Below are 56,997 nucleotides of genomic sequence, written 5' to 3' on the forward strand. Positions count from 1 at the left end.
CCCGTACTTCTTCAGCAGCCGCGCGTCCAGCGAACCGGCATTCACACCGATCCGGATCGGCGTACCCGCATCCTTCGCGGCCCGCGCGATCTCCTTCACCTTGTTGTCGAACTGCTTGATGTTCCCCGGATTCACCCGCACCGCCGCACAGCCCGCATCAATCGCCGCGAACACATACTTCGGCTGGAAATGAATGTCCGCGATCACCGGGATCTGCGACTTCCTCGCAATCGTCGCCAGCGCGTCCGCATCGTCCTGCGTCGGACACGCCACCCGCACGATCTGACAGCCCGACGCCGTCAGCTCCGCGATCTGCTGCAACGTCGCACCGATGTCCGACGTACGCGTCGTGGTCATCGACTGCACCGACACCGGCGCATCCCCGCCCACCGCAACCGACCCGACCTGGATGCGCCGCGAATGGCGGCGCATCGCGAGCGGCCGGGCCGGCAGCTCCGGGAAACCCAGTGCGACCGGTTTTCCAGCGGTCATGACGTCACCCGTTCCCGGAGACGGTCTCGCGCATGGCGCGCAGGGATTCCTTCAGCGATCCCATGGTGGCGAGGACGGCGGTGGGCTCGTAACCGCAGTGCGCCATGCAGTTGGCGCAGCGCGGGTCCTTGCCCCGGCCGTACTTGTCCCAGTCGGTCTCCTCGATGAGTTCGCGGTACGTCGGGACGTATCCGTCGCTCATCAGATAGCAGGGCCGCTGCCAACCGAAGAGCGAGTAGTTCGGGATCGCCCACGCGGTGCACGGAAAGTCCGCCTTGCCCTCCAGGAAGTCCAGGAACAGCGGCGAGTGGTTCAGTCGCCAGCGGGACCGGTTGCCGCCCGCGAAGGACTTCTTGAAGAGCTCGCGGGTCTGTTCGACGCCGAGGAAGTGCTCCTGGTCGGGTGCCTTCTCGTACGCGTAGGCGGGCGAGATCATCATCTCGTCGACCTTCAGATCGTCATTGAGGTAGTTCAGGACCTCGATGATGGTCTGCGGGGTGTCGGTGTTGAAGAAGGTGGAGTTCGTGGTGACCCGGAAGCCGCGGCGCTTGGCCTCCTTGATCGCCGCCACCGCCTCGTCGAACACGCCTTCCTTGGCGACCGATTCATCATGCCGTTCGCGCAGCCCGTCGATGTGCACGGCGAATGCGAAGAACGGCGACGGGGTGAATTTCTCGATCTTCTTACGCAACAGCATCGCATTGGTGCAGAGGAAGACGTACTTCTTCCTTTCCACCAACTGCCGTACGATTTCGTCGATCTGCGGGTGCATCAGGGGTTCGCCGCCCGCGATGGAAACCATCGGGGCGCCTGATTCCAGTACCGCGCCGACGGCCTGGGCCACCGGCATGCGCTGCTTCAGCACTCCGGCCGGATGCTGGATCTTTCCACATCCCTCGCACGCCAGATTGCAGGCGAACAAAGGCTCCAGCTCGACAATGAGCGGGAACTTGTCCCGCTTGCGGAGCTTCTGTTCAATGAGGTACGTCGCAACCTTGATGGTCTGGCGGAGCGGCATGGCCATCTAGCTCACCTCCTGGGGAGCAGCAGAGATCGGTGCCATTCGTAGAAAGCCGGTAGGACGGCACGGAGAACACGGAAAGCCGATATTCCACCGCGTATCGTGCCGATGCGGACGAGCTCATGCTCCGGAGCGTCCACGACCACCCGTACGGCGGCAACCGGGCGTGGCCCGGACCGCAGGGCGGCGCGGAGAGTGGCGGCGGACTCCATGTCCACCGCGATCGCTCCGGTGGCCCGCAGCTCGGCCCGCTCATGTCCGCGTACGACATGGGAGGAGCCGGTCAGCGGACCGGTGTGGACGGTGCGGCCGGGCACCGCACTGACGAGGGCCTCGGCGAGCAGGCCCGTGCCGGTGCAGACCGTCGCGTCCCCGGATTCCCTGGTCTCGGCGGCGACCACCAGGTCCCCGGGGTGCATGCCGGGTGACAGCCCGGCGCAGAATCCGGAGGCGAGCACCGCTGTGCCGGGCGCCCGGTCCTGACCGAGCGCCCGTGACATGGCCGCTTCGGCGGCCTTGGGGCCCATGCCCGTACGGAGTACGGTCACCGGGCCCGGAGCGTCACCGGCCCTGCCTCTGCCGCTGCGCAGGGCGAATTGCTCGATCCCGAGCGCACAGGCGATCAGCAGCGGCGCTGCGGGGCCGGCCGGCCCCGGACCATCGCCCATCAGGCCCCCTTGCGGGTGACCGTGCGGTCGGCGAACGGTTCGCCGTACACGTACCGTCCGAGTGCGGTGAGCGGGAAGACCTGCCGGTAGAGGTGGTAGTTGATGGAGAAGTCCCAGGGGAAGCCGGTTCCGGTGAAGTACGGCTCGTCCCAAGATCCGTCGGCCTGCTGCGTCTCGCTGAGCCAGGACACTCCCCGCTGCACGGCCTTGCTGTCACGCCGTCCTGCGGCAAGCAGCGCGAGCAGTGCCCACGCGGTCTGGGAGGCGGTCGAGGCGCCGTGCCCGATCCACTTGTCCTCCTGGTACGAGCGCAGGTCCTCGCCCCAGCCGCCGTCGTCGTTCTGTACGGACTCCAGCCAGCCGACCGCGCGGCGGATCGCCGGATGCGTGACGGGCAGTCCGGCGGCCACCAGTGCGGGCACCACCGACCCTGTGCCGTATACGTAGTTGACGCCCCAGCGGCCGAACCAGCCGCCGCTCGCATCCTGTTCGGCGAGCAGCCACTCGATACCGCGCCGGGTGGCGGGGTGCCCGGACCGACCCTCGACGGCGAGCATCTCGACCACGTGACCGGTGACATCGGCGGACGGCGGGTCGATGACCTCACCGAAGTCGCAGAAGGGCAGCCGGTTGGGGAACGCGCTGGTGTTGTCCGCGTCGAACGCGCCCCAGGCCCCGTTGCGGGACTGCATGCCGAGGTTCCAGCGCACTCCGCGCCTGATGGCGGACTCGATGCGTGCCTTGTCGGGGTGGCGGACCCGGCGCAGCGCGAGGACCACCTCCGCGGTGTCGTCGATGTCCGGGTAGTTGTCGTTGTGGAACTCGAACGCCCAGCCGCCCGGATTGAGCCGGGGACGGCGCACGGACCAGTCGCCGGGCCGCACGATCTCCTCGCCGAGCATCCAGTCCGCGGCCTTCACCAGTGCCGGGTGGTCGGGGCTGACCCCGGCGTCGGCGAGGGCGATGGTGGCGAGGCAGGTGTCCCAGACCGGGGACTGGCAGGCCTCGATCATCCGGGCGCCGTCCTCGCGCCAGACGGCGAAGCGGTCGAGCGAGGCGAGTCCGGCCCGCATCACCGGGTGGTCCAGGTCGTAGCCGAGCAGATGCAAGGCGATGACGGAGTACACGGCGGGCGGCTGGATGCCTCCCCAGCAGCCGTCGTTCTCCTGGCGTTCGATGATCCAGCGGGCCGCGGCGTTCATGGCGGTCCGGCGCAGCTTGCGAGGTGCGATCCGGTGGTACGCGTGCAGTGCCTTGTCCAGGCGCTGGAAGACTCCGTCCCAGCTCGCCGCCGGAGCGGCGGGCCTGGGCGGGTTCGGGTGGCGTGGGTCGGTGTGCAGCTCGTCGAGGGCGAAGGGGGCCGGGCGTACCGGCCGCTTGGCCGAGACGATGGTGAGCGGCACGATGGTCTGGCGGGCCCAGCAGCCGAAGTCATAGATGTTGAGCGGAACCCATTTGGGAAAGAACATCAGCTCGGGCGGGAGTTCCGGCAGGTCGTCCCATTTCCACCAGCCGAAGAGGGCGAGCCAGATCCGGGTGAACACGCGGCTCGCCGCGATTCCGCCCTGTTCCCTGATCCATCCCGAAGCGCGGGCCATATGCGGTTCGTCCGGCCGGTCTCCGGCCAGCCGCAGCGCCACGTACGCCTCGATGGTGGTGGAGAGTTCGCCGGGGCCGCCGTGGAAGGTGGCCCAGGTGCCGTCGCCGCGCTGTTCGCCGCGGATGAAACGGCCTGCCGCCGATGCGGTGGCCTGTTCCTGAATGCCGAGGAATTGACGGAGCAGCAGGTCCTCGGCGTCCATGGTGACGTTGGTGGCGAGGTCGCCCTTCCACCAGCCCTGCTCGTCCTGCCTGCCGAGGAGATGCTCCACCGAGCGTTCCGCGGCCCGCCGCGCGGCGGCAAGTACGTCGTCCGCGGCGATGGTTGTATCGGTCGGATTACTGGCCGAGGCTGCGCGGGGGCTCACAGCCCCGGTGCTTCCGTCGGTCGTCGCTGTCATGGCTTCCCCTTCGTGCAGTTGTTCCTCTGCTGTGCTGGGGTCTCCGTCGGCCGGCGCCCGGGACGGGCACCGGCCGGCGACTGCGAGTCATATGGAGCAGATGGTGATCATCTCTTTCGTACGACGACGAAGTCCGCGAGCGCTGTGAGCTGCGCCCGCACGGCTTGCGGCATGTCGACCCGGTGCAGTGCCTCGATGGCGACCGCATGCTGCCGACGGGCCTCCTGGGCGGTCCATTCTCGGCCGCCCGCCTCCTCGATGAGCGCCGCACGGGCGGCGAACTCCTCTTCGGAGAAGCTGTCGAAATCACTGCTCTTGGCGTCGGCGGCGAGCAGTTCACCGAGGCGCTCCGAGGCCGGTCCGCCCGCTGCGAGCGCCGCGACGACCGGCAGGGACTTCTTGCGCTGGCGCAGATCGCTCCAGGTCTGCTTGCCGGTGGACTCGGGGTCGCCCCAGATGCCGAGCAGATCGTCGACGGCCTGGAAGGCGAGGCCGAGGTGGTAGCCGTATGCCTCCAGCGTGTCGGCGGTGCGGTCGTCGGCGCCGCCGAGGACCGCACCGATGGAGCAGGCGCAGGCGAGCAGGGCGCCGGTCTTGTTGCCCTCCATCTCCAGGCACTCCTCGACGGTGACCCGCTCGCGGTGCTCGTAGGAGATGTCCTGGGCCTGCCCGTCGATGAGCTTGCGGGTGGCGACGGTCAGCCGGCGGGCCGCCCGGCCCGCCTCGACGGTGCCGAGCTCCAGCAGGATCTCGTTGGCGAGCGCGAAGAGCGCGTCGCCGACCAGGATCGCCTGGGCGGGGCCGTGCACCTTCCAGACGGTGTCGCGGTGGCGGCGCTGTTCGTCACCGTCCATCAGGTCGTCGTGCAGCAGCGAGAAATTGTGCACGAGTTCGACGGCCACGGCGCCGGGGATGCCGGCCTCGGCGGCAGCGCCGGCCGCCTCCGCGGACAGCAGGGCGAGCGCCGGGCGCACGGCCTTGCCGCCGTCGCCGTCGGAGGGCCGCCCCTGGGCGTCGATCCAGCCGAAATGGTAGGCGGCGACGGTGTCCATGGGTGGTGCGAGCCGGTCAACGGCGGCCCGGAGCACCGGCGCGGAAAGGGCCCTTCCGCGCTCCAGAAGCGCGGTGACGTCCGTGGTGTCGGCCACGGTGTCGATAGCCGGATTCGCCGGGGTCACTGACTCTCCTCTTGTTCCGGTGGTACTGCTCATGCCGCCTCCTGCAGCGGATGTTCATGGGTGCGGCCGAGCGTCCGGAGTGCGGCGTCCGCTGCGCTGAACCCGCTGCGGACGGCACCCTCCATCGTCGCGGGCCAGCCGGTGGCCGTCCAAGCTCCGGCCAGACTGAGGCCGAGGGTACGAGTGCGGGCTCCGGGCCGCAGTCGGCCGACGCCGGGGGCGGGGGCGAAGGTCGCCGTGCGCTCCCGGGTGACGAAGAAATCCCTGATCCCGGCCCCGCGGGCGGCCGGAAGGAGCCGCTCCAGCTCGGGCAGGTAGCGCTTTCGCAGCTCGGCGACGGGGAGGTCGATCTCCTCGTCGGCGGCGGACTGGGACACCGCGAGGTACTGGCCGGGTCCGGTGAGACCCGAGGCGTCCGTACGGTCGAAGACCCACTGGACCGGGGAGCCGAGCGCGGCGAAGAACGGGCGGCGCAGCACCTTGCGGTCGTAGACCACGTGCACATTGAGGATCGGCGATGTGCCGATGTCGAGCAGCCGCTCCGGCTCGTCGAGTGCGCCCTCGGGCAGCAGGTCGTGGGTCTCGCGCTGTGGTACCGCGAGGACGACGGTGTCCGCCTCGATCCGTTCGCTGCCGGTGTCGACGATCCAGCAGCCGTCCTCCGTACGGGTGATGGAGGATGCCTTCGTACGCAGCTCGGTGCGTACCCCGGCGGAGTCGAGGGCCTTGCGGGCCAGTGTGTCGTGCACCTCGCCGAGCGGCACGCTCGCCCATCCGATGTCTGCGGCCCCGGGTTCGGAGAGGAGTCCGGTCTTGAAGACCTTCGCGGCAAGGGCGAGCGAGGAGTTCGGGGCGGTGGCGTTGAGTGTGGCGACGCCTACCAGGTCCCAGAGGGCCTCGATGGTGCGCGGCGACTGCCCGTGACGGGCGAGCCAGCTGCCGAAGTCGACGGCGTCGAGCGCGGGATCGTCCGGGTCCAGTCGGCCCAGCGCCAGTGCGGCGCGTCCGACGCTCGCCCGCTCGATGAGCGAGAGATGCGGATAGCCGGCGAGTCCGGCGGCAAGGTGGAACGGCACCGGCAGTGCGTTGCGGCGCAGCCGTCCCAGCCGGGGGCCGGAGGGACGCCCGACATCGAGAACAGGCACGTCCAAACGGTTTTGCAGGGGAGCCAGCCGGGTCCCGTCAACGCGGTCGAGGAACCAGCGGTAAGCGGTGCAGCAGCGCAGATAGACATGCTGTCCGTTGTCGACCGTCAGTTCGCCGCGCCGGAAGGAGAAGGCAAGTCCGCCGAGCCTCGGCCGCCCTTCGAGCAGGGTCACGTCAAGCCCGGCGTCGGCGAGACGCAGGGCCGCAGTGATGCCGGCGATTCCGCCGCCGATCACGGCCGCGCGGGAGGAACGCGGGGCGTCGTCCGTCATGCGTCCTCCTTTCGCCAGGTCACTTCAGTCAAGGACGCGCCAGTACACCAGAGGGTTGACCACTGATCGACGCGACTCACCGTGATGCACATGGTGCGCGAGATGTCCGTACGTCGGCGCATCAGACACGCCCCCTGGCCGTGCGGCGGGAGATGTATCGCGCATCGAGGCCCGACAGTCCACGCACCGCGACATACGCCTTCTCGTGGCCGGGCAGCGAGACGCGGCCGCGCAGCACCGCCTCGGGGTCGCGCTCGATCCGGTCGAGCAGCCGCCGGTAGATGCCCGCCATGGCCGCGACGCAGGCGCCGCTGCGCCGGTCCAGCATCGGCAGCAGCCGGTATCCCTCGGCGAACAGGGCGCGGGCGCGCCGTACCTCGAAGTGGACCAGGCCCGCGAAGTCGGCGCCGGGCGGTGGGGTGGCCCGGTGGAAGCCGGCCGAGCAGCCGAACTTGGCGAGGTCGTCGGCGGGCAGATACGTACGCCCGTTGCCCGCGTCCTCGCGTACGTCGCGCAGGATGTTGGTCAGCTGGAGCGCGAGGCCGAGTGTGTCGGCGTACTCCGCGGCCCGGTCGACGCCGGGAGCACCCGGTTCCGTACCGAAGACGCCCAGGCTGAGGCGGCCGATGGCACCTGCGACACAGCGGCAGTAGACCTTGAGATCGTCCCAGGTCTCGTACGTCGCACCGCGCACATCCATCAGCACGCCGTCGATGAGTTCGTCGAGGCCGCCGAGCGGGAGCGGGAATCTGCGCGCGGCGTCGGCGAGCGCGACGGCCACCGGGTCGGTGTCGTCCTCGTCGATCACGCCGCCCCGGATCCGGTCCAGCAGTGTGCGGGTGCTCTCCAGGCGGGTCCGCTTGGTCTCCGGCTGCAGCTCGCCGTCGCCGATGTCGTCGACACGACGGGAGAAGGCGTACAGCGCCGACATGGCCTGTCGCTTTTCGGCCGGCAGCAGCCTGATGCCGTACGCGAAGTTACGCGCCTGCTGTCCGGTGACCGCCTCGCAGTAACTGTATGCGGCCTGTACCGGTGCCGACATATACGTCGTCTGTCCCTCCACGGTCCGGCTCACCCCTCTCTACGCGCTCTTCGCAAGACAACTCCCACCTCGCGCAGCAGGCTGGGCTTGGTGGGCTTGGGCGGTCCGGGCAGTACGTCGAACCCGGCGGCCGCGATCGCGGTGAGGGCGGCACGCCCCCCTCCCACGAATCCGGCGAGAAGCAGCTTGAGCCTGCCGTGGACGCTACCCACCAGGGGGGTGCCTTCATTCAGCAGTTCCCGAGCGCGTTCTGCTTCGTACGCAACCAGCGAACGCACCGATGCGCCCCCCGACGGAACGGCCAGATCGGTCTCGCGGACATGGAACCGGGCCATGTCGTCCGCGGGCAGATAGATCCGGTCGCGGCCGAGGTCCTCGGTGACGTCCTGGAGGTGCTCGACGATCTGCAGGGCCGTGCACACGGCGTCGGAGCGGCGGATGCGTTCGGGGCTGGCGGTTCCGGTGATCTGCAGGACAAGTCGGCCCACGGGGTTGGCAGAGAGCTCGCAGTAGGAGACGAGGTCCTCGTACGTCCCGTAGCGGCGGACCTTCTGGTCCTGCCTGTTCGCCTCGATGAGGCCGAGAAAGGGATCGGGAGTGAGCGCGCAGCGCCGCACAGTGGGGCGCAGGGCACGCAGCAAGGGGTGGCGCGGGCCGTCGCCCGCGGTGTCGAAGACCCGGTACAGATCGGCCTCGAAGGCATCGAGCATGGCGAGCCGGTCCTCGGTCTGCGCCGGGTCGAGCCCGAGATGGCGGGCGTCCGCACCGCCGGGGGCGAGATCGCCGTCGCCGATGTCGTCGACGAGACGGGCGTAGCCGTAGACGGCCATCAGGTCGTCGCGCCAGGCGCGCGGCAGAAAGAAGGGGGCTACGGGGAAATTCTCGTCCGCGGCCTTGTCGAGGGTGCTGGGCACGGCGGCATCGGGGTGCGCCTGCTGGGTACGGGTCACCACCGACCGCCCGGCGTTGGGACGGCGTGAGCACCTCGGAGCTGGAGATTTTCCGTCATAGCCGTCACATCTCCCGTTCTACACTGCTGACCTAAAACATCCCATTCCGGACACGCCGCCCGCTCTGCCGAGTGCGGAGCACGCCGCCAGGCCGTATGGCCAGGCACTATCGCCCCACTTGCAACGAATCAGCACCGCTACAGCTTACGTTGTACAACGCTCATCGATACGTCGGGGTGTTACGCCCGGGAGAACAACGCGCCCTGCCCTGCCAACCTTCCCCGTGCGCAAGGAAATTGACGTCATCCGACGGGAGGAGATCTTGTGCAGGGCATCCCGCCGGGGGTGATGGGCTCCGCTGGGAGTCCGCGCCCCGGACGCCGAGGCGGCCTCCGCCGGAGAGTTCCGGCAGAGGCCGCCTCGGCGTCACGGGACCCGGGAGCAGCTATTTCCCGGTCTCGCGCTCGTACGCCTTGAGGACCTCGTCCGTCGGTCCGTCCATCAGCAGCTCGCCCTTCTCCAGCCACAGCACCCGGTCGCAGGTGTCCCTGATGGACTTGTTGCTGTGGCTGACCAGGAAGACGGTGCCCGCTTCCTTGCGGAGCTCCCTGATGCGCTTCTCGGAGCGGATCTGGAACTTGCGGTCACCGGTCGCCAGCGCCTCGTCGATCATGAGGACGTCGTGGTTCTTCGCGGCGGCGATGGAGAAGCGCAGCCGGGCGGCCATACCGGAGGAGTACGTCCGCATCGGAAGGGTGATGAAGTCGCCCTTCTCGTTGATGCCGGAGAAGTCGACGATGCCCTGGTAGCGCTCGCGGATCTCCTCGCGCGACATACCCATCGCGAGACCCCCGAGCACCACGTTGCGCTCGCCGGTCAGATCGCTCATCAGCGCCGCGTTCACGCCGAGCAGAGACGGCTGGCCGTCGGTGTACACCTTGCCGTGCTCGGTCGGCAGCAGACCGGCGATGGCCCGCAGCAGGGTCGACTTGCCGGAGCCGTTCGTCCCGATGAGGCCGATGGCCTCGCCGCGATAGGCGGTGAAGGAGACCCCGCGGACGGCGTGCACCTTCCGCACACCGCGCGACTCGCCCTTGCCGCGGCGCAATATCCGGCTCAGCGCCGCAGTGGCGCTGCCCTTGCCTCCGCCGGCGCCATTGACCCGGTACACGATGTGCACATCGTCGGCGATGACGGTGGGGACACGCCCCGAAGTGTTGTCGTCAGCCACGGCCGTACCGTTCCTCTGCCTTCCAGAAGTACACAAAGCCCACGACGCCGACGAGGACCGCCCAGGCGAGCGCCACGGCCCAGACGTGCGACGGCAGGTTCTCCGAGCCGTAGCCGTCGATCAGCGCGAAGCGGATCAGGTCCATATAGATGGCCGCCGGGTTGTACTGGAGCACGTTGGCGATCCAGTCCGGCTTGTCCTTGAGCATCACCGGGATGGAGAACATGACGCCCGACGCGTACATCCAGGTCCGCATGACGAACGGCATCAGCTGGGCGAGGTCGGGGGTCTTGCTGCCGAGCCTGGCCATGATCATCGCCAGGCCGGTGTTGAAGAGGAACTGCATCACCAGCGCCGGGATGATCAGCAGCCAGGAGGGACCCGGATAGCTGCCGAAGGCGACGGCCACGACCGCGAGCACGATCATCGAGAACAGCAGCTGCTGGAGCTGCTGGAGCGAGAACGAGATGGGCAGCGAGGCGCGCGGGAAGTGCAGCGCCCGGACCAGTCCGAGGTTGCCGGAGATGGCCCGTACACCCGCCATCACCGAGCTCTGGGTGAAGGTGAAGACGAAGACACCGGTCACCAGGAACGGGATGAAGACCTCCTGGGTCATTCCCTTCCTGGTACCCAGGATCAGCCCGAAGATCAGGTAATAGACCAGGGCGTTGAGCAGCGGTGTGGCCACCTGCCACAGCTGGCCGAGCTTCGCCTGGCTGTACTGGGCGGTCAGCTTCGCCCTGGAGAACGCCATGATGAAGTGGCGGCGGCCCCAGAGTTGCCGGACGTACTCGAAGAGCCCTGGCCGGGCGCCGCTCACCGTCAGGCCGTACTTGGTGGCCATCTCGGCCGCGCTCAGCCCGTCGTCGGCGGATGGTGGGGTGCTCAGTGCGACCGCACCATCATGGGTTGTGTCACTCACCAGATGAAACTCTCGTATTCAGGATGCGCAGCCAGTCGCGGGCGCGGCTCGGAGCGGACAGGTCCCGTGGAGAAAACGTACGACTCATGCTCTCAGAGGAGAGCCTCTCAGATCACGGGAGGGCGGCCGAGTCTGGTCAGCCGCCATACCGTGCGCCACCTCATGGGACGGCGGGTTCCGCACGGCGTGGACCAGCCTTCCCGGAAGCCGCCGAACCATGCCTTGAGAGCCGGGCCGGAAGGCTTGCGCAGCAGAGTCAGCAGCAGCCACACGCCGAGGTAGGCGGGGACCAGCGGCGCGGGCAGGTTGCGCCGGGCCAGCCAGACCCGGTTGCGGGCCACCATACGGTGGTACACCGCGTGCCGCGACGGGGCGGTCGTCGGGTGGTTGAGAACCATGTCCGCGCGGTAGTCGATCATCCAGCCGGCGTCCAGTGCCCGCCAGGCGAGATCGGTCTCCTCGTGCGCGTAGAAGAACTGGCCGGGCAGCGGCCCGACCTCGGCGATGACCTTGCTGCGTACGGCGTTGGCACCACCGAGGAAGGTCGTCACGCGCGAGGAGCGCATCGGATCGGCGGCACGCAGCCGCGGTACGTGGCGGCGCTGGGTGACGCCGGTGTCGGGGTCGGCGATACGGAAGCTGATGATGCCCAGCTCGGGATCGGCCTCGAACGCCTGCCGGCACAGCTCGGCGGTGTCGGTGAGCGGCAGCAGTCCGTCGTCGTCGAGGAAGAGCAGGGCATCCACATCGGCGCCGGACGGGCCGAATGCCTCGATCCCGACGTTGCGGCCGCCCGGGATGCCGAGGTTCTCGGGCAGCTCGACGGTGCGTACACCCGCGGGGACGTCCGGTACGGGGGCGCCGTTGCCGACGACCACCACTTCGATCCGGTCGCCGTCCTGCTCGGCGACCGAATCGAGGAGGGCGCGCAGCTCTTCGGGACGGTTGCCCATCGTGATGATGACCGCGCCGAGCTTCATGGGGGTGCTCACTTCAACCTGCTCGACGCCAGGATCGACACGAGGTGCAGCAGGGTCTGGACGATGGCGATGCCGGCCAGGATCGCGATGCCGAGGCGGCTGAAGAACAGGTCGCCGTGGACCACATCGAGGATCGCGGCCACCAGAATGAAGAGGCTGGCCTCGATGCCGCCGACGAGGCGGTGGAACTTCAGCGCGGCAGCGGCGCGGCGGGCGAGCGCCAGACCGGAGGAGCGCGGCACGGACGCCTCGTCCTTGACGGCGGGCAGTCCGCTGCGCTGGCGGGCGACGTCGACCAGGTCGGTCTCGGCCTTGATCAGGATCGCGCCGAGCGCGGCGAGCGTCCCGAGGAACGCCCACAGCCAGTTGGTCGAGGTGCCGTTCTGGTGGAAGACGTCCGCACCCCGGATGCCGAAGCCGACCAGGAGGGCCGCCTCGCAGAGGTAGTGGCCGATCCGGTCGAGGTAGACACCGGTGATCGAGGTCTGCTTGCGCCAGCGGGCGACCTCTCCGTCGACACAGTCCAGCAGGAGGTAGATCTGGAACAGCACGACCGCGAGGATCGCGCCGGTCAGCCCCGGGATCAGCAGGGCGGCGCCGCCTATGACGCCCACGACCACCATGAGGTAGGTGAGCTGGTTCGGCGTGATCTTCGTGTTCACCAGGTACGGGTCTATGTGCAGCGAGATCTCTCGCATGTACATGCGCCCGGCCCAGTGTTCACCGCTGCGCCGGTCCTTCACTCCGTCCGGGTGAACGACCGGGCGGAGTTCAGCTACTGATGGTCTTGGCATAGTCGGCGTACGCGTCCCTGATCTGGTCGGTGGACAGGTTGAGGTGTTCCAGGATCGTGAAGCGTCCCGGGCGGGTCTGCGGGGCGTAGTCGACGGCCCTGACGAACTCGTCGGCGGTGAAACCGATGTCTTCGGGCAGTACGGGCAGCCCGTGGCGGCGCAGGGTGACCGCCATGAGCAGCGATTCCTCGCGCGCACCGCGCAGATGCATGGCGAAGCAGGCACCGAGGCCGACCTGCTCGCCGTGGCTCGCCGCACGCTTGGGGTACAGCAGATCGAAGGCGTGGTTGATCTCGTGGCAGGCGCCCGAGGCCGGCCGGGAGTCCCCGGCGACCGACATCGAGATGCCGGTCAGTACGAGGCCCTCGGCCAGCACCTTGAGGAAGGCGTCGTCGCCGATCCCGCCGGGGTGGCGCAGCACCGCCTCGCCGGCCTGCCGGGCCATGGCCGCGGCGAGTCCGTCGATCTCCTCGCCGTTGACCTCGTGGGCGAGTTCCCAGTCGGCCACGCAGGAGACGTTGGAGACCGCGTCGCCGATGCCGGAGCGTACGAAGCGGGCCGGTGCCTCGCGGACGATGTCGAGGTCGATGACGACGGCGATCGGGGTGGGTACCCCGTAGGAGCCCCGGCCGTTGTCGTTGTCCAGTGTCGCGACCGGCGAGCAGAGACCGTCGTGGGCGAGGTTCGTCGCCACCGCGACCATGGGCAGGCCGACGCGCGCTGCGGCGTACTTCGCCACGTCGACGATCTTGCCGCCGCCGAGGCCGACCACGGCGTCGTACCGGTTGCCCTTGATGTCGTCGGCGAGCTTGACGGCCGAGTCGAGGGTGCCGTCGGTGACCGGGTACCAGTGGGCGCCGGGCAGCGCGGGGGCCAGCCGCTCGCGCAGGGCTCGCCCCGAACCGTCGCTGATCGCGACGGCGAGCTTGCCGGAGGAGGAGATCCGCTGGTCGGCGAGGAGACCGGCCAGATCGTCCAGGGCGCCGCGGCGGATGTCGACGACGACCGGGGACGGGATGAGCCGGGTCAGTACAGGCACGCGATCTCACGGCCCTTCGCGAGGTCGTCGTGGTTGTCGATCTCCACCCACGTCACTTCGCCGATGGGGGCCACGTCGATGGTGAAGCCGCGGTTCACGAGCTCCTGGTAGCCGTCCTCGTAGTAGAGGTCGGGGTCGCGTTCGAACGTCGCCTTCAGGGCGTCGGCGAGCTCCGCGGCGGCCTCGGGCTCGATGAGGGTGACGCCGATGTACTCACCGGTCGCGGTGGCCGGGTCCATCAGCTTGGTGATGTGTCGCACACCCTTGTCGCCCTCGGTGATGACCTTCATCTCCTCGTCGGCGAGGTGCTTCACCGTGTCGAGGGCGAGGATGATCTTCTGGCCGTTGCCCCGGGCGGCGAGCAGGGTCTTCTCGACGGAGACCGGGTGGACGGTGTCACCGTTGGCCAGGATGACGCCGCGCGTCAGGACATCACGGGCGCACCACAGGGAGTAGGCGTTGTTCCACTCCTCGGCCTTGTCGTTGTCGATCAGGGTGAGGGTCACGCCGTACTTCGCCTCGAGCTCGGCCTTGCGCTCGTACACGGCTTCCTTGCGGTAGCCGACGACGACGGCGACCTCGGTGAGGCCGATCTCCGCGAAGTTCGCCAGCGTGAGGTCCAGCACTGTCTTCTCGCCGTCGACAGGCACGAGAGCCTTCGGGAGCGTGTCGGTGTAGGGGCGCAGACGCCGTCCTGCACCGGCTGCCAGTACGAGGCCGATCATGCGGGTTCTCCTTCGTCGTGTACGGCGGGTGCTCCGGAGGACACCCAGAAGCGGATGGACTCCACGAGCACCACCAGTGCCACAGCCACCGCGAGAGCGGTGAGTGCCACGGTGAACGCTGAATGCTGAGTGAGTACGGCGGCGAGTACGGCCACCACCAGAGTGCGGCCCTCGTGCCCACCGATCGTGCGTACCAGCCACTGGGGCGGCGCGCCGGTGCCGCCGCGAATGCGGTACACCGTGTCGTAGTGATGGTAGGCGACGGCCGAGACCAGCCCGAAGGCTGCCGGAAGGGCTCCCGGGACATCGCTGCGGGCGGCGAGAACGAGGATGGTGCAGTACTCCGCCGCCCTGAATATCGGGGGTACGAGCCAGTCGAGGGCGCCCTTGAGGGGGCGGGCCACGGCAATCCCCGAGCAGATCGCGTAGAAGACCGCGGCGAAGATCATCTGCTTGCTGCCGAACGGCTGCTGCAGAGCGGCGGCGATCAGTGCCCCCGCGCCGACGAGCGCGATCACGGGTGCGCTCCAGGCGCCCCCGATCCGGGGGCCCCGTACCGCCACGATCTGCGCAATGGGACCGGAGTCGGCCAGGTCGGCGAGTGCCCGGGCGGCGCGGTCGGTGCGCTCCGCCTTGCGGGTCAGCGAGCGCAGCAGGCGGCCCGCGGTGGTGTAGCAGGCCGCAAAGGCGCAGCCGATGAGCAGGGCGTAGAAGACGATCCGGGGCGTGGTCACCGCGGTCAGTACCGCGATCATCGCCCAGCGCTCGCCGATCGGCAGCACTATCATCCGGCGCACCCAGACCGTCCAGCCGACACTGTCGAGCCTGTCGGAGAGGGCCGCCGTGGGGCTTGAATTGGCCACCGCGTCATGGTTCGCCTCGTTGAACGAGAAGTCGATGACATGGCGGCAGGCCTGGAGCACCATCGCGCCGAGGGCCAGTGCCCATACGTCGTCACCGCCGCGGGCGGCGCCGAGCGCGAGGCCCGCGTAGTACGCGTACTCCTTGGCCCGGTCGAAGGTGGCGTCCAGCCAGGCACCCATCGTCGAGTACTGCAGCGAGTAGCGGGCGAGCTGCCCGTCGGTGCAGTCCAGGACGAAGGAGAAGAGCAGCAGCAGTCCGGCGGCGATGTAGCCGCCGCGGGTGCCGGTCGCCGCACTGCCCGCCGCGATCAGCGCGGTGAGCAGGGATGCGGTGGTGACCTGGTTCGGAGTGAGACCGCGGCGGGCGCACCAGCGGGCGATGTAGCGGGAGTACGGGCTGATGAAGAATGTGGTGAAGAAGCCGTCGTGGGCCTTCACGGCGCTGCGCAGCCGTACCGCCTCGTCGTCGACCTCGGCGACGGCGCTCTGCGCGGCGGTGCGCGCCGGCTCGTCGGCCGGGACGGCGGCGACCAGCGAGCCGAGCTCGGGGCGCTGCACGGCGGTGCCTTCGGCGTCCATGGTGACGGCGAGGCGGCCCGGCACGGTGCGGTCGGTGACCGTCGTCGTGGTCGCGCCCGGGCCGGTCGGGACGCCCGCGCCGACGGCCGCGGCGGTGGTACTCAGAGCGCGGACGAGCGCTGACCGCGCGTCCGGCTGCGCGGTCAGCGCACCGGGCACGGTGGCGGCGGGGAAGCGCGGGTCGGTCAGCCCGAGCCGGAGGGCATGGACATGGCCGACGAAACGGGGATCGACCAGTGCGACGCGACGGTCCGCGGGGACGGCCGAGAGCAGCCGTGCGGCCTCGGTCACATCGGCGGCGATCTGTACGTCGAAGCCCAGTGACCGCAGGTCGTCCACGAGCGACGATCCGGGTACCGGTGCACCGGTGAGGATGGCGGTCGACAGACGAACTCACTCCTTGGTGCTGACGGGGTCGGCGCGCGACAGTGCGGCCCACAAGCGGGCCGGCGGCACGTCGGCAGAGGCTATCGGATGAACGGAAGCGGGAGTTCACTGCCCGTTTGTGCTCCGTTCGGGGTGGACCGGCATCATGCGGCGCCGTCCGCGATCATCATCGTCGATCCCCGCCTCGGCTGACAAAACGCGATGGCATACACCTAGGCTGACCCGCATGACATGGCTGATCACGGGCGGAGCGGGATATATCGGTGCACATGTGGTGCGGTCCATGGTGGGTGCCGGTGAGTGGGTGGTCGCCCTCGACGACCTTTCGACCGGTGTCGTCGAGCGGCTCCCGGCAGATGTTCCACTGATCCGGGGTTCGGCCGCCGACCGTGCGCTGCTCGACCGGGTACTGGCTCAGTACGACGTGACCGGTGTGGTGCATCTCGCAGCGAAGAAGCAGGTCGGCGAGTCCGTCGAGAAGCCGCTGCTGTACTACCGGGAGAACATGGCCGGACTGACCGTCCTCCTGGAGGCCGTCGTCGCCGCCGGTGTGCGGCGCTTCCTGTTCTCGTCCTCGGCCGCGGTGTACGGCGTACCGGATGTGGAACTCATCACCGAGGACACTCCTTGTGTTCCGATCAATCCGTACGGTGAGACGAAGCTCGCCGGGGAGTGGCTGGTCCGGGCGACCGGGAGGGCACACTCCCTGTCCACCGGCTGTCTGCGCTACTTCAACGTGGCCGGAGCGGCCACGCCGGAACTGTCGGACACCGGTGTCTTCAATGTGATTCCGATGTTCTTCGACCGGCTGACCCGTGGCGAGGCCCCCCGGATCTTCGGTGACGACTATGCGACACCCGACGGCACCTGCATCCGCGACTACATCCATGTCGCGGACCTCGCCGACGCGCATCTCGCCGTCGCCCGGAGGCTGGCCGAGCAGGATGCCGGGGACCTGACCGTGAACATCGGCCGCGGCGAGGGCGTCTCGGTGCGCGAGCTCGCCGGCCTGGTGGGCGAGGTCAGCGGCCGACCGGAGAAGCCGGAGATCGAGGCGCGCCGCCCCGGCGATGCGGCAAAGGCCGTCGCGTCCGCCGTCCGGATGTCCGAGGAGCTCGGCTGGACGGCCCGGCGCGGAGTACGCGAGATGGTCGAGTCGGCCTGGCAGGGCTGGCGCCTGCACCACCCCGAGGCACACGGCAACTGAGCCGCCGACGATCACCCCACCGCCCTGACCTGCAACCATTTCCGCAGGTCAGGGCATATGACAACGGTGTTCAGTGCCGTGTTGCCCGATACCCCCCACCCGTAGTTCACTGGCAGTGCTCGGGCGGATCGCGTCCGAGTCCGCGAGCGACCGGGAGGCGTCCCCATGGGGGCAGGGCACGACCACGGGCACACACACGGCGGGCCACCGCCCACCGGCACGGCAGCTGCCGCATACAAGGGACGGCTGCGGATCGCGCTGTGCATCACGCTCACCGTGATGGTCATGGAGATCGTCGGGGGGCTGCTCTCCGACTCGCTCGCCCTGATCGCCGACGCGGCCCATATGGCGACCGACGCCCTGGGCCTGGGCATGGCGCTGCTGGCGATCCACTTCGCCAACCGCCCGGCCGGGCTCAACCGAACCTTCGGCTTCGCCCGCGCCGAGATCCTCGCCGCCCTGGCCAACTGTCTGCTGCTGCTAGGTGTGGGCGGCTTTCTGTTCCTCGAGGCGATCCAGCGCTTCATCACCCCGGCCGAGACCAGGGGCGGACTGACGATCGTCTTCGCCCTGGTCGGCATGGTCGCCAACATGGTCTCCCTGTCGCTGCTGCTCCGCGGCCAGAAGGACAGCATCAATGTGCGCGGCGCCTATCTGGAGGTGCTCGCGGACACGCTCGGCTCGTTCGCCGTGCTGATCTCGGCCGGAATCATCCTGACCACGGGCTGGCAGGCCGCCGACCCGATCGCCTCCCTGGTGATCGGCCTGATGATCGTCCCCCGTACGGTGAAGCTGCTCAGAGAGACGCTCAATGTGCTGCTGGAGGCAGCGCCCAAGGGCGTCGACATGGCTGAGGTACGGGCCCACATCATCGCCCTGCCCGGAGTGCTGGACGTCCATGACCTGCATGCCTGGACGATCACGTCGGGGATGCCGGTGCTCTCCGCCCATGTGGTGGTGCGCCAGGACATGCTCGATTCGATCGGTCACGAGAAGCTCCTCCATGAACTGCAGGGCTGCCTCGGTGTCCACTTCGACGTGGAGCACTGCACATTCCAGCTGGAGCCGAGCGGCCATGCCGAGCACGAAGCCAAGCTCTGCCACTGAACTGCCGTTCAGCAGGGCCGTGTAGGGTGTTCGGCGGGGCGTGTGGGCCCCGTGTCCGAGAGAGGAGCTGAGGTTGATGACCGTCGCGAAGGCGCCTGCCCGGCGCAGCATCCGGTCCCTCTTCATCTCCCGGGTTCTCGGCTAGCGCCCGACTCGCACCGGGTCGACACGCCTGCCGGAGCCCTCACACACAAGGGTTCCCACGTTGACCGACAACGATCACGCCGTCCGTTTTGAGGCGTTCTTCTCCTTGCATCACAACCTGCCCCGGCAGAGCCCCGGCTCCGATGCCACCACCCGGCGGATGCTGGGGCTCACCGGCCCGTTGCCGCGCCGTCCACGCGTCCTGGATCTGGGCTGCGGGCCCGGCCGCGCCGCGCTGTTGCTCGCCGCCGAGGCGGGCGCCGAGGTGACCGCCGTCGATCTCCACGAGCCGTTCCTCGACGAATTGCGCGAGGCGGCCGAAGCCCGTGGGCTCAGCGACCGCATCAATACGGTCCGGGCCGACATGGCCGAGCTCTCCGGTCCCGACTTCCCGGACGGGTCGTTCGATCTCGTCTGGGCCGAGGGGTCCGCGTACATCATCGGTTTCGACACCGCTCTGCGTGACTGGAAGCGGCTGCTCGCCCCGGGCGGCTCCCTCGTCGTCAGCGAGTGCGTCTGGACGACGGACGCGCCGACGGACGAAGCCCGCGCCTTCTGGGAGCAGGAGACCTCGCTGCGCCCCGTGGCAGCCAACACCGCGGCAGCCGTGGCGGCCGGTTACCACGTCCTCGGGGTGCGGGTGCAGCCCGACAGCGACTGGGACGAGTACTACGTCCCGCTCGCCGAGCGTGTCGAGGCCGCCGACACATCGGCTCCCGGTATGGAGTGGGCGCTCGCGGCGAGCCGCGAGGAGCTGGCCATGCGGCGCGACCACGGTACGGAGTACGGCTACGCCTGCTACGTACTGCGCCCCGCCGACCCACGCTGGACGACCCGGCCGGAGACGGCGGCGGACATCGAGGCCGTGCACGCGGTCAACGCCGAAGCGTTCGCGACGCCGGACGAAGCCGCTCTCGTCGACGCGCTGCGCTCCGATCCGGCGGCCTGGCTGCCCGGCCTCGGGTACGTCGCGCTGGACGGCCCGGACGGCGACATCGCGGCGTACGCGCTGCTGACCCGGTGCCGGGTCGGGGAGGCACCGGCGCTCGCGCTGGCCCCGGTGGCGACGGCCCCGGACCGTCAGCGGCAGGGTGCCGGGCAGGCCGTGGTGCGGGCCGCGCTCGACGCGGCCCGGCTGCGGGGCGAGCCGCTCGTCCTGGTACTCGGTCATCCCGAGTACTACCCGAAGTTCGGTTTCGTACCGGCGTCCCGGTACGGGATCCGGCCGGGCTTCGATGTCCCGGACGAAGCGATGATGGCCCTGGTGCTCGACGACTCCGTGCCGGTGCCGCAGGGCACGATCCGTTACCCGGCGGCTTTCGGCGTCTGATGTGCCGTCCGGCCCCGCCGTGCCCCGTGGCGCGGTGGGGCCGGACATGCCAGGACCCGAAGTGCGGACAAGCGGCTTTTGTACGGCAGACTTGAGCGGACTCGACGGGACCGGCGCACGGGGCCGGGACCATAGCGAAGGATGGGTATGCCGACCACACCAGCCACTGCGGCGAACAGCTCGTCGAATGGCACAACAGAAGCGATCATGCTCGAACTGGTCGATGAGAACGGCACCACCATCGGTACGGCGGAGAAGCTCGCCGCCCATCAGCCGCCCGGTCAACTGCACCGGGCTTTCTCGGTGTTCCTCTTCGACGAGCAGGGCAGGCTGCTGCTGCAGCGCCGCGCGCTCGGTAAGTACCACTCCCCCGGTGTCTGGTCGAACACCTGCTGCGGCCACCCCTACCCGGGGGAGGCGCCCTTCGCCGCCGCCGCCCGGCGTACGTACGAGGAGCTGGGGGTCTCGCCCTCCCTGCTGGCGGAGGCGGGCACGGTCCGCTACAACCACCCCGACCCGGCCTCCGGCCTGGTGGAGCAGGAGTTCAACCATCTCTTCGTGGGGATGGCGCAGGACCAGTTGCACCCGGACCCGGAGGAAGTCGGCGAGACCGCGTTCGTGACAGCCGATGAGCTGACCGAGCAGCATGCCCGGGCGCCGTTCTCGGCCTGGTTCATGACGGTGCTGGATGCCGCACGGCCGGCGATCAAGGAGCTGACCGGACCGGCCGCCGGCTGGTAGCGGGCGCGAGGGCACCGGGTGCCGCAGCGAATGCAGGTGGTCAGAGCTGCGGGCGCAGCGGCAGTGCCGCCCAGATGATCTTTCCGCCGCCTGCGGTGTGCTCCACATCGCAGGCGCCGCCCGCTTCCCGGGCGATCTCCCGGACCAGGAGCAGGCCGCGCCCGCCGGTCTGCGCGTAGTCCGTCTCCAGGGCCGTCGGACGGTAGGGATGGTTGTCCTCGACGGACACTCTGACCCATTCCGCGCCGACGGCCACCTCGACGGCGAGCTCCGGCGAGAGCAGCGCGGCATGCTTCACGGCATTGGTGACCAGCTCGGAGACGATGAGCAGCAGGCCCTCGGCGATGTCGTCGTCCATCGGCACGCCCTGGCGGTTCAGCAGATCGCGCACGGCATGCCTGGCCTGCGGTACGGAGACGTCCACGGCCGGGGCGGTGAACCGCCAGACTCCCTCGTACGACACGGGCCGGGCGGGGACACTCCCGCGGCTCTCCATAGTCCGGTACCCGCTCTCGACTCGATGGTGACTGCACGTCGATTACAGGGTGCGGGGCATAGTCGGTCCGGACCGTGCTACTGAACAAAAGTCGACTTCTATCGGCAGGTTTTGACCGGACAAGCTCGAAACCATCAGCTCCTGGACCGGTTCTGATCCTCTCCGGTGGAGGTGTCCGGCAGCTCTCCGGCCACCTGTTGTTCCGAGACCATGGAGACGATACGGCGGCCGCCGACCCCGATCGCGATCAGGCCGAGCCCGTCGAAGAGCAGCGCCAGTGAGAAGAAGAGGCCGAGCACGTAGCGGCTGCTGTGCGGCCAGTCGAAGAGCACCAGCAGCCCCAGCATCAGGCCGAAGGCTCCTTGCAGCAGCGTCCAGCCGAACTGCGGACCACGCACCACGACGCTGCCCACCAGCCGGAACAGCCCACCGGTCAGGAAGAGGAGCGCGGCGAACATGGTCAGCGCCTCGGCCGTGCCGTGCGGATGGCGGATGACGACGACTCCGGCGGCGATGTTCAGTGCGGCCACCACGACGCCCAGCCAGAAGTAGTTGGTGCCGCGGGACTCGATGGCGTGGAGCAGCCCGACGAGGCCGCCGATCAGCAAAAGCCAGCCGAAGAGGAGCATCGAGGTGAGCGTCGCGACGCCGGTGTAGACAAGGCCGACCAGACCGGCCACGGCGAGAAGGGTGCCGAGCAGCGCCAGCCGGCCGAAACTGCGGCTCAGCTTCTTGCCCTCGACTGCGGGATCGGCCACGGGAAGCTCCTCACAGTGCGTGCCTGTCCGGCGGCCCCTTCTTGATCATAGGTTCGGACCGTACGGATAGCATCCGGCGCATGGACCGTACGGAACCCCGGCTGGAGCACACCGTCGCGGGCGGAGTCGCCACTGTCGTCATCAGCAACCCCGCCAAACGCAATGCGATGACGGCCGCAATGTGGAGCACACTGCCCGGTCTGCTGGAGCAGCTGGCCGCCGACCCCGCGGTCCGGGTGCTGGTGCTGACGGGCGCCGGGGACACCTTCTGCGCCGGTGCGGACATCTCCTCGCTCCGGGATCCGGCGAGTGATCCACAGGCGCTCGCCGTGGCGGCAGAGGAGGCGCTGGCCGCTTTCCCCGGGCCGACGCTGGCGGCGGTCCGCGGCTACTGCGTGGGCGGCGGCAGCCAGCTCGCGGCCGCCTGCGATCTGCGGTTCGCCGAGGAGGGTGCGTCGTTCGGCGTGACACCGGCCAGGCTCGGGGTCGTGTATGCCGCGTCGTCGACCCGGCGGCTGGTGGCGCTGATCGGCCCGGCCGCCGCGAAGCATCTACTGTTCTCCGGCGAGCTGATCGACACCGCACGGGCACTGCGGACCGGTCTGGTGGACGAGGTGCTGCCGGCCGGTGAGCTGGACAAGCGGGTCGACTCGTACGTACGCACCCTGTCAGCGCGCTCGCGGCTGACGCAGGCGGCGGCGAAGGAGTTCGCCGGCGGGCGCGAGGACCGCGACGCGTACTGGGCGGAGCAGGCTCGGCGCAGCGGCGACACCGCGGAGGGTGTCGCCGCGTTCCTGGAGCGGCGCGCGCCGCGCTTCACCTGGACGACGGGGTCGTGACGCCCCCGCGGCTACTGCTCAAGGATGAAGCGGCTCTTGGTCCGGAACTCCTCGACCAGTGCCGCCGGGGCCTTCGCCGGTGAGCCCGCGTCGTACGGCGGCTGCGGGTCGTACTCGGTCAGCAGCTGTACGGCCATGGCGTGCTCGTCGTCCGCGATCCGGCCGAGCAGGGTGAGCCCCATGTCGATGCCGGAGGAGACGCCCGCTGCCGTGACGTACTTGCCGTCGAGGACAACGCGTTCGCCGGTCGCGTCCGTGCCGAAACCCTTCAGGATGTCCAGCGCGAGCCAGTGCGATGTGGCTCGGCGGCCCTTCAGCAGTCCGGCCGCGGCGAGCAGCAGCGAACCGGTGCAGACGGAGGTGGTCCAGGTGCTGGTGGTGTCCGCCGTGCGCAGCCAGTCGAGCAGCGTCTCGTTCTCCATCTGGTCGCTCTGGCCGGGGCCGCCGGGGACGACGATCACATCCGGTGCCGGTACGTCGGCGAAGGTCTTGTCGGCGACGAGCGCGAGGCTGCCGTTGTCGTTGCGCACGGGACCGGTCCGCTCGGCGACGAACACGGTCTCGGCCCCGGGGGTGCGGGCGAGCATTTCGTACGGGCCCACGGCGTCGAGCGAGGTGAAGCGGTCGAAGAGGACGATGGCGATCTGCATGGGGTTCCTTTCGTTCGGTCAGTCGATGGCGGGCTGAGTACGGAAGCGTCGGCGGTATTCGGCGGGTGCCGTGCCGAGGGCCTTGGTGAACGCGCGGCGCATGGCCTCCGGGGTGCCGTAGCCGCAGGCGCGTGAGATGCCGGTTATGCCGTCGGTGGTGTCCTCCAGCAGCCGACGGGCGTGTTCGAGGCGTACGCGGTCGACGTAACGGCCCGGTGTGACGCCCGTCTCGGCCTGGAAGGCGCGGGCGAAGTGGCGGGGCGAGAGGCGGGCGCGGGCGGCGAGCGCCTCGACGGAGAGATCGTCGCCGGGGTGCTCGGTGATCCAGTGCTGGACCTCGCGCAGCGGTTCACGCCGGGCGGTCTGGGCGGTGAGCTGGGCGCTGAACTGGGCCTGGTTCCCCGGTCTGCGCAGAAACACCACCAGGTGGCGGGCGATGGTGAGCGCGATGTCCCGGCCGTGGTCCTCCTCGACGAGTGCGAGGGCGAGGTCGATACCGGCGGTGACTCCGGCGGAGGTGGCCAGCCTGCCGTCGCGTACGAAGATCGGGTCCGGGTCGACCTCGACGGCCGGGTAGCTGCGGGCGAGGTGCTCGCAGACCGTCCAGTGCGTGGTCACCCTGTGCCCGTCCAGCAGTCCGGCCGCGGCGAGCAGCAGCGCGCCGGTGCAGACGGAGACGAGCCGTTCGGCGTGCGCGGCGTGGTCGCGCAGCCAGTCGACGAGCGCCGGGTCGGGGTTTCGGGTGCCCTCGCCGCCCGGGACGAGGAGGGTGTGCGGCGGTTCGGCGTCGGCGAGGCCGCCGTCCGGGACGAGGGTCAGGCCGCTGCCGGTACGGACCGGGGCGCCATCGAGGGAGGCGGTGCGCAGTTCGTACCCGGCCCCGGGGAAGTGGGAGGCCCCGGCGAAGACCTCCACCGGGCCGGTCACATCGAGGCTCTGGACGCCGTCGAAGAGGACGACGAGTACGGATCGCTGCGTCATGACAGCCATCCTGGGCAACCGGGAACAGGGCCGCAATGACGAAAAGCCCACCTTTTCTGCCATGCCGGGCTCGCACTGAATTGAGTGTCGCCTCGGGGTTACAAGACGTACCGACCAGTCGGTAACGTTCTCGTATGAGTACTCTGCCGCCGCGCGCCGGACGCCGCTGCCACAACGCCATCAACCCGTTGCACTCGACGGTCTACTTCTCCCCCGACCTCGGCAAGGAGCTCGGAGAACTCGGCATCGACGACTCGAACGCCGCCTACTTCGCCTCGCGCGGGGCGGCACTGGGCGCCGTCGGCCCCGGCACGGTCACCGCGGCCTTCTACAACTTCAACCACGATCTCGTCGCCCGGCACCTGCCCGCCGTGTGGTCCGTCGCCTCGCCGCAGGCGGTCCTGGACGCCCGGCTGCGCGCCGCCGACTCCACGCTGCGCCGGCTACTGGGCGAGGAGATCATCGCCTCCCCCGAACTGGCCGAGGCGGCCGGACTGGCGCTCCGCGCCGCCGAGGCGTGCACCCGACACGCCCGGCCGCTCTACGCCGCCCATGCCGATCTTCCGGTACCCGAGCAACCGCATCTGGCGTACTGGCACGCGGGAACGCTGCTGCGCGAACACCGCGGCGACGGCCATCTCGCAGCTCTCCTCGCTGCCGGTCTCGACCCGGTGGAGGCCCTGGTCAGCCACACGGCGACCGGCAAGGGAATGTCCCCGCGCTGGGTCCTCGCCACCCGCGGCTGGCGCCGCAGCGACTGGGAGGAGGCGTCCGAGCGGCTGCGCGGGCGTGGACTCCTGGACAGCGAGGGCGAGTTGACGCAGGCGGGTGTCGCACTGCGGGCAGACCTGGAGGACGCCACCGACCGGATGGACCAGGCTCCGTACGAGCATCTGGGCGAGGAGGGTGTGGCGCGGCTGACCGAGCTGGCGCGCGGATTCCTGTTCACGGCGGCCTCGGCGGGCGCCTTCCCGGCCGATCTGATCGGCAAGGACTGAGCCGCCGACCGGCGGACAAGTGGGGTGGCCGGGCGACACGGCGCCCGGCCACCCGGCACAATGCAGGCGAAGGGGCCCCGCCCCGGTAAGCACAGCCAGTACGAGAAGGCGAGTCGGTAGAACCGTGACGACGTCCATCGAAGGCAGGATCGCCGAGGAGCTCGGCGTACGCGAGCGGCAGGTGAAGGCGGCCGTCGAGCTGCTCGACGGCGGGTCGACCGTGCCGTTCATCGCGCGCTACCGCAAGGAAGCGACCGAGATGCTCGACGATGCGCAGCTGCGCACGCTCGAGGAGCGGCTGCGGTATCTGCGGGAGCTGGAGGACCGTCGTACGGCGATCCTCGACTCGGTACGCGAACAGGGCAAGCTGGACGAGGCGCTGGAGGCGCAGATCCGGGGCGCCGACACCAAGGCGCGCCTTGAGGACATCTATCTGCCGTTCAAGCCCAAGCGGCGCACGAAGGCTCAGATCGCCAGGGAGGCGGGGCTCGAACCACTCGCGAACGGCCTGCTCGGCGACCCGTCGGTGGAACCGCTCGCTGCCGCAGCCGCCTTCGTCGACGCCGACAAGGGCGTCGCGGACGGTGCGGCCGCGCTGGAGGGGGCCCGCGCCATCCTCACCGAGCGGTTCTCGGAGGACGCCGATCTGATCGGTGAGCTCCGTGAGCGCATGTGGTCGCGCGGGCGGCTGGCCGCCAAGGTGCGGGACGGCAAGGAGGAGGCGGGGGCGAAGTTCGCCGATTACTTCGACTTCGCGGAGCCGTTCACCGCGCTGCCCTCGCACCGGGTGCTCGCGATGCTGCGGGGCGAGAAGGAGGACGTGCTCGACCTGGTCATGGAGCCGGAGGAGCCCTCCGAGGCACCCGGCCCTTCGACGTACGAGAACATGGTCGCCCGGCGCTTCGGGGTCAGCGACCGTGGCCGCCCCGGCGACAAGTGGCTCGGCGACACGGTGCGCTGGGCCTGGCGGACCCGGATCCTGGTGCACCTCGGTATCGATCTGCGGCTGCGGCTGCGCACGGCGGCGGAGGACGAGGCGGTACGCGTCTTCGCGTCGAACCTGCGCGATCTGCTGCTTGCCGCGCCGGCCGGGACTCGGGCCACGCTGGGGCTCGACCCCGGTTTCCGCACGGGTGTGAAGGTCGCCGTCGTCGACGCGACCGGCAAGGTCGTCGCGACGGATGTCATCCACCCGCACGTCCCGGCGAACAAGTGGGACCAGTCGCTGGCCAAGCTGGAGCAGCTGGCGAAGGCCCACGCCGTCGACCTGATCGCGATCGGCAACGGCACGGCGTCCCGCGAGACCGACAAGCTCGCCGGTGAACTCATCGACAAGCACCCCGAGTTGAAGCTCACCAAGGTGATGGTTTCGGAGGCGGGCGCGTCGGTGTACTCGGCGTCGGCCTTCGCCTCGCAGGAGCTCCCCGACATGGACGTGTCGTTGCGCGGCGCCGTCTCGATCGCGCGGCGGCTGCAGGACCCCCTCGCAGAGCTGGTGAAGATCGACCCGAAGTCGATCGGTGTCGGCCAGTACCAGCACGATCTGTCCGAGGTGAAGCTGTCACGCTCGCTGGACGCGGTCGTCGAGGACTGTGTGAACGGTGTCGGTGTCGACGTCAACACCGCGTCGGCGCCGCTGCTTTCACGGGTCTCGGGGATCGGCTCGGGGCTCGCCGAGAACATCGTCGCGCACCGTGATGCGAACGGGCCGTTCCGGTCCCGCAAGGCGCTCAAGGACGTGGCACGGCTGGGCCCGAAGGCGTACGAGCAGTGCGCGGGCTTCCTGCGCATCCGGGGCGACGATCCGCTGGACGCGTCGAGCGTGCACCCGGAGGCGTACCCGGTGGTGCGGGCGATGGTGAAGCGGACAGGCAGTGATGTCGCCTCGCTGATCGGCAACACGAGTGTGCTGCGGTCGCTGCGGGCCGACGACTTCGTGGACGAGAAGTTCGGCCTGCCGACCGTCACCGACATCCTGAAGGAGCTGGAGAAGCCGGGGCGTGACCCGCGTCCGGCGTTCAAGACGGCCACCTTCAAGGAGGGCGTCGAGAAGATCGGTGATCTGGCGTCCGGGATGGTACTGGAGGGCGTCGTGACCAATGTCGCGGCGTTCGGGGCGTTCGTGGACATCGGTGTGCACCAGGACGGCCTGGTGCATGTGTCGGCGATGTCGCGCACCTTCGTGAAGGACCCGCGCGATGTCGTGAAGCCGGGCGACATCGTGAAGGTCAAGGTCATGGATGTCGACATTCCGCGGAAGCGGATCTCGCTGACGCTGCGGCTGGACGACGAGGCGTCGGTGGGGGGCACGTCCCAGGGCGGCGGGCCCAGGCGGGAGCGGGGCGAGCGAGGCGGCCAAGGTGGTGGCCAGGGCGGCCGGCCGCCGCGGCAGCGGCAGGGGCAGGGGCAGGGCGGTCAGGACCGTGACCGGCGCGGTGGCGGTGGTGGCGGCGGCTCTGCCCGTCCGGCGCCGGTGAACAGCGCGATGGCGGATGCGTTGCGGCGGGCCGGGCTGACGGATCCGAAGCAGGGCGGTAAGAGGGGCTGACGTCGGGGGGGCGGGTGGGGGTGGGGTGCGGTCCGCTGCGCGAGGCCCTCTCCACCCGCCCCGTCCCCGCAGTACCGATATGCGGCTTTGCCGCGTGGGGGCTCTGCCCCGGGCCCCGCTCCTCAAATGCCGGAGGGGCTCAAAAGGGGTCCTCGAACGCAGGACGGGCCGGAAATGCCCGAGGATCCCCTCACAGCTCCTTCACCTTGCCGTCCACCACCTCGACGCGCCGCGTCGTCCGTACCGCTTCCAGCATTCGGCGGTCGTGCGTGACCAGCAGCAGCGTCCCCGTGTACGACTCCAGCGCCGATTCCAGCTGCTCGATCGCGGGCAGATCGAGGTGGTTCGTCGGCTCGTCGAGGACGAGGAGGTTGACGCCCCTGCCCTGGAGCAGAGCGAGCGCCGCCCTTGTGCGCTCGCCCGGTGAGAGTGTCGTCGCGGGACGCATCACATGGTCCGCGCGCAGGCCGAACTTGGCGAGCAGCGTTCGGACTTCAGCCGGTTCGGTGTCGGGGACGGCCGCGCAGAACGCCTCCAGGAGCGACTCCGAGCCGTGGAACAGCTTGCGCGCCTGGTCGACCTCTCCGACCACCACTCCCGAGCCGAGCGTCGCGTGCCCGGCATCCAACGGGAGGCGGCCCAGAAGCGAGGCGAGGAGGGTGGACTTGCCCGCTCCGTTGGCACCGGTGATGGCGACCCGGTCCGCCCAGTCGATCTGCAGGGATGCCGGGCCGAAACTGAAGTCGCCACGTACGACCTGTGCTTCGCGGAGAGTGGCCACGACCGAGCCGGAACGGGGTGCGGCGGCGATCTCCATCCGCAGTTCCCACTCCTTGCGCGGCTCCTCGACGACATCGAGCCGTTCGATCATGCGCTGGGTCTGCCTGGCCTTCGCGGCCTGCTTCTCGCTCGATTCGCTGCGGAACTTGCGGCCGGTCTTGTCGTTGTCGGTGGCCTTGCGGCGGGCGTTCTTGACGCCCTTGTCCATCCAGCCGCGCTGCATCTGCGCGCGGCCTTCGAGAGCGGAGCGCTTGTCGGCGTACTCCTCGAACTCCTCACGGGCATGCCTGCGAGCCCGATCGCGCTCCTCCAGATAGGCCGCGTATCCGCCGCCGTACAGGTTGATCTGCTGCTGTGCCAGGTCCAGTTCGAGGACCTTGGTGACCGTACGCATCAGGAATTCGCGGTCGTGGCTGATGACGACCGTGCCTGCGCGCAGCCCAGAGACGTAGCGCTCCAGTCGTTCCAGGCCGTCCAGGTCGAGGTCGTTGGTGGGCTCGTCCAGCAGGAAGACGTCGTAGCGGGAGAGCAGGAGGGAAGCCAGGCCCGCGCGGGCTGCCTGGCCTCCGGAGAGTGCGGTCATCGGCAGGTCGAGGCCGACGGCCAGTCCGAGGTCGGCGGCGACCTCCTCGGCGCGCTCGTCCAGGTCCGCGCCGCCGAGAGCCAGCCAGCGTTCCAGCGTTTCGGAGTACGCGTCGTCCGCGCCCGGCGCCCCGTCGACGAGGGCCTGCGTCGCCTCGTCCATCGCGGTCTGGGCGTCGGCGACGCCGGTGCGGCGGGCCAGGAACTCCCGCACGGTCTCCTGCGGACGCCGCTCCGGCTCCTGCGGGAGGTGGCCGACGGTGGCGGTGGGCGGGGAGAGCCGCAGCTCGCCCTCCTCCGGCCGGTCGAGTCCGGCGAGCAGTCGGAGCAGGGACGATTTACCGGCGCCGTTGACACCGACGAGACCGATCACATCACCGGGCGCGACGACGAGGTCGAGTCCGGCGAAGAGTGTGCGGTCGCCGTGTCCGGCGGCGAGGTCTTTGGCGACGAGAGTGGCAGTCATCAGGATGCTGATCCTAATCGTCGGGCGGGGAGCGCAAAGCCGCCCGGCTCGACCTTCGAGTCGGGTCGAAGGTCCGCCCTCGGCGGTGCGACGGCCTCCCGCATATCGCGGCCGGCCGAGCGCTCCGTCATCCCCGCGGCTCCGGCGCGGCAGGGCTCACTGCTGACGCGACCGCGGAATCTCTCGCTGAGTTCATCGCCGGGGCCCGGCCCGGGACGACCGATGGGGGTCGGTGCGTACGTGCGCACGCAGCCCTTGCGGGCCGAACAGGGTGAGAAGCTCGACCGCGCCGCCATCGGCGCTGCCCAGCCAGTGCGGCAAGGATGTGTCGAACTCGGCCGCCTCACCGGGCGACAGCGTCACGTCGCGCTCGCCGGTCATGAGACGCAGGTGACAGTTGAGCACGTAGAGCCATTCGAAGCCTTCATGGGTCTGCGGGGTCGGCTCGAGCGGTTCCGGCCGGGCGGGGTGATCATCTTGAAGGCGTGCACCCCGCCCGGTCGCCGGGACAGGGGCACAAAGGTCATTTGTTGCCCAGCACCACGCGCCACAACCACCGCGGCGACACCCCGCCGCCCCGGACCGGCAGCAGCGAGATCGAGGTCCTGCGCGGACTCCTCGGCTACCTCCGGACTTCGATCGCCGCGAAGGTCGACGGTGCACCCGAGCCGCAGGTGCGAACGGCCGCAGTGCCGTCGGGCACGAACCTGCTCGGCCTGCTCAACCACCTGATGTTCGTCGAGCGCTCGATGTTTCTCGGGGACGACGTCACCGACTGGCAGGCGACGTTCCAGGCCGCACCGGCGGACAGGCGACGTTCCAGGCCGCACCGGCGGACAGCGCGGCCGATATCGTGGCCCGCTACCGAGAGACGGTCGAGCGCGCGAACGACGTTCTCGACGGGTGCACCGATCCCGGCGCACCGGTCCCTCCACCGCGACCGGGGCGCCCCGGTCCCAGTGTCCGCTGGGCGCTGACCCACATGATCGAGGAGACCGGCCGTCACGCGGGCCACGCGGACATCCTCCGCGAACTGATCGACGGCTCGACCGGCCGCTGATCCGCCTTCTCCACCCGGTCCGTCGTGGGGTGCCGGCTCTGCGTCGGGTGGCCGGGGAGGTCCGCCGTCACCGGCAGATCCCCCGGGCCACCCGTTCTCTGTTCGTCATGCGACACGAATGGCACCTTCCACGGAAGCTATGATTTCGCTCCCCGTAGCCAGTACCACGCGCGGCGATCATCTCATGCGATCAACAAGCGGTATCGGCTTGACCGTTTGCAAGGTGATATGTCGCCCGCTCGTCCAGGAGGAGCGGGATCAGATTCCGGGCCGACTGCCGCAGCGGTACGTACGCTCCGTCACCGTCGGGCCGGGAGGTGACGCCGTGCAGGGCGAGTTCGTCCTTGATGTCGTCGAACTGGTCCTTGGTGAGCCGGTATCCGCATGGCGGGTCCTGAAGGACCTGACCGGCTTGGGGTGACTCGTTGTCGGCGCCGCCGAGATAGATGGGACCGCGGTCCTTGAGCCCCGCGGCGCGGGATGCGGCGGTGGCAGCCTCGATCCGGCCGCGCCGCTCGTCGTTGAAGGTGAACAGGCCGTCCAGTGCGGCGAGTTGCGAGTTCACGCGGCGTCGGCTGTTGAGTGCCGGGTCGGCCTTCTCGGCGTCGGTGAGCGCGTCGACGCGGGATTCTATGAGCAGGCCGACGGCGTGCTTGATACCGGAGGTGTTGCGCAGGATGCGCTCCTGTCCGTCGCCCGCGGTCTGCTTGATCGGGTCGCCGGTGACCGGGTCGGTCCAGATGCCGTAGAGGCCGCTGCTGTAGCCGGACTCCTTGGCGGTGGGGCGTACATACCTTTCGGCGAGGGTCTGCGATTCACCGTGCACCCGGTCGGAGGTGTTGAGGTTGCGCGGCCACAGGACGAAGAGGTCCTTGTCGTAGTACTGCGGGGTGGCCCCGTACTCGTGCAGGTCGTAGATCACATCGGGCTTCCGGTCGCGGATGACCGCCGCCACGGCGCGGGCCTCGGCGGTCTGCAGCGCGATGTGGTCGCGATTGATGTCGACGCCGTCGGAGTTGCCGCGGGTGTTCGCGGCGCGCCCGTCGGGGTTGGCGGTGGGCACGACGAGGACATTGGTGCGGGAGAGGAAGGCGCGGGTCGACCGGTCCTGGGCGTGGGCCAGATCGCGAATGGTCGTCAGACACGCTTCGCGGCCGGACGGTTCGTTGCCGTGCTGACTGCAGATCAGCAGCATCGTGGAGGCAGTGGGTCGGTGGTTGCCGATCCGGACGAGCTGGAGCGGGCGGCCCTGCTTCGTCGTGCCGATCCGGTCGACGGAGACCCGGTCGCTGCCCCGGTCGACGGTTGCCAGGAAGGACTGTTCCTCCGGCTGACTGGTCCAGCGGGCCCCGTTGCTGATCTCGAAGCCGGTACGGGGCCGGGCGTGCGCGGCCTCGGCGGGCACGGTGACCAGGGGTACGGCCAGAACGGCGGCCGCGGCCGTAAGGATCAGGTTGCGGCGGACAGGGCGATGGGCGGTCGGGATACGGGGTGTCATGTGCGGCTGCCTCCCGGGATGCGATGGGCGGGACGCGGCGGCGCCACGCCCTCGGAGTGGATTGCGCGGGGGGTGGCTGTCGCGGGTGCGGAACCCGCGGTGGCACGTACGAAGGCTCCGGCGCCGCCGACGAACGGCAGCTTCGCGGACGTACGGGCCAGGTCGAGGGTGAGCGTGGGCTTGGATTCCGGCGGCTCGATGAGGTCCCGGTCGGTGCCGGCGACGATCAGGGCGAGGCGGTGTCCGGCCGGGACGACATGGTCGGTGGCCGCCAGACCGATGGTGATCGTGTAGGCCCTGCCCGGGGTGAGGGGGCGGCCGTGTCCGGCAAGGGCGTAGGTGCCGAGGTCTGCCCAGCCGCGGCTGATGACGGTCCGGTCGACCGTGACCGTGTCGGCCCGGGTGCCCTTGAAGCAGGAGCTGTCCCCGGTCGTGCTCGCGCCCCAGCAGGTGCGGTCGTCGAGGGTGGTGATGCCTTCGCCGGACGATCCGTAGTCGCGGACCGTGTCGGGGCCGATGTCCACGAGGACCGCGGAGAGATGGGCGGTCGATGTGGTCGGGGTGGCGGTGACGGTCACCGTGGACGATCCGGAGAGCCGAAGGTCCTGGGTGAGCGGCGCGGTGCGGAATCCGGCCTTGGCGCCCGTGGTCCGGTCCAGGTCGGCGGCCCACTCCGTCTCGCTCTGCGCCGGATCGTCGGTGAACGTCTCGGTGGCGCCGGGGCGGGCGGGCTTCAGGGCTAGGGTGCCGACGCCGGGCGCACTGCCGGAGCCGGGGCGCACGGTGGTGGTGTGCGTGGTGCGGGGTGGCCAGACCTTGTCGGTGGACCACTGGTCGGGATGGCGTTCGATGTCGGCCATCGCTTCATGGTCGATGCCGTTGTCGTATCCGAGGAGGTAGTGGTCGAACCAGCGGTGCAGCGTGTCGACCCACTCGGCGCGCCGGTAGTCGAACGGGTCGACGTGTCCGGTCTGCGAGAGCCAGATCTTGCGCTCCACGCCCTGGTCCGCGAGGGCGTCCCACCACTGGCCGAGGTGCTTGGTGCGGACGTTGAGGTCCTGCATGCCGTGTACGGCGAAGACGCTGGCCCGCACGTTGCGGGCGTCCTTCACGTAGTCGCGGTCGCTCCACAGCGTCGTCAGGTCGCCGGTGCGCGGCGCCTGGTCGACGAGCTGCTGCTGGACGGCGGCGCAGCGCCCGCGCGCCTCGGGGCTCTCGACATAGCCGGAGAGCCGGTCGGGGCCGCTGTTGTAGAGAGGGGCGCCCTGGGCGAAGTAGTAGTCGTACCAGGAGGAGATGGCGCTGATCGGCACGATGGTCCGCAGCCCGTCCACTCCGGTCGCCGCGACACCGTTGGCGATGGTGCCGTCATAGCTCTTGCCGATCATTCCGGTGCGGCCGTTGGACCAGCCGGCCGTGGCGCGGTCGCCGCCGGTACGCGTGGTGTAGCCGCGGGCGCGGCCGTTCAGCCAGTCGATGACGGCCTTGGCGGACTGCACATCAAAGCGGCCGCCGACGTCGATACAGCCGTCGGAGCGATTGGTACCGGCCAGATCGACGGCGACGAAGGCGTAGCCGCGCGGCACGAAGTAGTTCTCGTAGTAGAGGGGGAACCGGACGGGCCGGCCGTCGGTGTCGTACGTCTTGAGCTGGCTCTCGTTGCCGCGGCCGCAGCAGGAGTAGTACGGGCTGGCATCCATGATCACGGGGATTTTCCGGCCCTGTCGGGCGGGTTCACGCGGCCGGACGATGTCGACGGCGACGCGGTCGCTCTTCCCGTTTCCGTCGCCGTCCAGCCCGGTGTCGACCCAGACGGATTCGCGGACGGCGTTCTCGTACGAGTAGGCGGGCCCGCTCTTCAGGGATCCGGATTGCTGGGCGCTGTTCTCCGGGGGCCGTGCGGCGCCCTGTGCACCTGCCGGTGAGAGCAGGACGGTCATCAGGGCGGCGACGGCCGTCACCACCAGCGATCTGTACGTCAAGCGGGTGCCCCGCGCACGTATCGGCATGGGCGGAAGGTACCCCGGTCAACTCCTGTGCAACAGAGGGCGATCAACGGCGAACATTACGTGCCCATGACTTATCGCTCACCGTGTGCCATGTCGGCCGAATGGCGATTGTGTGACAGCTGCGGCCATGGACACGACTGATGTGGCAGTCGCTGAATAGTGTCGACGTGACGGTTCGAAAGATCATTCACCCCGACGACTTGGAGCATTCGTGCACCGCAGATTCATCGTCCCGAGCGCACTCGCGGCCTCCCTGCTGCTGGCGATCCCGGCCTCGGCCGCCGAAGGCACCGCGGGCGCCCCGGGCATCGGCGACCCCTATTACCCGGCCAGTGGCAATGGCGGCTACGACGTTTCCCACTACGACCTGCGGCTGAAGTATCAGCCCGCGACCGACCTGCTGGAGGGCACGGCGACGATCCTCGCCACGACCACCCAGGAACTCTCCCGTTTCGACCTCGACTTCGGGCTGGACGTCTCCGAGGTACGGGTGAACGGCAAGAAGGCCGAATACGCCAGGAGCGGCGACCAGGAACTGGAGATCACCCCGGCTGCAGCCCTGGCGAAGGGCAAGGCCGTCTCGGTGGTCGTGCGGTACGCCGGGAAACCGTCGGAGCTGAAGATCAACGGCTGGACCTCCTGGGCTCGTACCCCGGACGGCGCGGTGGCCGCGCAGGAGCCGGACTCGGCCGTGTGGTGGTTCCCCAGCAATGACCACCCGCTGGACAAGGCCACGTACGACATCTCGGTGTCCGTGCCCGACGGCACCCAGGCGATCAGCAACGGCGTGCTCCAGTCGCAGAGTTCGAAGCTCGGCTGGACCCGCTTCAACTGGCGTGCCGGCAAGCCGCAGGCGACGTATCTGACGACGCTGGCGATCGGCAGGTTCGACATCACCACGGACACCACATCGGACGGGCTGCCGGTCGTCAACGCGTACAGCAAGGACCTCGGCGCCAACGGCGGTGCGGCACGCGCCAGCATCGAGCGGACCACCGAGGTGGCCGAGTGGCTGACGGAGGTCTTCGGGCCGTATCCCTTCGACGCGCTCGGCGGTTACTCCCCCAATGTGAAGAGCGGGTTCGCGCTGGAGACACAGACCAGGCCCTTCTACAGCCCGAAGCAGTTCGCGAACGGCGCGAACGTCTCGGTCGTCGTCCATGAGCTGGCGCACCAGTGGTACGGCGACAGCGTGTCCGTCAAGGGCTGGAAGGACATCTGGATCAACGAGGGCTTTGCCCGCTACAGCCAGTGGCTGTGGTCGGAGAAGGAGGGCGAGGGCACCGCACAGGAGTTGGCGGACTACACCTACGCCCAGCATCCGGCGGACGACGCCTTCTGGACGGTGAAGCCGGGCGACCCGGGCCCCGACAACCAGTTCGACGCGGCCGTCTACGACCGGGGTGCGCTGGCGATCCAGGCGCTGCGCAACAAGGTGGGCGACGAGACGTTCTTCGAGCTGCTGAAGGGCTGGCCGGCCGAGCATGCCTACGGGAACGCGAGCGTGGCGGACTTTGTGACGTACGCGGAACGGGTCTCGGGCCGGCCGCTCGCAGACTTCTTCGACACCTGGCTGTACCAGCCGACGCGGCCTCAGGCCCCGGCGGCGGCCGCGGCGCACTCCTTGCGCGCGACCACGCAGCCCGCTCAGCCCGCTCAGCCCGCTCAGCCCGCTCAGCCCGCTTCATGGAAGCAGATCGCGGCCACGAACACGATCCACGACCACCGCTGACGGTCCACGGATCGGCTCCGGGCACCGTCGCCCCGCTCTTCTCGGCCGGGCGACGGTGCCCGGGCGGACGGCAGGGGCGGACGGTTAGGCTGCTGGCGTCGGTGCTGTCCGGCCGGCCCCCGGCCGTATCCGGCCCGATCCCGCGCGTACGAGGAGCGTCCCTTGCCCGGTCCGACCCCCGATTCCTCTCGCGATGTCCGCCCCACACTGGAAGCCGTGGCGGCCCTCGCCGGGGTTTCACGGGCGACGGCCTCCCGGGTGGTGAACGGCGGGGCGGGGGTGCGGAAACCGCTCGTGGAACAGGTACGCAAGGCGGTCGACGAGCTCGGCTACGTTCCGAACCACGCCGCACGGACCCTGGTCACCCGGCGCAACGGCGCGGTCGCCGTGATCATCGACGAGCCGGAGTTCCGGATCTTCTCCGACCCGTTCTTCTCCCAGCAGATCCGCGGCATCAGCCGTGAACTGAGCGTGTACGACGCGCAGTTGGTACTGCTTCTGGTGGAGGGCAGCGGGGACTTCGACCGGGTCGCCCGCTATCTGGCAGGCGGCCATGTGGACGGCGCGCTGGCGTTCTCGCTGCACATGGACGACGAGCTCCCTTCCATCATCCGCCGGTTCCGGGTTCCCACGGTCTACGGGGGCCGCCCCGGCCGGCCGGGTGCTGCGTCCGAACCGGCCCTTCCCTACGTCGACTGCGACAACCGGGGCGGCGCAGCCGAGGCCGTACGCCATCTCGTCTCCCTCGGCCGCCGGCGGATCGCGCACATCGCCGGACCGCGCGACCAGACTTCGGCACTCGACCGGATCGACGGCTACCGCGATGTACTGCCCGAAGGCGATCCGGCGCTGCTCGCGGAAGGCGACTTCACCGTCGAGGGCGGCGCACGGGCGATGACGCAACTCCTTGAGCGCCACCCCGACCTGGACGCGGTCTTCGCCGCCAACGACCTGATGGCCTCGGGCGCCCTGCGGGTGCTGCGCGAGCGCGGCCTCAGGGTGCCGAAGGAGGTGGCCCTGGTCGGCTTCGACGACATGGTGTCGATAGCCGAGATCACCGAGCCCCCACTGACGACGGTCCGTCAGGACGTCGAGGGAATGGGCAGGTTGATGGTGCGGATGCTGATGCGGCGGCTGAACGGCGAGGGCGAGGGTGACGAGCTCGAATCGGTGATCACGCCGACCCGGCTGGTGCACCGGGCTTCCGCCTGAGCTTCCCGTCGCCCCGGACGGCCTCGCGATGCGCCGCCCGTGCCCTGCGCGCGTACGGGAGATAGCGCAGCCGCTCGGGCAGCACGGGCACGACGCGCCGCACCACCCCGCAGAACCGCCGCAGCTGCCGCTCCTGCGCATCCGTCCACTCCAGCCCGATCGCCACCCGTGCGTCCGGCGGCATCAGCCCGATGGTCACGAAGCGACGGAACCGGGCCAGCGGCGGGAGCAGCACCGGCCACAGCGCCTTCAGCAGCAGCCGGACGGGCAGCGGCCCACGGTCCGGCGACGGCACGGGGCGGTCGGTGGCGATCAGGTCCTCGACGACGACGGTCAGCTCGATCTCGTCGGCCAGCACCTTTCGGAAGTACGGCCAGAACTCCTCGATCGTCTGCGGCATGTCCCGGTCGTGAATGCCGAGAATCCTGCCCACCTGCAGCCACTCCCGGTACAGGGCCCGTTCCTGGGCGTCGGTGAGCGGTCGGACGAGATAACGCGCGGCGTGCTGGTAGACGGGAAACCCCGTGGCGTGCACCCACGCATAGTTCGCAGGGGACAACGCATGGTAACGGCGCCCCCGGGTGTCGGTGCCCTGGATGGTGCGGTGCAGTTTGCGGAGCCTGCGGCCTTCCTCGGCGGCCGCCTCGCCCCCGTACACCCATAGCTGCAGCGATCGCAGGGACCTCTCGCCGCGCCCCCACGGGTCCGTACGGAAGACGGAGTGTTCGTCGACGCCCGCACCGACCGCCGGGTGGGCGACCTGGAGAGTGAGGGCGGCGGGCAGCATCAGGAGGGCGCGGATGTCGCCGGAGAGACTCCAGAGCACGCCGCCGGGCGGCGGCGGGGCGGGGGCACTTCTGGCTGTTTCGGTGTTCATGCGGAGCTCCCGGCGGTCGGCGGGGCGTAAGCGGCTCGACGCCCGACCCCTGTGTGATCCAGTATGCGACCGCTTCCAGAAACGGGCCATATTGCATCCGATGCAACATACGACATCGAGGATGAGGGGCCTGCTGCCAGGTCGAACGACACTCTCTACGGCGGCCCTTGGTAGCAGAACCGACTCGGAGCTGCCGGGTGGCGCCCACCTGGTCCCGGCTCAGGGGGTTGTCCGCCTCGATCCCGAACCCGCCGTGTCCGACGTGATGCTGGAGGGCTGGGCAAGGCAACAACGCTCGCGGTTCCTGAACTTCGACGCCACGGTCAAGCCGCGCCTTGCCTGCTGAAGCGCTTCGTCGAGTTCTCCGACCAGTGCCCCTGGCAATGGCAGGCGGTCGAGGTCGAAGCCTTCCTGGATCACCTGCGCGCCCGACGGCCGACGTTCGCGTGACTGTCCCGACCACGCGTGCCGGCGCCCCATACAAGTTCCTGCACCGGGCGGCGCCCGAAGTCCGCGAACAACTCGTCAGGCTCTTCGGGCACGTAGTTCTCGCGGCACAGAGTCACCGGACCGCAGTGAGAAGTGTCGATTACCGGGGCCCCAAAAACGCAACTGTCCCGGACCCATCCGCATAGGGCGTCGTCACCCTCGACCTGCACCGGATGGCAGAACGTCTCCATCCAGGGCCGAAGCTCACGGACGACATCGTCATGGTCCCGCTTTTCGAACAGCCACACACCGGCCGCCGGCCCCGCCACGTCTTCCTCCACGCTCACGTTGCGCGACCCACTCGCGTCGTTCATGAGGGTGGAGGGCATGCGGCGGTACCGACCATCGAGGCCCGCCACTTCTGATAGTCGCGCGCAAGCTGTTCCTCGACAGCCTGAACTGCAGCTTCTCGCCCAATCACGCGTTCGGCATCCCGTACGGATCCCAGTCTCAACCAGCGGATTCTCACGGCTCAGAGCCACGCAGAAGAGCGCTGAGGGACCTTCCTGCTCAGGAAGTAAGACAGCTGCGGAACAAGCGCTCTGCGCCAGTAGCACGTGCGCAGGGTCCCCCTCCCACGCACCCTTCCGCACACCCGCCGACGGTGTTGACGCGACCAATGAAACAAGTCAATAGTATTTGTATCTTTGACTCCGATGGATCGATGCTCCATCAATCTCTTTGGAAATCAAGGGGGTTGATGATCGCTGAGGGATGGAAGAGGCAGCTCCCGCACGAAATCGGCATACGGACAGGAGGGCGCACCATGGGCCGGTACAGCCGCCTGCGCGAGATCCGCCGGATGGATCCCGCGCGCGATTACGCCGAGATCCTCCGGCTGATCTCGCAGTACGAGTTCCCTTGGGACTACCGGCAGGGCGTGAGTGTCGCGTTCCTCCGCGACTACGGCGTCCCGCGGATCTCCGTGCTCCTCGACCGCACCCAGGAGTTCGAACGGTCCGGGCAGAAGCGGTACGACGACACGGTGCTCATCGGGTACGAGATGGCCGCGGACGGTTTCGACTCGGAGCGGGGACGGGCAGCGGCGCGGCATCTCAACCGGATCCACGGCAAGTACCGCATTCCGAACGAGGACTTCCTCTATGTCCTCGCGACCACGGTCGTCGGCCCGAAACGCTGGATCGACCGGTTCGGCTGGCGCCCGCTCTGCGCGCAGGAGGTCCAGGCGCTGGCGGAGGTCGGCCGGAAGATGGCGGCGATGATGGGCATCGAGGGGGCTCCCGAGTCGTACGCGGGGTTCGAGCGGCTCCTCGACGCCTACGAGGAGCGGATGTTCGCGTACGACCCGGCCAACCGACGGGTTGCCAACGCCACGTTCCGGATCATGGCCGGCTGGTATCCGCGGCCGTTGCGCCCTCTCGTGGCCCGGTTCTCGCTCGCTGTGCTGGACGAGCGGCTGCTCGTGGTGCTGGGCTTTCGTCCGCAACCGCACTGGGCGCGGTTGTCGGCCGAGGGAGTTCTGCGGCTGCGCGCGCGGTGCGTGCGGTGGCTGCCGGCCCGGCCCCGCTGGCTGCCCTCGCGCCCGCAGCCTCGCTCGTACCCGTTCGGCTGGCGGCTCGACGACCTCGGCCCGCACTGGGCGCGCAGCCGCCCCCTGGAGCCCCTGCCCGACGAGAGGGGGGCGTCGCCTCGCACCGTTCCCAACCAGAGCGCATGAGTGAGTAAACACACCCTCCCACCAGGCCGAACACCTGGCCGGACCGGTCCGGCCCGGGGCCCGGCACACTGCCCGGTCGGTCCCTTCCTCCCTGTACGCCGGATCGCCCAGGGACCCGGCACCACGTGACCGGCCGGTTCCGGCTGCGACCGGGACGGGAGGACCTATTGCCCCGCAGCGAGCAGCGGCACCAGATAGCGGCGTGCGAACGCCCGTACCTGCGCTTCGTCGTCGAGTTCGAAGCAGCTGACGGGGTTGAGGAGGAAGGAGACCGTGATCCGCACCATCAGCTCGGCGACCGGTGCCGGATCACTGACCGGTCGCCCCTCGGCACGCCGGGCATGGCGCAGCCGGTCGGCCAGGTAGTCACGGATGGCAAGGAAGGCCGGCCCGCTCTCCAGTGTGAGAAAGGGAAGCATGGTCTCGGGCTCCAGTCTCAACAGACCGCCGATCAGCGGGTGTTCACGGATGTGCCCCAGGACTGCGACGAAACCCTCGACGAGCCGGTCCTCCGTCGTGGGAAGTGCGGCGACCGCGTCGTCCACTTCCACGACGAAGCACCGGTACTCGCGCAACAGGCAGGCCGAGATCAGGCTGTCCTTGTTGCCTATTCGCCGGTAGACGGTGACCCGCGAGACCCTGGCGCGCTTGGCGACGTCGTCGACGGTCGAGCGGCGCAGCCCGAAGGTCATGAACTGTTCACGCGCGGCATCGAGGATCTGCTCGCTCAGCGCGTCCGACGGTGGTGTCTCGCTGAGTGCCCGGGCCAGCAGTGTCTCGTTCGTTCTCCGTGCCGCCATCGGCCCTCCCCGTCCCGCCGCTTCCACCCCACCTTAGAAGCAGGCACACGGAGACCTGATCCGTTTCTCCGTACCGCTCCCCCGTTCCGGGGCTTTCGCCCGCGGTCCGTTCAGGTGCCGGGGCGTGGTGCCTCGTCAGGCGGATTGCTCGTCTCCGGCGTACGGCAGCAGCCGTGCCGCGCGGCCGATGACGAAGACGGAGGTCCGCGGTCTCCCGGCGTTCACTCGTCTCTTCCAAGACTCCTGAAATCAGCCCGTGATTCTCATTGGCTCTTCATGCGCCGTTGGTTGCGTATGCCGGGCCGGTCGGTCCGCAACGTATGAGTAAGGAGGCGCATGGTGTTCCTGTCGAAGGCAGCCGCGGCGCGCGAGGGCCGGGCCCCGGCCCCGTCCGGCGGATCATGTGACTTTCCCGTCGGTTCGGGCAGGGGCCGGACTTCCGCGCCATCGTGACCCGCGACGACAAGCGGGCCTGCGTCTTCCGCAGCACAGTCACCGCAGCAGCGATCCGCTCATGGCTCCACCCGTGATCCGCCGGACAGGACTTACTGGTCGTGGTCGTACACCGTGACCGCTATGCCCCTGCTCAGCAGCCGTCGCTCTATCAACGGCTCGACCGCGGACCAGGTGCCGCCCGCCAGCCCGCAGCCGATCCGCGGCATATGGACCGAGGCCTCCAGCTCCACGGCCCGGTCGGCCACGGAAGCCAACGCCGTGTCGATCGCCTCGTAGCGCACCGGCACTCCTCGGCTGCCCCTGCGCATGCCCCGCTGGCCCACCATGTTCGCCACCCAGATGTACGGGCTCACCCGCACGAACTGCGTCGCGCCCAGGGCGAAGTCGTTGCCCGCGCGCTCCCGGTGCCAGCGGCGGTAGGCCGCCTCCGGCTCGGGCCAGCGACGCGAGAGGGCCAGGACGAAGCCCTTGCCCCAGCCGCCCAGGTCGTTGCAGACATGCGCGATCAGCTTGACGCCCTTGCCTTGCGGGGCGGTGGCGTCCCCCCGTACGTACGTGATCACCGTCATTCCACCAGCCTAGGAGTCACCACTGACAGCGGACCCCGGCCCCGTTCGGTCTGCGGCGTCCTGCGCGTACAGCGCGTCGATCAACTCGCCGTACTTTTCGCGGATCACCCGTCGGCGCAGTTTGAGCGAGGGGGTGAGTTCGCCGGTCTCGGGGCCCCATTCCTCCGGCAGCAGCCGGTAGCGCTTGATCTGTTCCGTGCTGTTGAGCCGGGCGTTGGCTGCCTCGACCGCCCGGGCGGCCTCTTCCCGGACCGCCGGATGGCCGGCGAGTGCGGACGGATCGGCGGCGATGCCGCGGGCCGCCGCCCAGGCCGCCGCCTGCTCGGGGTCCAGGACCAGGAGCGCGACCAGGTAGGAACGGCCGTCGCCGTGGACGAGGGCCTGGCCGATGAGGGGATGTTCCTTGAGGGTGTTCTCGACCGGGGACGGGGCGACGTTCTTGCCCGTCGAGGTAATGATCATCTCCTTCTTGCGGTCCGTCAGCCAGAGGTAGCCGTCCTCGTCGATCCGGCCGATGTCACCGGTCGCGAACCAGCCGTCCTGGTCACGGACGTCGTCCGAAGTTCCGTCGGCGTTCAGATAGCCGGTGAAGACCGTCTGCCCGCGCACGAGGATCTCACCGTCCTCGGCGATCTTCAGTTCCAGGCCGTCGAGGGGCCGCCCCACCGAGCCGATCCGGAAGGCCGACGGACTGTTGCAGGTGCAGACCCCGACCGTCTCGGTCAGCCCCCACGCATCCATGATCACGATCCCGAAGCCGGCCCAGAAACGGACCACGTCGGGCGGCATCGGCGCGGATGCGCTCGCCGCCCAAACCAGCCGGTCGAATCCGGCGAGCGCGAGCAACGGGTCCAGGACCGCGGTCCTGGCCTGCTGGTACGCGGCTTCGAGCGCCGCCGGTGGCTGTTCGCCGCGCTCCCGGAACGCGACGTGCTCCCGGGCCGTCGCGCGCGCCGCGTCGACCGCCGCGAGCCGGTTCCGGGGCAGGCCGGCGAGGCCGGCCGTCAGGGAGGCCGTCAGGGAGGCCGCGAGCTTCTCCCAGACTCTCGGTACGCCGAAGAACTGGGCCGGGTGCAGGGCTCTTGCCGTGGCCGCGACGGCCGCCGGGTCGGAGCAGAGGTGGACGTGCGAGGCGCGGAGGACCGGCAGATAGATGCCGAGCATCCGCTCCGCGATATGGGCGAAGGGAAGGTAGCAGATGTGCTCGACGTGGTCGGGGAGCTCGACGACCCGGTCCAGTGCGAGGGCGTTGAGAACCACGCTTCGGTGGGTGATCGGGACGGCCTTGGGATCGCCGGTCGTGCCGGACGTGTAGACGACGGTGAGCAGGTCGTCGGCGCGGGACTCCCGCCAGGCCTTCTCGAACACGTCGGGCCGGTGCAGGCGGGCGCCCGTGGCCATCAGTGATCCGTACGCACGGTGGGGTCCGGCCTCGGCCGCCTCCACGACGACCAGCTTCTCCAGCCGTACGGTGTCCTCAGCGAGCAGCGGCTCCCAGCGTTCCAGTTCGCGGCTGCCCTCGACGATCGCGAACCGGGCGCGGCTGTGCCGGGCGATGTGTGCGATCTGTTCGGGTGCCGCGGTGCCGTACACACTGACGGGGACGGCCCCCAGGTGGGTGAGAGCCAGGTCGGACAGCCAGTGTTCGGGCCGGTTGCCCATCATCATCAGGACCTGTTCACCGCGCTCCACACCGAGCGCGCTGTACCCGGTGGCGAGTACGGCGGTCCTGCGCCGTACCTCCTGCCAGGTGAGGGTCGTCCATTGCGTTGCGTCGCCGCCGGCGCGCCAGGAGAGCGCAGGACGGTCGCCATGGTCCTCGGCGTTGCGCAGGAGCAGAGCGGGCAGGGTGAGCTGCCCGCGTTCCGCGGGGAGTCGCAGGATCGTGGTCACGGCCGCCTCCTGTCACCATCGGCCGGACCGTGCGGGTCCGTACCGGAGTGGGACTGCGCTTGGATGCTGCCGGACACTTTCACAACAGTGGTGAGACAGCAATACTGTTGAACCTGGTTGGTGCAGACGCAGCAGTTCGCCGCTGGGTCGGGACGCGAGGAGCAGAGATGGCGACCGGGACCGAGGACCCGACGCTCACCGTCGACGAACTGGCGGCACGCGCCGGTGTCACCGTACGCACCGTGCGTTTCTACAGCACGCGGGGTCTGCTGCCGCCGCCGGTGATCGGTCCGCGTCGCGTCGGGCATTACGGGCCTGAGCATCTGTCCCGGCTCGCGCTCATCGAGGAGCTCCAGCACCAGGGCATGACGCTGGCCGCGATCGAACGCTATCTGGAACAGCTGCCGCCGGATCTGAGCGCACATGATCTGGCGATCCACCGGGCGCTGGTGGCGTCCTGGGCGCCGGATTCGGCGGAGGATGCGACGCGGGCGGAACTGGAGCGGCGTGCGGGGCGGGCGCTGAGCGAACAGGACATGGCGCGGTTGGCAGCCATGGGGGTGCTGGAGCGTGCGGAGCCGGCCGATGGCAGCTACCGGGTGGACCCGGGGCTGCTGCGGCTCGGGGTCGAACTGCTCGGTGTACCGATCGCGCACGAGACGATTCTGGCCGCGCGCACGGTCCTGCTGGAGCACTCCCGGTCCGCCGCGCAGGAGCTGACCCGGCTGTTCCGGGACGAGGTGTGGAATCCGTACCGGGAGCGGGAGTCGGACCCGGAGCATGTGGCGGCGATGAAGTCGCTGTCGGCCGATATGCAGCCGATGGTGCTTCAGGCGCTGGTGACCGCGTTCCAGCGGTCGCTGAAGGAGGAGCTGCGGGCCGCGTTCACTGCGGAGTGAACGCGGCCCGGGGTGCTGCTGTCAGTCGTGGAAGCTCTCGCCCTTCTCGGCCTTCTCCAGGAGCAGCGCAGGCGGCAGGAAGCGGTCGCCGTACTTCTCGGCGAGCTCCCGGGCGCGCGCCACGAAGCCGGGCAGGCCGCCCTCGTAGCCGTTGATGTACTGGAGCACGCCGCCGGTCCACGGCGGGAAGCCGATGCCCATGATGGAGCCGATGTTGGCGTCGGCGACGGAGATGAGGACGTTCTCCTCCAGGCAGCGGACGCTGTCCAGTGCCTCGGAGAACAGCATCCGCTCCTTCATGTCGATGAAGGGGATGCCGGTGTCGGGCCTCGTGAAGTGCTCACGCAGCCCGGGCCACAGGCGGGTGCGACTGCCGGCCTCGTCGTACTCGTAGAAGCCCGCGCCGCCGCTGCGTCCCGGGCGGTCGAACTCGTCGACCATCCGGTCGATGACCGCGTCCGCCGGGTGTCCCGCCCAGGTGCCACCGGCCTCCTCCACGGCCCGCCTGGTCTCATTGCGGATCTTGCGGGGCAGGGTGAGGGTCAGCTCGTCCATCAGGGAGAGCACCTTGGCCGGGTAGCCGGACTGTGCCGCGGCCTGCTCGACCGACGCGGGCTCGACGCCCTCGCCGACCATGGCGACGCCCTCGTTGATGAACTGGCCGATGACGCGCGAGGTGAAGAAACCGCGGGAGTCGTTGACGACGATCGGCGTCTTCTTGATCCGGCGGACCAGGTCGAACGCGCGGGCCAGGGCCTCGTCGCCGGTCTGCTCGCCCTTGATGATCTCGACCAGCGGCATCTTGTCCACGGGCGAGAAGAAGTGCAGCCCGATGAAGTCGGCGGGGCGCGAGACACCCTCGGCGAGGACGGTGATGGGCAGGGTCGAGGTGTTGGAGCAGAGCAGGGCGTCCGGCTCGATGATGTCCTGGATCTCCTGGAACACCTTGTGCTTGAGCGCGGTGTCCTCGAAGACCGCCTCGATGACGGCGTCGCAGCCCGCCAGATCGGCCGGGTCGTCGGTCGGGGTGATGCGGGCCAGCAGCTCGTCGCGCTCGGCCTCGGTGGTACGGCCCCGGGAGAGCGCCTTGTCGAGGAGCTTCTCGCTGTACGCCTTGCCCTTGGCTGCGGCCTGTGCGGAGATGTCCTTGAGGACGACGTCGATGCCCGCGCGGGCGCAGGAGTACGCGATGCCCGCTCCCATCATCCCGGCGCCGAGGACGGCCACCTTGCGGACCTGGCGCTCCTCGATGCCCTTGGGACGGCTGGCACCGGAGTTGACGGCCTGGAGGTCGAAGAAGAACGCCTGGATCATGTTCTTCGAGACCTGGCCGGTGACCAGCTCGGTGAAGTAGCGGGCCTCGATGGTCAGCGCGGTCTCGAAGTCGACCTGCGAGCCCTCGACGGCGGCGGCCAGGATATTGCGGGGTGCGGGCATCGGGGCGCCCGCGATCTGCTTCTTCAGGTTGGCCGGGAAGGCGGGCAGGTTCGCGGCGAACTTCGGGTTGGACGGGGTGCCGCCGGGAATCCTGTAGCCCTTGACGTCCCAGGGCTGCTGGGATTCGGGGTGGGCGTCGATGAAGGCGCGGGCCTTGTCGAGCATCTCCTCACGGGTGGTGGCGACCTCGTGGACCAGGCCGTTCTCCAGGGCGCGCTGCGGGGTGTACTGGGTGCCCTGGAGGAGGACCTTCAGCAGTGCGTCGGCGATGCCCATGAGGCGTACGGTGCGGGTGACACCGCCGCCCGCGGGCAGCAGGCCGAGGGTGACCTCGGGCAGGCCGATCCGGGAGCCCGGTGCGTCGAGGGCGACGCGGTGGTGCGAGGCGAGCGCGATCTCGTAACCGCCTCCGAGCGCCGCGCCGTTGATGGCGGCGACGACGGGAATGCCGAGGGTCTCGATACGGCGCAGCGAGTTCTTGATGGCGGTGCCGGTGTCGAAGGCCTGCTGGGCGTTCTCGGGACCGACCTTGATCATGTCCTTGAGGTCGCCGCCCGCGAAGAAGGTCTTCTTGGCGGAGGTGTAGATGATGCCGCGGACGGAGTCCTTCTCGGCCTCGGCGCGGTCGGCGATGGCCGCGATGGAGTCCTTGAAGGCCTGGTTCATCGTGTTGGCGGACTGGTTCGGGTCGTCGAGTACGAGGGTGACGACGCCGGTCTCGTCCTGTTCCCAGCGGATGGTCGTGCTCTCGGTCATTGCTTTTCTTCTCCGTAAGCAGGGGTGGCCGGGGACGGTCAGAGACGCTCGATGACGGTGGCGATGCCCATGCCGCCGCCGACGCAGAGGGTGGCGAGGCCGTATCGCGTCTCGCGCCGTTCCAGTTCGTCGATGAGGGTGCCGAGGATCATCGCGCCGGTGGCGCCGAGCGGGTGGCCGAGCGCGATCGCGCCGCCGTTGACGTTGATCTTGTCGAGGGAGAGCCCCATGTCCCTGGCGAAGCGCAGCACGACGCCGGCGAACGCCTCGTTGATCTCGACGAGGTCGATGTCGTCGATGGTCAGCCCGGCCTTGGCGAGGGCCTTGCGGGTGGCCGGCGCGGGGCCGGTCAGCATGATGGTGGGCTCGGATCCGGAGACGGCGGCGGAGACGATCCGGGCGCGCGGCGTGAGTCCGTACCGCTCACCGATCTCCTTGTTGCCGATCGCGACGAGCGCGGCGCCGTCGACAATGCCGGAGGAGTTGCCCGCGTGGTGGACGTGGTCGATCTTCTCGACCCAGTGGTACTTCTGCAGCGCGACCGCGTCGAAGCCGCCCATCTCACCGATCGCGGCGAAGGACGGCTTGAGCGCGGCGAGCGAATCGGCGGTGGTGCCCGGCCGCATGTGCTCGTCGTGGTCGAGGACGACGAGGCCGTTGCGATCCTTGACCGGGACGACGGAGCGTGCGAAGCGGCCGTCCTTCCATGCCTCGGCGGCCCGCTCCTGGGAGAGCGCGGCGAACTCGTCGACGTCGCGGCGCGAGAAGCCCTCGATGGTGGCGATGAGGTCGGCGCCGACGCCCTGCGGGGCGAAGCCGGTGTCGAAGTTGGTCATCGGGTCCATCGCCCAGGCGCCGCCGTCGGAGCCCATCGGGACGCGGGACATCGACTCGACGCCGCCCGCGAGGATCAGGTCCTCCCAGCCCGAACGGACCTTGGCGGCGGCCAGGTTGACGGCCTCCAGGCCCGAGGCGCAGAAGCGGTTCTCCTGGACGCCCGCGACGGAGTCCGGGAGGCCGGCCGCGATGGCGGCGATCCGTGCGATGTCGGAGCCCTGGTCACCGAGCGGGCTGACCACGCCGAGGACGATGTCGTCGATGGCCGCCGGGTCCAGGCCGGGGAAGCGGCTGCGGATTTCGTGGATGAGGCCGACGACGAGGTCGATCGGCTTGGTGCCGTGCAGGGCGCCATTGGCCTTGCCTCGGCCGCGCGGGGTGCGGATCGCGTCGTAGACAAATGCTTCGGTACTCAAGACAGCAGCCTTTCGATGGTGGTTGTGCGTCAGAGGTCAGGCGAGCAGCGAGCGGCCGATGATCTCCTTCATGATCTCGGTCGTGCCGCCGTAGATGGTCTGGATACGGCCGTCGGTGAACGCCTTCGCGACCGGATATTCCGTCATGTAGCCATAACCGCCATGGAGTTGCAGGCAGCGGTCGGCGACGCGCTTCTGCAGCTCGGTGGCCCACCACTTGGCCATCGAGGCGTGTACGGCGTCGAGCCCACCGTCGGAGTGTTCGACGATGCACCGGTCGACGAAGGTGCGGGTGACGGTGCACTCGGTGGCCATCTCGGCGATCTCGAACCGGATGTGCTGGAGCTTGGAGAGCGGCCGTCCGAAGGCCTCGCGCTCCTTGACGTACTGCGTGGTGATCTCCAGCAGATGTTCGGCGGCGGCGATTCCGGCGACCGCTATGCCGATGCGCTCCTGCGCCAGGTTGGTCATCAGATGGATGAAGGCGCCGTCCCGCTCGCCGAGCAGATTCTCCTTGGGGACACGGACGTCGTTGAAGAACAACTCGGCGGTGTCCTGGGACTTCTGGCCGATCTTGTCGAGGTTGCGGCCCCGCTCGAAGCCCTCCGCGCCGCGTTCGACGACGATCAGCGAGAGCCCCTTCGCCCCGCCCTGAGGAGTTGTCTTCGCCACGACGACCACCAGGTCGGCGAGGATGCCGTTGGAGATGAACGTCTTGGAGCCGTTGAGCAGCCAGTGGTCGCCCTTGTCCTCGGCGGTGGTGCGGATCCCCTGGAGGTCGGAGCCCGCGCCGGGTTCGGTCATGGCGATGGCGGTGATGATCTCGCCGCTGCAGAAGCCGGGCAGCCAGCGCCGCTTCTGCTCGTCGGTTCCGAGGCCGGTGAGGTAGGGGCCGATGATGTCGTTGTGCAGCCCGAGTGCGAGCCCGGGGGCACCGGCCTGGGTGAACTCCTCGGCGAGGACGGCGCTGTAGCGGTAGTCGGTGTTGCCGCCGCCCCCGTACTCCTCGGGTACGGCGAGGCCGAGCAGTCCCTGCCGGCCGGCCGCGAGCCAGGCCCCGCGCGAGACGATGCCGTCCTTCTCCCATTGTTCGTAGTGTGGGAGGACCTCCTTGGTGAGGAAGGTGCGGACGGTCTCGCGGAACGCGTCGTGCTCTTCGGTGAAGATCTGCCGCTGCACTGCGAGCCTCCTAGAGCCAGTTCTTGACGGTGGAGATCAGCCGGGCCGGTTCGGGGCCGACGGGGGTGACGTTGAGCATCGTCACGCCGGCCTCGCGGAAGGCCTCGATCCGGTCGCGTACGTAACCCTCGGGGCCGCAGAGCGACATGAGCTCGCAGAATTCGTCCGGGACGGCCGCCTCGGCCTCCTTCTTCTTCCCGGAGAGGTAGAGCTCCTGGATGAGTGCGGCTTCCTTCTCGTATCCGTAGGCGACGGCCAGGTCGTTGTAGAAGTTCTTGCCCCTGGCACCCATGCCGCCGACGTACAGCGCGATCTGCGGGCGTGCCAGATCCCGGAGCGCGGCAGCGTCGTCGCCGATGGCGAGGAGTCCGCCCGCGACGGTCCGGAGGGGGCCTCGTGCCGGGTCGCGCTTCGCCGCGCCTTCGGCGAGGGCCGTGCCCCACACCTGCCGGGCCTTCTCCGGAATGTAGAGCGTCGGCAGCCAGCCGTCGGCGATCTCGGCGGTCAGCCGGACATTGGCGGGGCCCAGGGAGGCGATGTAGAGCGGGATCTCCTCGCGCACCGGCCGGGTGAGGATCTTCAGCGGCTTGCCGAGCAGGCCGCCTTTCTCCTTCGGCAGCGGCATGTCGGTGATGCCGTGGTGATCGATGATCTCGCGGCGCCAGATCCGGCGGCAGAGTTCGACGGTCTCGCGGGTCCGGCCGAGCGGCTTGTCGTATGCCTTGCCGTGCCATCCCTCCACGACCTGCGGCCCGGACGCGCCGAGCCCGAGCAGCGCCCGGCCGCCGGAGATCGCGTCGAGTCCCGCACCGGTCTGGGCGATGAGGGCGGGGGTGCGGGAGTAGACGTTGAGGATGGCCGCACCGATCTTCATGCGTTCGGTACGGGCGGCCAGATAGCCCATGATCGTGGGCGAGTCGAAGCCGTACGCCTCCGCGACCCAGACGGCGTCGAGTCCGGCGGACTCCAGCGCTGCGACCTGGTCGCAGGCCTCGCGCGGGTCACCCGCGTAGTTCAGCGGCAGGGAGAGTTCCATCAGGCGGTGGTGTCCTTCCGGGTCCTCGTGATGCTGGGTACGTCCCAGTCGGCGGCGACGGCCTCGGTGTCCGTGCCGGGCCGCGCGGGCCCGCTGCGTACGGATGCGGGGGTGGCGGAGAAGCGGGGTGCGGGGGCGGGCTGGGTGAGTCCGCCGTGCTCGACGAACGTCGAGCGGGCGGCGATGTGCGGATGGCGGGGCGCCTCACGGAGCGAGAGGACGGGGGCGACGCAGGCGTCCGTGCCCTCGAACACCTCGGTCCACTCCGCGCGTGTACGGGTCCTGAACCGGTCGGCGACGAGGGTGCGCAGCTCTTGCCAGCGGGCGATGTCCGCCCGGTCCGGGGCCTCGTCCTCGATACCGAGGAGCTTGCTGAACTCGTCGTAGAACCGCTGCTCCAGCGGGCCGACCGCCATGTACTGGCCGTCGGCGGTCTCGTACGAACCGTAGAACGGGCAGCCGCCGTCCAGGAGGTTGCTGCCGCGCCGGTCCTGCCAGCCGCCGGCCGCCAGCATGCCGTGGATCATCGTCGCGAGATGGGCGGCGCCGTCGACGATCGCCGCGTCCACGACCTGGCCCCGGCCGCCGGGGGTGCGGGCGTACTGGAGGGCGGCAAGGACGCCGACGACGAGATAGAGCGAGCCGCCCGCGTAGTCGCCGACCAGGTTGGCCGGGACGGTGGGCGGCTCACCGGGCTTGCCGATCATGGAGAGGGTGCCGGTGAGGGCGATGTAGGCGATGTCGTGCCCGGCTCGTTCGGCGAGCGGTCCGTCCTGGCCCCAGCCGGTCATCCGTCCGTAGACGAGCTGCGGATTACGGGCGAGCGCGGCGGCCGGCCCGACACCCAGGCGTTCGGCGACGCCCGGCCGGTAGCCCTCGATGAGGATGTCGGCGCGCTCGACCAGATCGAGCACCTTGGCGGCCCCGTCCTCGGCCTTGAGGTCGATGAGCACGGAGCGTTTGTTGCGGTTGGTGAGGTCGTACGCGGGGTCGATGCCGAGCCCCGGGCCGTCGGGCCGGTCGACCCTGACGACATCGGCGCCGAGGTCGGCCAGGAGCATCGCGGCGAACGGGCCGGGGCCGATGCCTGCCAGCTCGACCACGCGCACGCCTGCCAACGGGCCGTGCTCTGTCGTTGCCATCAAACCCCCAGCGGTGTGACACAACTGATGTAACAGCGATGATGCTAAGAACGCACCGCGCTCCGCACAACCCTTTGGGCCGAGCAAGCGCTTAGTTCTTTCCCCTGGATCCTCCCCCACGATCGCCGCCCGGCTGCACACCGCCACGAACCCCTCCGCTAACCTCTGCCTGCTACATCGGCGCCGGCCCCTGCGGAGGCACTCGTGAACAGGCAGAACGGGACACAACGCCCCTATGACGTAGTCCTCTTCGGCGCCACCGGCTTCGTGGGCGCCCTCACCGCCGAATATCTCGCCGCCCACGCACCCACCGACTGCCACTGGGCCATGGCCGGACGCAATCGGGCCAAACTGGAGAAACTACGCGAACACCTCACCGCGATCGACCCGCGCTGTGCGGATCTCCCGCTGCTGCACGCCGACATCGACGATGAGCACTCGCTGCGCGAACTCGCCGAATGCACCCATGTGGTGGCCACGACGGTCGGCCCCTATGTCTGGTACGGCGAGCAGCTGGTCGCGGCCTGTGCCGAGGCCGGGACGGACTATACGGACCTCACCGGCGAGGCGGAGTTCGTGGACCGGATGTATCTGGAGCACGACGCGCGGGCCCGCGAGACGGGGGCTCGGCTCGTGCACGCCTGCGGTTTCGACTCGGTACCGCACGACCTCGGGGCGTACTTCACCGTCCAGCAGCTGCCGCAGGACGTGCCGCTGACGATCGACGGGTTCGTCCGCAGCAACGCCGTCTTCTCCGGCGGTACGTTCGCCTCCGCGCTCACCGCGATGAGCCGCGGCCCTCACATGCTGCGCGCCGCGCAGGAACGCCGGCTCCATGAACCCCGTCTGGTGGCCCGCCGCGCTCGCGCCCGGCTCGGCGCCCCGCACTTCAGTACGCAGACCGGCACCTGGGCGCTGCCGCTGCCGACGCTGGACCCGCAGGTCATCGAACGTTCGGCGCGGGTGCTCGTCCGGTACGGCCCCGACTTCCGCTACCGCCACTTCGCCTCCGTGAAGCAGCTGCCCGTGGCGCTGGGCGGTACGGCCGCGATCGGCGCCCTCCTGGGTGCCGCGCAGGTACCGGCGGCGCGGTCCTGGCTGATGGACCGGTACGAGCCGGGCAAGGGCCCGGACGCGGAGCGCAGGCGGCGCAGCTGGTTCACCGTGCGATTCGTCGGCAGGGGCGGCGGGCACCGGGTCTTCACCGAGGTGTCGGGCGGCGACCCCGGCTACGACGAAACGGCGAAGATGCTCGCCGAGTCCGCGCTCTGCCTCGCCCTGGACGAGCTTCCGTCGACATCGGGGCAGGTCACCACAGCCGTCGCGATGGGTGACGCACTGCTGGAGCGGCTGCGCGCGGCCGGGCTGCGTTTCCGGGTCGCGGCGGCTCGCTGAACGCACCGGCGCCCGGCTGGGGTCGGCGCGGCCGGCATGCCGGTGTCCGGCCGCCCCGGGCGGGGTGGCCGGACACCTGTCCTGCCTTCTGCGGATCGGGGTCAGCGGGACCAGCCGCAGTGCACATGGCGGCTGTGTCCGGCGTCGCCCGGGCCGAGTACCTCCTGCGCACCGAGCTTCTTGCAGGCCGCCATGAGCTGCTTGTGAGGGGCGCCGCTGCCGACGTGCCGACCGTTGATGTGCGTGATGTCGAAGGCGATCCCGGCGTAGTGCCTGGAGTTGCCGCTGTGGTCGCCGCCGACGATCTCGGAGACGGAGAGCCGGTAGCCGTACTGGGTGCGCAGCTTCAGCAGACCGTTCAGCATCCGGGGGTCGAGGGCGACCCTCCGGTTGGGCTTGTCGCCCCACGGGCTGGTGAGCGCTCCCTTGCCGTTCGCCGTGTCGATGATGTTCTGCCGCGCCGTGGATCCGGCGTGCTTGCCTCCCGGGTGGACGGTGGCCAGGGCGATCTGCTTCTGGGCCAGGATCTGCTTGGCCAGTGCCGCCCGGTTGCCGCCGGACGGGGTGCCGTTCAGCAGGGCCGCCCAGGTCCGGGCGCCGACAACGCCGTCGGCCGCGAGCCCGGCGGACTTCTGGAAGGCCTTGACCCTGTCCGCCACGGCGGCGGTGAAGGCCCCGTCCACGGCCACCGCCTGGCCGCGCGCCTTCAGCAGGGTCTGCGCGGCCTTCACGGCCGGGCCGTTGGCGCCGCTGCGCAGGGTGGTGACGAGCTTGCTCCAGGTACCGGCCCCGACAATGCCGTCCGCGGCGAGGTGCTGGGACTTCTGGAAGGCCTTCACCTTGGCCGTCGTGGTCGGGCCGAAGGCTCCGTCGACCGTCAGTGACTGTCCACGGGAGTTCAGCAGGTACTGCAGGGCGGTGACGCCGGTGCCCTTGCTGCCCGCCTTCAAGGTCGGCCAGCCCGCCGCGGCGTACCGGGCAGACCGCTCGGCGGTGGTCGGGACCGCCGTCCGGAGTTCGCCCGCGGCGGCGAGGGAGGCCGCCGGGCCGGTCAGCGCGCCGACGGCGACGATGCCGGCGAGGAGGCGTGCTGCGGTGCGGCGGGGCCGGGTGGGAAATGCGGACATGGATGACTCCTCGTCATGAGTGGTGGTGATCATTCGGCTGGGAAGGGGAATGCGGGCGGCTTCACACATGAGCTTCGTGAGCCACATCGACCTCATGAGCTTCATGAGCTGCGCGGGCTGTGCGGGCTTCATCCGCGGGAGAGCAGTGCCGCCCAGGTCTGTGTGCCGACGACGCCGTCGGCGCGGAGCCCGGCCGCCTCCTGAAAGGCCTTGACGTTCGCGACGGTCCCGGGGCCGTGGACCCCGCCCACCGCTCCCCGGTCCCCCCGGTAGCCGGCCGCGCGGGCCGTGGCGACGAAATGCCGCGCCTGCGCCGCTCCGTCGGCCGTGGTCCGGGGGTGGAAGAAGTGGTACGGGGCGCGGAGCAACGATGTCCTGGCAGTGGCGGCGTAGTCGCGGGCGAACCAGTCGTCCTTGCTGGACACCCCCTGCGTGGCCTTGAGGAAGGCGAAGCTGTTCGAGACGGCCACGCGGTTCCACTCGATCGCCGTCTCCCACCGGCTCCCCGTCGTCTCGTGGTTGTAGTGGCTGGTGTCCACACCGCTGACCCCGTACGAGGAGGGTGGCGCGGCCTCGACAGCCGGAGCGATCACCCCCAGCGCGACCAGGACTGCCCCCACCACGGTGCCGGTCAGGGCTACGCGCACTCGTACGGGTGATGTCTGAGGCATATTCAGATCTCCTTGTTTCTCGGGTGAGAAGACCGTGACCATCCCCGTCCGCCGCGAATGCGCAGGCTGGAGCATCCCCTGGAAGGGGTGGGAACGGGGTGGGTTCGCGGGGTCCGACGGACCGGCCGCTCTTCAACTGTGCAGCACGGAGCGGGACTTTCACTACGCTCTGCGTCCCGCAGGTCGATGCACCTATGCACAACCACGATGCACGGTGCTGACCTGCGTCTATGCACAGAGAAAGTCGGGGAGGAACGATGACGGACAGCACTGTGGCGAGCCGAGAGGAGCACCCGGGGCGGGCTCTGGCCGAGCTACTGAGGAACTGGTGGGAGTCGTCCGCGCGCGGCGGCCGCGAGAAACCCACTCAGAATTCCCTCGCGAAACGGCTGGGGGTCGACCAGACCACCCTCTCGCGCTATCTGAATCCCGCTCACGCCTCCAACGCGCCGCGCAGGATCGTCGAGCAACTGCACTCGGTGCTGCGGGCGCCGGCCGACGACCTGGTCCGGGCGTGCGCCCTGGCCGATGCGGCGGCCGGGGCACCGCCGGCCAGGAAACGCCCGGCGCCCACGGCGTCCCCGGATCCGGCGTCCGCCGCGACCGAATCGGTGGAGGCGGTCACCGGCACGCCCGTATCGGCAGATCCGACCGAGGGGCCGAATCCGGCGGCCCGTTGGTGGGACCGCTCCCCCGTGGCGTTCCCGACCCTGGCCGTCTCGGCTTTCCTCCTCCTCGTCCTCGGGTGCCTCGTGTGGTGGGTGGTCCCGACCACGGGACGCAGTGACAGCAAGGCCACCGCGAAGGTGTCGGACCGTCCGTCGGAGGGCACGGACTGGCCGTTGGCACGCAAGGGCAATGTGCTCTGGAAGGCACGGACCGTGCAGCATCTGCTCCGGGCGAATGGCCTGGACGTAAAGGTCGACGCCGACTACGGACCGGCCACGGCGGAGGCGGTGAAGAAGTTCCAGGCCGCTCACGGCCTGACGGTCGACGGCAAGGTCGGGAAGGACACCTGGCCGTTGCTGATCGTGACGATCGACTCGCGCACGACGAAGCCCGAGGCCGTCAAGGCGGTGCAGTACCTGCTTCACAGCGCGGGGGTGCCGACCGACACCACCGGCGCGTACACCCCCTCGACCATGCGATCGCTGAAGGAGTTCCAGGCATCCCGGGCCCTGCCCGTGACAGGCATCGGGGACGAGGACACCTGGCGTGCGCTGCTCAACGCCCAGGGTCCGGACCAGCACAAGTAGCCGCGGCGGCGAGGCGGCGCCCTCTCGGTCAGAGTGCCCAGGACACCAGCGTGCAGACCATCGAGACGGCCCAGACCGCTCCCGCGAGAATGCCGAGAGTCATTCCCACCGCGACCCGGCGTTGTGCAAGATAGACGGTTCCTGGTCGCGTGGACGTTCGATGTTCGGTCATACGTACCAGTCTGCCCGTCGTGATCGACGGGCGTTATCCGTACACATACTCAGACGGTCGCTTCCCGCAGGGCCTGACGGCAGAGCGCGTCGGCCCTGCGGGTGGTCTCCGGCTGACGGAAGTCGCGGGCCAGCAACAGGGTGTGGTCGCAGGCGTTGTCCAGGCCGGTCCGGTGTCCGACGGAGACGAAGACCGGCTTGATGCCGTCCTGGGTGCGCAGCGCCCGGCCCACCTCCTCCTCGCCGTCGAGCAGCGGCGACCAGTCACCCCGGCGGGGGCCCGGTTGCTCGTACGAGAAGGTGAACGGGTTCTTGGCGACGCCGATCACCGGCAGTCCGGTGAGTACCCCGAGGTGACTGGCGAGTCCGAAGCGGCGCGGGTGCGCCAGGCCATAGCCGTCACAGACCACGAGTCCGGGGTCGGCCGGCAGGGATTCCAGCGCGGCCAGCACGGTCGGGATCTCCCGGAAGGCGAGCAGTCCGGGG

General features: G+C 69.6%; 50 protein-coding genes and 2 pseudogenes (1 of these 52 only partly in view). 15 read left to right on the plus strand and 37 right to left on the minus strand.

The window, feature by feature from the left end; genetic code table 11:
* The 15 genes from IEZ15_RS24260 to IEZ15_RS24330 all read right to left on the minus strand — a co-directional run.
* A partial coding sequence (locus tag IEZ15_RS24260; protein WP_189279344.1) for a flavodoxin-dependent (E)-4-hydroxy-3-methylbut-2-enyl-diphosphate synthase occupies positions 1 to 492 on the minus strand: 492 nt, incomplete at its 3' end.
* A 4-nt stretch (positions 493 to 496) separates the two neighbouring features.
* Positions 497 to 1,516, minus strand: coding sequence for an adenosyl-hopene transferase HpnH (gene hpnH / locus IEZ15_RS24265; RefSeq protein WP_114247845.1), 1,020 nt, complete (start codon positions 1,514 to 1,516; stop codon positions 497 to 499).
* Between the two features lie 5 nt (positions 1,517 to 1,521).
* Entirely contained in the window at positions 1,522 to 2,181 is a 660-nt protein-coding gene (locus IEZ15_RS24270; RefSeq protein ID WP_189279345.1) for a phosphorylase family protein, read from the minus strand.
* Positions 2,181 to 4,181: a squalene--hopene cyclase gene (shc, locus tag IEZ15_RS24275; protein ID WP_189279346.1), complete on the minus strand. Its 2,001-nt coding sequence runs from the start codon at positions 4,179 to 4,181 to the stop codon at positions 2,181 to 2,183. Before shc ends, IEZ15_RS24270 begins: the two co-directional genes overlap by 1 nt.
* A 107-nt stretch (positions 4,182 to 4,288) precedes the next feature.
* Complete coding sequence (locus IEZ15_RS24280; protein ID WP_189279347.1) at positions 4,289 to 5,392, minus strand: polyprenyl synthetase family protein; 1,104 nt, start codon at positions 5,390 to 5,392, stop codon at positions 4,289 to 4,291.
* Positions 5,389 to 6,777, minus strand: a complete 1,389-nt coding sequence (gene hpnE, locus IEZ15_RS24285; RefSeq protein WP_189279348.1) for a hydroxysqualene dehydroxylase HpnE — start codon at positions 6,775 to 6,777, stop codon at positions 5,389 to 5,391. Before hpnE ends, IEZ15_RS24280 begins: the two co-directional genes overlap by 4 nt.
* Positions 6,778 to 6,898: 121 nt before the next feature.
* Complete coding sequence (hpnD, locus tag IEZ15_RS24290; protein ID WP_189279349.1) at positions 6,899 to 7,819, minus strand: presqualene diphosphate synthase HpnD; 921 nt, start codon at positions 7,817 to 7,819, stop codon at positions 6,899 to 6,901.
* Positions 7,820 to 7,848: 29 nt separating this feature from the next.
* A complete protein-coding gene (gene hpnC, locus IEZ15_RS24295; protein ID WP_189279350.1) occupies positions 7,849 to 8,769 on the minus strand; it encodes a squalene synthase HpnC in 921 nt (306 codons plus the stop codon).
* A 445-nt stretch (positions 8,770 to 9,214) separates the two neighbouring features.
* Positions 9,215 to 10,000, minus strand: a complete 786-nt coding sequence (locus IEZ15_RS24300) for an ABC transporter ATP-binding protein (RefSeq protein ID WP_114247839.1) — start codon at positions 9,998 to 10,000, stop codon at positions 9,215 to 9,217.
* Positions 9,993 to 10,922, minus strand: a complete 930-nt coding sequence (locus IEZ15_RS24305; RefSeq protein ID WP_189279351.1) for an ABC transporter permease — start codon at positions 10,920 to 10,922, stop codon at positions 9,993 to 9,995. Before IEZ15_RS24305 ends, IEZ15_RS24300 begins: the two co-directional genes overlap by 8 nt.
* 107 nt (positions 10,923 to 11,029) lie before the next feature.
* Complete coding sequence (locus tag IEZ15_RS24310; RefSeq protein WP_189279439.1) at positions 11,030 to 11,902, minus strand: glycosyltransferase family 2 protein; 873 nt, start codon at positions 11,900 to 11,902, stop codon at positions 11,030 to 11,032.
* 8 nt (positions 11,903 to 11,910) lie between these two features.
* On the minus strand, positions 11,911 to 12,696 hold the full coding sequence (locus tag IEZ15_RS24315) for a CDP-alcohol phosphatidyltransferase family protein (protein ID WP_189279352.1): 786 nt from the start codon (positions 12,694 to 12,696) through the stop codon (positions 11,911 to 11,913).
* Positions 12,674 to 13,735: an iron-containing alcohol dehydrogenase family protein gene (locus IEZ15_RS24320; RefSeq protein WP_114247836.1), complete on the minus strand. Its 1,062-nt coding sequence runs from the start codon at positions 13,733 to 13,735 to the stop codon at positions 12,674 to 12,676. Before IEZ15_RS24320 ends, IEZ15_RS24315 begins: the two co-directional genes overlap by 23 nt.
* On the minus strand, positions 13,723 to 14,460 hold the full coding sequence (locus IEZ15_RS24325) for a phosphocholine cytidylyltransferase family protein (protein ID WP_114247835.1): 738 nt from the start codon (positions 14,458 to 14,460) through the stop codon (positions 13,723 to 13,725). The genes IEZ15_RS24320 and IEZ15_RS24325 overlap by 13 nt, the downstream gene beginning before the upstream one ends.
* A complete protein-coding gene (locus tag IEZ15_RS24330) occupies positions 14,457 to 16,241 on the minus strand; it encodes a DUF5941 domain-containing protein (protein ID WP_229846088.1) in 1,785 nt (594 codons plus the stop codon). The genes IEZ15_RS24325 and IEZ15_RS24330 overlap by 4 nt, the downstream gene beginning before the upstream one ends.
* Positions 16,242 to 16,515: 274 nt before the next feature.
* On the opposite strand from IEZ15_RS24330, the gene galE reads away from it, so the two are divergent.
* The 4 genes from galE to idi all read left to right on the plus strand — a co-directional run bounded on the left by galE (position 16,516) and on the right by idi (position 20,818).
* Positions 16,516 to 17,496, plus strand: a complete 981-nt coding sequence (gene galE, locus IEZ15_RS24335; RefSeq protein WP_189279353.1) for a UDP-glucose 4-epimerase GalE — start codon at positions 16,516 to 16,518, stop codon at positions 17,494 to 17,496.
* A gap of 165 nt (positions 17,497 to 17,661) precedes the next feature.
* Positions 17,662 to 18,603: a cation diffusion facilitator family transporter gene (locus IEZ15_RS24340; RefSeq protein WP_189279354.1), complete on the plus strand. Its 942-nt coding sequence runs from the start codon at positions 17,662 to 17,664 to the stop codon at positions 18,601 to 18,603.
* Between the two features lie 205 nt (positions 18,604 to 18,808).
* Positions 18,809 to 20,077, plus strand: coding sequence for a bifunctional class I SAM-dependent methyltransferase/N-acetyltransferase (locus IEZ15_RS24345; RefSeq protein ID WP_189279355.1), 1,269 nt, complete (start codon positions 18,809 to 18,811; stop codon positions 20,075 to 20,077).
* Positions 20,078 to 20,224: 147 nt separating this feature from the next.
* Positions 20,225 to 20,818, plus strand: coding sequence for an isopentenyl-diphosphate Delta-isomerase (idi, locus tag IEZ15_RS24350; RefSeq protein ID WP_189279356.1), 594 nt, complete (start codon positions 20,225 to 20,227; stop codon positions 20,816 to 20,818).
* 40 nt (positions 20,819 to 20,858) lie between these two features.
* Here idi and IEZ15_RS24355 read toward each other — a convergent pair whose 3' ends face one another.
* Positions 20,859 to 21,314 carry an ATP-binding protein gene (locus IEZ15_RS24355; RefSeq protein WP_189279357.1) on the minus strand — a complete coding sequence of 152 codons (456 nt, stop codon included), beginning with the start codon at positions 21,312 to 21,314 and terminating at the stop codon, positions 20,859 to 20,861.
* Positions 21,315 to 21,448: 134 nt separating this feature from the next.
* Complete coding sequence (locus tag IEZ15_RS24360) at positions 21,449 to 22,072, minus strand: HdeD family acid-resistance protein (RefSeq protein WP_229846089.1); 624 nt, start codon at positions 22,070 to 22,072, stop codon at positions 21,449 to 21,451.
* Between the two features lie 80 nt (positions 22,073 to 22,152).
* On the opposite strand from IEZ15_RS24360, the gene IEZ15_RS24365 reads away from it, so the two are divergent.
* Positions 22,153 to 22,911 carry an enoyl-CoA hydratase/isomerase family protein gene (locus IEZ15_RS24365; RefSeq protein WP_114247828.1) on the plus strand — a complete coding sequence of 253 codons (759 nt, stop codon included), beginning with the start codon at positions 22,153 to 22,155 and terminating at the stop codon, positions 22,909 to 22,911.
* Between the two features lie 11 nt (positions 22,912 to 22,922).
* Here IEZ15_RS24365 and IEZ15_RS24370 read toward each other — a convergent pair whose 3' ends face one another.
* Together IEZ15_RS24370 and IEZ15_RS24375 are read right to left on the minus strand one after the other, a co-directional pair.
* Positions 22,923 to 23,561 carry a DJ-1/PfpI family protein gene (locus tag IEZ15_RS24370; protein ID WP_189279358.1) on the minus strand — a complete coding sequence of 213 codons (639 nt, stop codon included), beginning with the start codon at positions 23,559 to 23,561 and terminating at the stop codon, positions 22,923 to 22,925.
* Positions 23,562 to 23,579: 18 nt separating this feature from the next.
* Positions 23,580 to 24,542 carry a GlxA family transcriptional regulator gene (locus tag IEZ15_RS24375; RefSeq protein ID WP_189279359.1) on the minus strand — a complete coding sequence of 321 codons (963 nt, stop codon included), beginning with the start codon at positions 24,540 to 24,542 and terminating at the stop codon, positions 23,580 to 23,582.
* 134 nt (positions 24,543 to 24,676) lie between these two features.
* Here IEZ15_RS24375 and IEZ15_RS24380 point away from each other — a divergent pair, with 134 nt between their 5' ends.
* Together IEZ15_RS24380 and IEZ15_RS24385 are read left to right on the plus strand one after the other, a co-directional pair.
* Positions 24,677 to 25,540 carry an SCO6745 family protein gene (locus IEZ15_RS24380; protein ID WP_114247825.1) on the plus strand — a complete coding sequence of 288 codons (864 nt, stop codon included), beginning with the start codon at positions 24,677 to 24,679 and terminating at the stop codon, positions 25,538 to 25,540.
* Positions 25,541 to 25,664: 124 nt separating this feature from the next.
* Positions 25,665 to 28,088 (plus strand): Tex family protein, encoded by a 2,424-nt coding sequence (locus IEZ15_RS24385; RefSeq protein WP_189279360.1) that lies wholly within the window; start codon positions 25,665 to 25,667, stop codon positions 28,086 to 28,088.
* A 190-nt stretch (positions 28,089 to 28,278) separates the two neighbouring features.
* Here the strand turns inward: IEZ15_RS24385 and IEZ15_RS24390 are convergent, their stop codons facing one another.
* Together IEZ15_RS24390 and IEZ15_RS24395 are read right to left on the minus strand one after the other, a co-directional pair.
* Positions 28,279 to 29,916, minus strand: a complete 1,638-nt coding sequence (locus tag IEZ15_RS24390; RefSeq protein WP_114247823.1) for an ABC-F family ATP-binding cassette domain-containing protein — start codon at positions 29,914 to 29,916, stop codon at positions 28,279 to 28,281.
* A 192-nt stretch (positions 29,917 to 30,108) separates the two neighbouring features.
* Positions 30,109 to 30,443: pseudogene (locus IEZ15_RS24395) on the minus strand (cupin domain-containing protein); the annotation flags it as partial.
* Between IEZ15_RS24395 and IEZ15_RS47150 the strand changes: the two are divergent.
* Positions 30,402 to 30,611, plus strand: a pseudogene (locus tag IEZ15_RS47150) (mini-circle protein); the annotation flags it as partial. The pseudogenes IEZ15_RS24395 and IEZ15_RS47150 overlap by 42 nt on opposite strands.
* Positions 30,612 to 30,691: 80 nt before the next feature.
* On the plus strand, positions 30,692 to 30,976 hold the full coding sequence (locus tag IEZ15_RS47155; RefSeq protein WP_373302613.1) for a mycothiol transferase: 285 nt from the start codon (positions 30,692 to 30,694) through the stop codon (positions 30,974 to 30,976).
* Between the two features lie 190 nt (positions 30,977 to 31,166).
* On the opposite strand, the gene IEZ15_RS24405 is transcribed toward IEZ15_RS47155, so the two are convergent.
* Complete coding sequence (locus tag IEZ15_RS24405) at positions 31,167 to 32,474, minus strand: M14 family metallopeptidase (protein WP_189279361.1); 1,308 nt, start codon at positions 32,472 to 32,474, stop codon at positions 31,167 to 31,169.
* Positions 32,471 to 34,483 (minus strand): Xaa-Pro dipeptidyl-peptidase, encoded by a 2,013-nt coding sequence (locus tag IEZ15_RS24410; RefSeq protein WP_189279362.1) that lies wholly within the window; start codon positions 34,481 to 34,483, stop codon positions 32,471 to 32,473. Before IEZ15_RS24410 ends, IEZ15_RS24405 begins: the two co-directional genes overlap by 4 nt.
* Before the next feature lie 211 nt (positions 34,484 to 34,694).
* Here IEZ15_RS24410 and IEZ15_RS24415 point away from each other — a divergent pair, with 211 nt between their 5' ends.
* Positions 34,695 to 36,215 carry a M1 family metallopeptidase gene (locus IEZ15_RS24415; RefSeq protein WP_189279363.1) on the plus strand — a complete coding sequence of 507 codons (1,521 nt, stop codon included), beginning with the start codon at positions 34,695 to 34,697 and terminating at the stop codon, positions 36,213 to 36,215.
* 162 nt (positions 36,216 to 36,377) lie between these two features.
* Complete coding sequence (locus IEZ15_RS24420; protein ID WP_189279364.1) at positions 36,378 to 37,427, plus strand: LacI family DNA-binding transcriptional regulator; 1,050 nt, start codon at positions 36,378 to 36,380, stop codon at positions 37,425 to 37,427.
* On the opposite strand, the gene IEZ15_RS24425 is transcribed toward IEZ15_RS24420, so the two are convergent.
* On the minus strand, positions 37,390 to 38,304 hold the full coding sequence (locus IEZ15_RS24425) for an oxygenase MpaB family protein (protein WP_189279365.1): 915 nt from the start codon (positions 38,302 to 38,304) through the stop codon (positions 37,390 to 37,392). The genes IEZ15_RS24420 and IEZ15_RS24425 overlap by 38 nt on opposite strands.
* A gap of 416 nt (positions 38,305 to 38,720) precedes the next feature.
* On the minus strand, positions 38,721 to 39,107 hold the full coding sequence (locus IEZ15_RS24430; RefSeq protein ID WP_189279366.1) for a DUF6368 family protein: 387 nt from the start codon (positions 39,105 to 39,107) through the stop codon (positions 38,721 to 38,723).
* Between the two features lie 452 nt (positions 39,108 to 39,559).
* Between IEZ15_RS24430 and IEZ15_RS24435 the strand changes: the two genes are divergently transcribed.
* Entirely contained in the window at positions 39,560 to 40,471 is a 912-nt protein-coding gene (locus IEZ15_RS24435) for an oxygenase MpaB family protein (RefSeq protein WP_189279367.1), read from the plus strand.
* Positions 40,472 to 40,635: 164 nt separating this feature from the next.
* Here the strand turns inward: IEZ15_RS24435 and IEZ15_RS24440 are convergent, their stop codons facing one another.
* The 3 genes from IEZ15_RS24440 to IEZ15_RS24455 all read right to left on the minus strand — a co-directional run bounded on the left by IEZ15_RS24440 (position 40,636) and on the right by IEZ15_RS24455 (position 44,189).
* Complete coding sequence (locus IEZ15_RS24440; protein WP_189279368.1) at positions 40,636 to 41,271, minus strand: TetR/AcrR family transcriptional regulator; 636 nt, start codon at positions 41,269 to 41,271, stop codon at positions 40,636 to 40,638.
* 545 nt (positions 41,272 to 41,816) lie between these two features.
* Entirely contained in the window at positions 41,817 to 42,296 is a 480-nt protein-coding gene (locus IEZ15_RS24450; protein WP_189279369.1) for a macro domain-containing protein, read from the minus strand.
* 9 nt (positions 42,297 to 42,305) lie between these two features.
* Complete coding sequence (locus tag IEZ15_RS24455; RefSeq protein WP_189279370.1) at positions 42,306 to 44,189, minus strand: AMP-dependent synthetase/ligase; 1,884 nt, start codon at positions 44,187 to 44,189, stop codon at positions 42,306 to 42,308.
* 167 nt (positions 44,190 to 44,356) lie between these two features.
* Between IEZ15_RS24455 and IEZ15_RS24460 the strand changes: the two genes are divergently transcribed.
* Complete coding sequence (locus tag IEZ15_RS24460) at positions 44,357 to 45,088, plus strand: MerR family transcriptional regulator (protein WP_189279371.1); 732 nt, start codon at positions 44,357 to 44,359, stop codon at positions 45,086 to 45,088.
* A gap of 21 nt (positions 45,089 to 45,109) precedes the next feature.
* Here the strand turns inward: IEZ15_RS24460 and IEZ15_RS24465 are convergent, their stop codons facing one another.
* From IEZ15_RS24465 to IEZ15_RS24485, 5 genes are read right to left on the minus strand one after another with little or no spacing between them, the layout of a single operon-like run.
* Entirely contained in the window at positions 45,110 to 47,281 is a 2,172-nt protein-coding gene (locus tag IEZ15_RS24465) for a 3-hydroxyacyl-CoA dehydrogenase NAD-binding domain-containing protein (protein WP_189279372.1), read from the minus strand.
* A gap of 38 nt (positions 47,282 to 47,319) precedes the next feature.
* Positions 47,320 to 48,534 (minus strand): acetyl-CoA C-acetyltransferase, encoded by a 1,215-nt coding sequence (locus IEZ15_RS24470; RefSeq protein WP_189279373.1) that lies wholly within the window; start codon positions 48,532 to 48,534, stop codon positions 47,320 to 47,322.
* A gap of 36 nt (positions 48,535 to 48,570) precedes the next feature.
* Positions 48,571 to 49,713 carry an acyl-CoA dehydrogenase family protein gene (locus tag IEZ15_RS24475; protein WP_189279374.1) on the minus strand — a complete coding sequence of 381 codons (1,143 nt, stop codon included), beginning with the start codon at positions 49,711 to 49,713 and terminating at the stop codon, positions 48,571 to 48,573.
* A gap of 10 nt (positions 49,714 to 49,723) precedes the next feature.
* Complete coding sequence (locus tag IEZ15_RS24480) at positions 49,724 to 50,749, minus strand: LLM class F420-dependent oxidoreductase (protein WP_189279375.1); 1,026 nt, start codon at positions 50,747 to 50,749, stop codon at positions 49,724 to 49,726.
* The gene (locus IEZ15_RS24485; RefSeq protein WP_189279376.1) at positions 50,749 to 51,891 is read right to left on the minus strand and encodes a CaiB/BaiF CoA transferase family protein; all 1,143 of its coding nucleotides are present in this window, start codon (positions 51,889 to 51,891) and stop codon (positions 50,749 to 50,751) included. The genes IEZ15_RS24480 and IEZ15_RS24485 overlap by 1 nt, the downstream gene beginning before the upstream one ends.
* A gap of 204 nt (positions 51,892 to 52,095) precedes the next feature.
* On the opposite strand from IEZ15_RS24485, the gene IEZ15_RS24490 reads away from it, so the two are divergent.
* Positions 52,096 to 53,286, plus strand: coding sequence for a saccharopine dehydrogenase family protein (locus tag IEZ15_RS24490; protein WP_189279377.1), 1,191 nt, complete (start codon positions 52,096 to 52,098; stop codon positions 53,284 to 53,286).
* A 101-nt stretch (positions 53,287 to 53,387) separates the two neighbouring features.
* Here IEZ15_RS24490 and IEZ15_RS24495 read toward each other — a convergent pair whose 3' ends face one another.
* Positions 53,388 to 54,413, minus strand: coding sequence for a peptidoglycan-binding domain-containing protein (locus IEZ15_RS24495; protein ID WP_189279378.1), 1,026 nt, complete (start codon positions 54,411 to 54,413; stop codon positions 53,388 to 53,390).
* A 128-nt stretch (positions 54,414 to 54,541) separates the two neighbouring features.
* On the minus strand, positions 54,542 to 55,084 hold the full coding sequence (locus IEZ15_RS24500) for a GH25 family lysozyme (RefSeq protein ID WP_189279379.1): 543 nt from the start codon (positions 55,082 to 55,084) through the stop codon (positions 54,542 to 54,544).
* A gap of 257 nt (positions 55,085 to 55,341) precedes the next feature.
* Between IEZ15_RS24500 and IEZ15_RS24505 the strand changes: the two genes are divergently transcribed.
* Positions 55,342 to 56,340 (plus strand): peptidoglycan-binding protein, encoded by a 999-nt coding sequence (locus IEZ15_RS24505; protein WP_189279380.1) that lies wholly within the window; start codon positions 55,342 to 55,344, stop codon positions 56,338 to 56,340.
* Between the two features lie 28 nt (positions 56,341 to 56,368).
* Here the strand turns inward: IEZ15_RS24505 and mmpA are convergent, their stop codons facing one another.
* Complete coding sequence (gene mmpA / locus IEZ15_RS24510; protein ID WP_189279381.1) at positions 56,369 to 56,512, minus strand: morphogenic membrane protein MmpA; 144 nt, start codon at positions 56,510 to 56,512, stop codon at positions 56,369 to 56,371.
* Between the two features lie 49 nt (positions 56,513 to 56,561).
* A protein-coding gene (locus IEZ15_RS24515; RefSeq protein ID WP_229846090.1) for an endonuclease V crosses the window boundary here: on the minus strand, positions 56,562 to 56,997 show its 3' portion. Its footprint extends 242 nt past the window's final position; only the last 436 of its 678 coding nucleotides appear in the window; its start codon lies off the right edge, out of view — the gene reads right to left on this strand; the stop codon is at positions 56,562 to 56,564.

The organism is Streptomyces atratus (assembly GCF_014648655.1).
GTDB classification, from domain to species: domain Bacteria; phylum Actinomycetota; class Actinomycetes; order Streptomycetales; family Streptomycetaceae; genus Streptomyces; species Streptomyces atratus.

Coding starts and splice junctions, on each gene's coding strand:
- hpnH (WP_114247845.1), bottom strand. CDS start 1,516: ATGGCCATGCCGCTCCGCCAGACCATCAAGGTTGCGACGTACCTCATT.
- IEZ15_RS24270 (WP_189279345.1), bottom strand. CDS start 2,181: ATGGGCGATGGTCCGGGGCCGGCCGGCCCCGCAGCGCCGCTGCTGATC.
- shc (WP_189279346.1), bottom strand. CDS start 4,181: ATGACAGCGACGACCGACGGAAGCACCGGGGCTGTGAGCCCCCGCGCA.
- IEZ15_RS24280 (WP_189279347.1), bottom strand. CDS start 5,392: ATGAGCAGTACCACCGGAACAAGAGGAGAGTCAGTGACCCCGGCGAAT.
- hpnE (WP_189279348.1), bottom strand. CDS start 6,777: ATGACGGACGACGCCCCGCGTTCCTCCCGCGCGGCCGTGATCGGCGGC.
- hpnD (WP_189279349.1), bottom strand. CDS start 7,819: ATGTCGGCACCGGTACAGGCCGCATACAGTTACTGCGAGGCGGTCACC.
- IEZ15_RS24310 (WP_189279439.1), bottom strand. CDS start 11,902: ATGAAGCTCGGCGCGGTCATCATCACGATGGGCAACCGTCCCGAAGAG.
- IEZ15_RS24315 (WP_189279352.1), bottom strand. CDS start 12,696: ATGCCAAGACCATCAGTAGCTGAACTCCGCCCGGTCGTTCACCCGGAC.
- IEZ15_RS24325 (WP_114247835.1), bottom strand. CDS start 14,460: ATGATCGGCCTCGTACTGGCAGCCGGTGCAGGACGGCGTCTGCGCCCC.
- galE (WP_189279353.1), top strand. CDS start 16,516: ATGACATGGCTGATCACGGGCGGAGCGGGATATATCGGTGCACATGTG.
- IEZ15_RS24340 (WP_189279354.1), top strand. CDS start 17,662: ATGGGGGCAGGGCACGACCACGGGCACACACACGGCGGGCCACCGCCC.
- idi (WP_189279356.1), top strand. CDS start 20,225: ATGCCGACCACACCAGCCACTGCGGCGAACAGCTCGTCGAATGGCACA.
- IEZ15_RS24355 (WP_189279357.1), bottom strand. CDS start 21,314: ATGGAGAGCCGCGGGAGTGTCCCCGCCCGGCCCGTGTCGTACGAGGGA.
- IEZ15_RS24365 (WP_114247828.1), top strand. CDS start 22,153: ATGGACCGTACGGAACCCCGGCTGGAGCACACCGTCGCGGGCGGAGTC.
- IEZ15_RS24370 (WP_189279358.1), bottom strand. CDS start 23,561: ATGCAGATCGCCATCGTCCTCTTCGACCGCTTCACCTCGCTCGACGCC.
- IEZ15_RS24375 (WP_189279359.1), bottom strand. CDS start 24,542: ATGACGCAGCGATCCGTACTCGTCGTCCTCTTCGACGGCGTCCAGAGC.
- IEZ15_RS24380 (WP_114247825.1), top strand. CDS start 24,677: ATGAGTACTCTGCCGCCGCGCGCCGGACGCCGCTGCCACAACGCCATC.
- IEZ15_RS24390 (WP_114247823.1), bottom strand. CDS start 29,916: ATGACTGCCACTCTCGTCGCCAAAGACCTCGCCGCCGGACACGGCGAC.
- IEZ15_RS24405 (WP_189279361.1), bottom strand. CDS start 32,474: ATGACACCCCGTATCCCGACCGCCCATCGCCCTGTCCGCCGCAACCTG.
- IEZ15_RS24410 (WP_189279362.1), bottom strand. CDS start 34,483: ATGCCGATACGTGCGCGGGGCACCCGCTTGACGTACAGATCGCTGGTG.
- IEZ15_RS24425 (WP_189279365.1), bottom strand. CDS start 38,304: ATGAACACCGAAACAGCCAGAAGTGCCCCCGCCCCGCCGCCGCCCGGC.
- IEZ15_RS24430 (WP_189279366.1), bottom strand. CDS start 39,107: ATGAACGACGCGAGTGGGTCGCGCAACGTGAGCGTGGAGGAAGACGTG.
- IEZ15_RS24435 (WP_189279367.1), top strand. CDS start 39,560: ATGGGCCGGTACAGCCGCCTGCGCGAGATCCGCCGGATGGATCCCGCG.
- IEZ15_RS24440 (WP_189279368.1), bottom strand. CDS start 41,271: ATGGCGGCACGGAGAACGAACGAGACACTGCTGGCCCGGGCACTCAGC.
- IEZ15_RS24450 (WP_189279369.1), bottom strand. CDS start 42,296: ATGACGGTGATCACGTACGTACGGGGGGACGCCACCGCCCCGCAAGGC.
- IEZ15_RS24460 (WP_189279371.1), top strand. CDS start 44,357: ATGGCGACCGGGACCGAGGACCCGACGCTCACCGTCGACGAACTGGCG.
- IEZ15_RS24465 (WP_189279372.1), bottom strand. CDS start 47,281: ATGACCGAGAGCACGACCATCCGCTGGGAACAGGACGAGACCGGCGTC.
- IEZ15_RS24480 (WP_189279375.1), bottom strand. CDS start 50,749: ATGGAACTCTCCCTGCCGCTGAACTACGCGGGTGACCCGCGCGAGGCC.
- IEZ15_RS24485 (WP_189279376.1), bottom strand. CDS start 51,891: ATGGCAACGACAGAGCACGGCCCGTTGGCAGGCGTGCGCGTGGTCGAG.
- IEZ15_RS24495 (WP_189279378.1), bottom strand. CDS start 54,413: ATGTCCGCATTTCCCACCCGGCCCCGCCGCACCGCAGCACGCCTCCTC.
- IEZ15_RS24500 (WP_189279379.1), bottom strand. CDS start 55,084: ATGCCTCAGACATCACCCGTACGAGTGCGCGTAGCCCTGACCGGCACC.
- IEZ15_RS24505 (WP_189279380.1), top strand. CDS start 55,342: ATGACGGACAGCACTGTGGCGAGCCGAGAGGAGCACCCGGGGCGGGCT.
- mmpA (WP_189279381.1), bottom strand. CDS start 56,512: ATGACCGAACATCGAACGTCCACGCGACCAGGAACCGTCTATCTTGCA.